This window comes from Ureibacillus sp. GCM10028918 (genome assembly GCF_042666115.1).
Classification (GTDB): Bacteria; Bacillota; Bacilli; order Bacillales_A; family Planococcaceae; genus Ureibacillus.
This window is the reverse complement of record NZ_JBHTFK010000014.1, coordinates 1-54,711: the sequence shown is the minus strand read 5'-3', so window position 1 is coordinate 54,711 and position 54,711 is coordinate 1. Positions and strand designations below refer to the sequence as shown.

Here is a 54,711-nt window from a genome sequence, read left to right as displayed (position 1 = left end):
CCGCGTCACCACGGACACCCTTGCTCTTGGCTAACCTCTACTTCTGTCTTCGGGGTTCGGGACTCGCACCCTATAGTTCATGTGCATGCCGGGCGCACGAAAAAAAGGATATCTCATTTTAGTGAGATATCCTCTATGATTATTGACAAACGCTTTCATCCTGCGATACTCATCTTGGTTGACAAGCGTTTTTATGAACTTGCTTAAAGATTTGATGGAATCTCAAAAGGTGAACCTACTTCTGCATCTCCATCCAAGACTAGAATGCCTTTCGCAGAAGGTGCATTAGGAATTGCTAATTCTCTTGCTGAACAAAGCATTCCGCTAGAAGCCACTCCACGTAATTCAGAATCCTTGATAACTAATCCTGAAGGCATTACTGCACCAATTTTTGCTACGACTACTTTTTGTCCAGCATCAACATTGGGAGCCCCACAAACGATTTGCAATACTTCGTCTCCAACATTCACTTTACAAATGCTAAGCTTATCAGCATTTGGATGTTTTTCTTTTTCTTCCACATACCCGATTACAAATTTAGGCGAGAAGTCTACATCCAGGGAGATGGTTACATCGTTTGCATTTAAAGCAGCTTCAATTTTTTCTACAATCTCTGGTGTTACTTCTGCTGTACCTTGTACTTCTAAATCGATATATTTACTCGCATTAAAAATATTGAACGCTTTAATTTCTCCAGTTGCTTGCTCTTTTAAAATGGCAATATCGCCCTTTTTTTCTACTTCAGTGTTTACAATTTTCTCAGATGCTAGTTGGACTAAAAGTACGTCCCCTACAAAAGGTTTGTTATAAGCTACGATCATTTTTCTTCTTTCTCCTTCTCAACTCTATTTTTAGCCAATATAAAGATTGGTTCTAATTCGCCTTTTTCGTAGACAAATGATAGCGATGTAATTGGAACTGCACCTACCGAAAAGAAATGCATTGTCATTTGTGCCAATACATCATATCCTACTTCATTGCGAATATCACCAATAATTAACACATCTTGGTGAGGAACAGATAACGTCATGTCCCCCTCAATCTTACTTTCCATTTCTTTTAGGAAGGACTCATTTAAAATCCGGCTCGCATCATATCCATCATTTTGATTCAAGAAATAAAAGATATTACCTGCGACTTCATCTTTTTTCGTACTTATTGGTAGCTTTCTGACAGAAAAACGAGCTGCCTCTCGTACTTGATTAGCATTTACCTTTAACTTTTCAAGCATCGACTCATCTATTAATCGATAAGTTGTCCCCAAATCTAGTGCATAATAAATTCGCGTTTCAGCAGTGTGATCTGTTGTCAGAAATGGAAAACCTTCATTTGATTTTAATGGAAAAGAGGTTGAACGAATAACAGGATAAACTAAAGATAAATCATGAAACCCTTCACTTTGTTCCTTCTCCATAGCGGAAAATGTCTGTTCGATTGTGTAAACAACTTCATCAATCGCTTTTTCTTTGATTGTTTGAAATTTGGCTATAATTTCTGGAAGCGAGATATCAATTCCTCGGTTCAATGATTTATGATTAAGACGTAAAGTATCTTTTTCTTTATCAAAATTAAAATCAAATTTATCCAAGCCTAAACGATTCTTTAATATTTCGACTAGTTCTTTTGATTTCATCTGATCACATCCTTTCTAATTACAAAAAATTTTGCAACTATGTTCTTCTCTGTTCTTATCATTAACAAAAATAAACGGCTCACACAAAGTGAACCGTAAAATCTACATATCTTATTGTAACAAAATATTCTATTTCTAGTCGATTAGTTTGTTCGTCACTTATTCTTTATCTTCAACAATTTTGACAGATCGAACAACCGTCATCATATCCACTAGTTTCTGGTCGATATTTTTATCTTCAGAAATTGTGGACATTTTTACCCCACCGCTACTAACAATTAGTTCAAATTGTTCCTTATCATATTCAACTACTGCGCTGAATCCAAAAGCTCCATCAAATTCTACAGTCTCTTCTTTGATAATCGTTTTAGATGGATCATTTTTTAACAATTCATAATGTAAGTTGCTGTCTTCCTTTTCATAATAATTTACGAAAAGAATATAGCTTTCATTTCCCTGCGTAATAATTAAATTATTCAGGTCTTCGCTTTCTTTTACATCATAACCAGAAGGAACATACAATTCTATCTTACCAATTGTCTTATTTGGTTGTTGAGGGTTTTCTTCAAAAACAGTTTGAGCACTTGCTACACCGTTATCAATTTGCTCTTCAACGGTTTTCCCACAGCCTGTTAATGTCAATAACATTAAGCAGCTGGCTGAGGCAAGTAACCATTTACGTTTCATATGTACTCCCCACTTTCTCTTCAACTATTTATTTTAAATGATAGATAGGTAACAATGCAACTGCCTTGTTTTTAGTAATATTTTCATAGAAACAAGCTTAATAATATTTGAAGCCTACTGAGTTGAACTGAAAATTACTACCAATACTATATTAAGGAATAATTAGCACTTACTTTTTTGTCATGAACATGTATTGTCCTATTAGTAATTTTACGATATGCTCAAACATTTCTGTACGGTCAACAAGACCAGCTGTAAATATACCTACAGCGCCAGATCCAGAACGTGTATCCTGTTGCTTTGTATAAACATCCATAACTGGACCCAATTCTTTTCCAGCACGTAATTCTTTTGCAATCTCCTCTGGCAATAAAAACTGTGCGCCTGCTGCTGAAATAACAGTACCATCGTTTAATGCAACTGCACCCCAGTTAGTACAATACATCTCATCACCAATTTCTTGTACGCCACCCTCAAGTCCGAAATTCAGATCTGCTTTTTTTGCTTCTAATGTATTGCGCGCACGATTGATTGCCCCTTGTCTCGTTTCAGCATTTGAAAAAGGCTGTTCAGAAACATTTGACGAAACATCCGCTTGAATATATTTAATCTCATCAAAATAACAGTTTAGAATATTTTGAATGGCAGCAGTTTTTGCTTTGTTTTTTGTTCCGATTGCAACTAACAATTTCTTTCATCTCCTATTTTTAAGACGCTTGACCAATAAAAAAGATGCCAAAATCGGCACCCTTTCCCTCGTGGTAATTTTAACCATTGTTAATGATTGTATCAACAGTGCTTCTATCCAGCGTTCTGACAAGCTTAACAAGCAATTCCTTCGCTGCTGCGTAATCATCAACATGAATGATGGAAGCTGAAGTATGAATATAACGAGAGCAGATTCCAATTACAGTACTTGGAATTCCTTCATTTGCAATATGCACTTTTCCAGCATCAGTTCCACCCTGAGAAACAAAGTATTGATACGGAATGCTATTTGTCTCTGCCGTATCTAAAACAAATTCTCGCAGGCCTCTGTGTGTCACCATTGTTGGATCGTAAATACGCAGTAGAGTTCCTTGTCCTAATTGACCGAATTGTGTTTTGTCACCAGTTGTATCATTTGCAGCCGAAGCATCCAATGCAAAGAAAATATCTGGTTTAATCATATTAGCCGACACTTGTGCACCGCGTAAGCCTACCTCTTCCATTACGTTTGCACCCGAGTATAGATGGTTATTTACACTTTCATCCTTTAGCTCTTTTAATAATTCAATCGCCAATCCGCATCCATAGCGATTGTCCCAAGCTTTTGCCATAATCTTTTTTGGATCTGCCATAGGAGTAAATGGACAAATAGGAATGATGGATTGACCAGGTCGTATTCCCATATCTAAAGCCTGCTGTTTACTATCCGCGCCGACATCAATTAGCATGTCTTTAATTTCCATTGCACCTTTATTATCCGATCCTCTTAATAAATGTGGAGGAATCGAAGCAATGACACCAGGGATTTCTTTTTCTTTAGCGTAAACAGTTACTCGTTGTGCTTGCAAGACTTGGTTAGACCAACCACCAAGTGTTTGGAATTGAATCATCCCATTCTCAGTTATGTTTTTGACCATGAACGATACTTCATCCATATGGCCGGCAACTAATATTCTAGGTGCATTCTCATCTGCAGCTTTTCTTACACCAAAAATCCCGCCAAGATTATCTTGAATGATTTCATCAGAGTATTTTTCCAGCTCTGTGCGCATAAATTTTCGAACCGCATGCTCATTACCAGGTGCTCCAGGTAATTCAGTTAATGTTTTAAATAATTGTAATGTTTCAGTATTCAAACAGAACACTCCCTACTTATTTAGATACCTTTCTATTTTAACATACATATTTCGATTTTCGAATTGAAATAGAGGGAAATTTTACATATTAAAGACTTGATAATTTCTTTTTAAAGCATGTTCTAATAAACCGCTTCTATCCATTTAATATTTAGGAAGATGTACTTTTCATGGTAGTAGTACAAGACTTCTATACTAAATAATGTTAAAATGAGGAATAGCTCAAAGGAGGATGACAAATGAAATTAAGAGATTTTTTAATAGGCGTAGCTACTGGTCTAGCTGCCGCAATTATCATTAAAGAAACTTCTGAAAGAATTTCACCTTTTGTACCTGCCAATCAAGTTTTAGACAATGTAAAAGATGAATTTAAAAAGATTAGCCCAATTGATGGTTCTTGGATTTATATGAAAACTGAGGATTTTAATAATGGCGTTATGACCATTCCTGTATATCGCGGTGGTATTACACGCATGAATGACGGTCAAATGGAAACATTTGAATTTGCAGCAGATGCACGATCTGGTGTAGTAGTTGATTTAGCAAAAGCATAAACGCATTATAAAAAGCTGTCCGATTAGTGCATCTAATCGAACAGCTTTTTTCTATGCATTTGTTTGAAATTGTATTCTCGCTTCTTTTCCACGCTTTAATGAATCCTTAATCTCTTTTCCATCTTGACTCCATTGAATCATTCGGAAGTACGCATCATGGTAGAAAATAAATTTATAATTATTTGAAAGTGCCTCTTGTAAAATCTTCTCTTTAGCAAATACGCTAGTCATTGGATAGTCATCATAGGCTAATACCCATAATGGATTTTGGTGTGCATGAGTTGGCATAATGTCTGCCATGTGCAGTAATGTTTCATCCTGTTGTCTCAGTTTAATGATGGCATGTCCATCACTATGCCCCCCTGTATGAATCATCTCAATTCCTGGTGCTATCGTAATATGCTCCTCAAACGTCTCTACAAGATGTTGTACCGGCTCCCAATTTTCCTTCCAATACGTATTTTTAGAACGAATGTTAGGATTTCGCATTTCATCCCATTCAATTTGAGTCGTGTAGATTTTGGCATTCGGGAATGTTGGAACTAATTCTTCCCCTTCCCATCGAGTCAGACCTCCTGCATGATCAAAATGCAAATGTGTCATTAGCACAACATCGATATCTGAAGCGCTTAGCCCCAATTCTTGTAAACTCTCAAGTATTGTTGACTCTTCTGTCACTCCAAAATTGCGTAGCTGTTTTTCTGTTAGCTTATTGAAACCTACTCCGCTATCAATTAAATAGTTTTTCCCTTCAAAATGTATCAAAATCGGCTCACAGGCTAATTCGATTTGATTTTTTTCATTTACAGGATACTTACGTGACCATAGCGGTTTCGGCACTACCCCAAACATTGCTCCGCCATCTAAAGAAGTGACGCCCCCATCGAGCCATGTTAATGTCATTTCGTGAAATTGTAGTTGATCCATCCATTTTTCCCCCTTTAATGGTAGTTCAAATATTCAGACTATATATATTGTAGAATGTGATGAATACTGTAATATTCATCACGAATCTATTAAAACACACTAAAGATTATTTTTTGAATAAAAAATTGCATTTTTAATCTGTATATGTGCGACCGCCGCAAGCTTTCGTCGCAGATTTCCCATTAGATATATGACCGATTTTATTCAAGTTTACTTTTTTGATATAAACTGGCTTTCTAATCTATAAATCGGCTGGCCCTTTGCTGAGAATTTTTCTTCGTACTCCGTCATTATGTTGTCCTCTGGCATATTGGCATGTAAATCGAGTGATACATATTTTAACAACATGCTATATTCAGACATACTCACTAAAGAGTATTCAAATAATCCACGGTTATCGGTTTTAAAGTGAATCTCCCCGTTATCAATAAGGATCGACTCATATAATTTCAAAAATCCTTCATGTGTTAGACGGCGTTTCGCATGGCGTGTCTTTGGCCAAGGATCGGAGAAATTTAAATAAACTCGACTTACGTCTCCTTTTTTAAAGTACTTATCTAAATCTGCTCCATTGACTTTTAATAGTCGTAAATTTGGTGGAGTATTGGCTTCTATCACTTTCTCCAACGCAACTACAATGACACTTGTATATAATTCAATTCCAATATAGTTTATATCCGGATTCGCCAATGCCATTCCCGTAACAAATTGCCCTTTCCCTGTTCCCACTTCTATATGGATCGGGTGATCATTTCCAAAAACACGCTGCCAATCCCCTATATATTCTTCTGGATTCGCAATAATTACTTCCGGATGACTCGCAATAAATTCTTCTGCCCATGGTTTATTTCTTAATCTCAATGCCTAATCCTCTTTTCTAGTTGTTCATCAAAATTACCTTTTTATTTTCAAATCTTTTTGTCATTATAGCTTATTTTTCTTATATTAACATCGAATCGCTATTTTTTGTTAGCATATTCCAGCACCTTTTGTATACTGTATAGTATATTTTTGAATAATTTTTCGTTAAACCTAAAATTTCCCCGTCGGCATGACAGGGCAATTCCTCATTTATGTATAAAGTAAATTGCTCCCCTTGCAATTGAACAAATTCTTTTAATTTTGTATGTGCACCGAAAAAAACTGTGGCAAACAATAGTAAAAGCTTTAATCTTGAAAGATTGTAAACAATCGATAATTCTAAAAGTCCATCATTTGGAATCGATTTTGGAGAGATTTTCATTCCTCCACCAAAAAAAGGTTGATTTGAGACTGTGACAAACCATACATTGTCATACTTTCTTAGTATTCCGTCTTGTTCGACGATTAGCTCGAACAGTTTAAAAGTAAATAAGCCTTTTAAAACGTAGTATGCATAACTAAACTTGCCAAGTCCTAGTGTATTCAGTTGATCTTTGAAGCTTGAAAGGTTAGCTGCATTCGCAACAAAAGCATCAAACCCAATCCCCGAATTATTGACAAATCCAAACTCTTTTTCATTCCACTCAATATGTCCGCAATCATACGATTTACATTTACGATTATTTTCCGGAAGAAGTTCATCGATTTCTTGTGCAGATTTAAAAGTTGGGAAGCTCCTTGAAAAATCATTCCCAGATCCTGCTTGAATTGCACCTACATAAACATTCGGACAATCAATGACACCATTCACTACTTCATGGATCGTTCCATCCCCGCCAATAGCAATAATTAGGTTTAATTCACCTGCATTTGCAGTTGCAATTTGCTGTGCGATTTTACTTCCATGCCCTTTGTAATTCGTTATGTGCTGGGAAAATGGGCTCTTTAACTCACCTTTGAGTTTTTTCCACACGCGTGCTCCTTTACCATTTCCCGCACGCTCATTAATGACAAAATGCAATTTCACTTTTTTATTACTCCTGTTCTTTTTCGACATTCCAAATATCCCGATTGAAAGAGGTCGTTTGCACTGTCTGTAAAATAGCTTTAGCTGCACGCATTTGCATATGTTTCATAGGCGAAGAGTAATGTCTTAAATGCTGCAACCAACTTGTGAAATCCCGTTTATCGATAAATTGAACATTAAATACGGTCCCTGGATAATCAAAATAACCATTCCGTGAAAGAAGTACCTTACGAATCGGCATCTCTACATCATTCTCGATGAATAACTTGGAAATGATGGACTCCATTCGATTCAATTGAATTAAAGGGTTTAAGAGTTTATTGCTCGTTTTACCGAACTTTTTCGTCCAGAAACGATCTCCTTCCCCTACAAATACAGCTTGATTTTCTTGTTCCACTACTGTTATACATAAGCATTCTGTAGGTGTTAGTAGAACAATGTCCAACTCAACAGGAGCCTTTTTTACTTTTATGATTGGATAGTAGAATACTAAAAAACTATCCGGAAAGCTTTGTAGTATGTTGCGAAGTAATGTATCACGTAAAAATTTGGGATCAACATAGGATTTCTCACGTACAGTTGAGCTTGCCCATTTTATTTGAAAATGGAAAAACTGATCTAAAAACATTTTCTTTAGCTCTTCGATTGTATTGGGTTTATAGACGATGTTCGGTTCAAAAAACAGAGTTGTCTCTTCTTCCGGAATCTCATCCTCTTGATTTATCAGTTCATTCGTTATCTCAACATCTTCTAGATTTTCGACTTGTTTTGCACTTTTTTTAATTTTAAATTTTTCAAAAAAGGAAAATGTTCTTTTGCTTTCCTTCGATTCTGCTTGTTCTTCAATCTGCTCCCATTGAGAAATCTCCTCACCAGATACCCATTGCTGTTTTACTCGATCCCACTGGATTTTTTTTAAACGGACAAACTGGGTAGGGTACCTCGATAAATCGATTTGATATCTCGAAATATAATCTTGCAGTTTCACTAATTGAGCCAACCAAAACACTCCTTTTTGTCAATCCTGTACGCACTTAGCATTGCCTGCGTCTCGATTGAAGACTCATTTTAAACATTCTATACCCTTATACTTGTTTTTTATATCTTTTATTGATTATTACAATTCTACATGACGAATTACTAAAAAAATAGTGGATAGAAGTTATCCTACCCACTAATCATTAGACTATTTATGTTGTTATAAATTATGGAACTCGCTAACTGGAAGCTTTGTTTCAAACTGTTTTTGTAATTTGCTAGTCCACTCGCCAATTACCCCTCCATTTATCAAATTTCCATCCAACTCTATAACAGGTGTAATTTCTGATGTTGTTGACGAGACGAACAATTCATCCATTTGTAGGGCTTCGCCTTTTGTAAATGCCTCTTGTTTTACAGGGAGTCCAATTTCATTTGCACAATTTAAAATAACACCACGAGTGATTCCACTTAAAATAAAATTATCGGCAGGATGTGTGTATAAGACACCATCTTTGATCCCGAATACATTTGTTGAAGAACCTTCAGTAATTGTCTCTCCACGGTGTAGAATCGCTTCATAACAGCCCTTTTCATGTGCCTCTTGTTTTGCCAATACGGCTCCTAATAGATTTAGTGATTTAATATCGCAGCGTAGCCAGCGAATATCTTCTGCAAATGTTGCTTTTACCCCATTTTTGCCATTTTCGATCGAGCGTGGTGCTTCTTTTACATTTCCTGTTAATACAGGAAGCACATCATCTCCTGGAAATATATGATTGCGAGGAGATGTTCCGCGTGTCAGCTGGAAGTATAGGTTTCCTGTTTTCAATTCATTTGCTTCAACTAATTCATGTAATAATTGATGCAGTTTATCTTTTGTATATGGTACCGTCATTTTAATTTTTTCTGCACTTGCATAGAATCGGTCGACATGTTCTGTAGCAGTAAACATTTCCCCATCATATACTTTAATAACTTCATAAACCCCATCACCAAACTGATAGCCTCGATCTTCTTTATTAATTGAAACTTGTTGATCATCCACAATTTGGTCATTCCATAAAGTGTAGCTCATTAAAATCAACCCTTTTATCTTTATTTTTTCCCTGCTAATTCTACAATAGCTTCTGCATAAATGGCAGCTGCTCTCACCAGATTATCGACAACTACAAATTCATCAGCTTGATGGGCAACATCTGGTTCTCCTGGGAACAGCATACCGAATGCCACACCTTTTTTCATCGTCCTTGCATATGTTCCTCCGCCCGTAGATAGCGGTTTAGAGTGATCTCCAGTATATTTTCTGTATACATCTAATAACGTTTGAACAAATTCATCCTCTTCGGGAACATAGTGTGGAGATGAATTAGACGCAACATCAAGTGCAAAACCTAAAGCAGCTACATGCCCAGCAGCTTCTGTAATTTTCTCTTCAAATGGGTAACTAACTGAATAACGCATACTAACTTGAACATGGCCACCACGCTTTTGATGGAACAATACAACACCTGGATTAAATGTTGTATGACCAGACATTTCATCGTAATAATCAAGCTTGATAGTACTTCCATAATGATCCTCGTCAAATGTATTGACTATAAATGAAACAAATTCAAGACTTGCTTTGGTCGTCACTTCAGTTTGAAGAAATTTTGATAACAATACAGCTGCATTTCTTCCCTTTTCAGGTTCCATTGCATGGGCAGCTTTACCTTTCATTGTTATTATATATCGACCTTCTTCTTTCGTTAATGTACCATCTGTTCTATTTTTTTCCAAGAAAATAGTAAAGTTCTCTTCAATTAATGGAGATGCATTTTGTATGATTGCATTTGCTGTATCAGGTACCATATTAGAACGTTGTCCCGCTTTGAAAGCAATTATCTGTTCATCCTCTTCAACTTTTCCTTTTTGAGAAAAATCTAAAATAGAAATACCTTTCTCTGCATTGATAAGAGGAAAATCGGCATCCGGAGCAAAACCGATTGTTGGCATTTCTTCTTTTGTGAAATAATGATCAACACAACGGAAGCCGCTTTCTTCGTCCGTTCCAATAATCATTCGTACGCGTTGCTTTAATTCTATTCCTGCGTCTTTTACCATTTTCATTGCTAAATAGGCAGCCATTGTCGGCCCTTTATCATCAATCGCCCCACGGCCATATAGCTTACCATCAACGACTTCCCCCTTAAAAGGAGGGTATGTCCAAGAATCACCAACTGGCACAACGTCTACATGACATAAAATACCTAGTAATTCTTCTCCTGATCCCATTTCTAAGTGACCAGCAACATTATCAACATTCTTTGAAGTAAATCCTTGCTGTTCTCCTAAATCGAGCATATACTGCAATGCTTTTAACGGACCTACACCAAAAGGAGCTTCATCACTTGAAGTTTCTTGATCAAGAACACTTGCAATTTGAATTAACTGTTGCAATTCTGAAACTAGCTCTTCTTTTCTAGATTCAGCTAATTTTATCCAATCCATTTTTACCACCCCTTAACTTAATACCGACAATTTTACTCTTTCTTAACGAAAAGCGAAAGGTGCTCGTTCAGCTCCGTCAACAATTGGAAGAATCGACAAAAGGACGCTTTTGGTCCTTGCAGGCGATTCTGAAATTGTAGAGGAGCTAGCACCTGCAGCTAGACAACGAAAAGCGAAAGGTGCTCGTTCAGCTCCGCGTCGACGAAAGCGCAACATCCTGTTGCATCGTCGACATGACTCACATCGTGTGAGCCCCAACAACTGGCCGACAAGAACGCCACATCGTGTGGCATTGTCGGCACTTGCACATCCATGTGCGGCGGAAGAATCGACAAAAGCTTTTTGGCAGACTAAGAAAGTATAAACCTTTCCTAGTCTGCATAAGTGCAACTAAGACTGATTGCCAAGAGTCTTTGCAATCAGCCAAGTTTTCTAATCCTTGCAGGCGATTCTAGTTGCGCGAGGAGCTAGCACCTGCAGCTAGACAATGAAAAGCGAAAGGTGCTCGTTTAGCTCCGTCCACAATTGGAAGAATCGACAAAAGGACGCTTTTGGTCCTTGCAGGCGATTCTGAAATTGTAGAGGAGCTAGCACCTGCAGCTAGACAACGAAAAGCGAAAGGTGCGCACATCTGCATTGGCACATTATTCAATAAATTTTATACTTACATTTAAAGAAAGTACAAGCACAATTGTCATAAAAGCGCCTTATTTTTCGTATTATCACAATATATACCTGTTGTAAAAATTGTATTAATTAATTGAGAATTATGGAAAAATTAATAGATTGCTGATATAATATCCTTGTCATAGTAAACTACTTGACAAATAAAAAAATAAAAAAGGGGATGTCTAAGGCAGAAATTTAATTAGCCTGGTGCCTCTGCACTGATGTCGTCCGCTAGTCTTTGCCATGAGAATTAAGATCGAAGGAGTGGTTCATGTTTATGAAACCAACTACTGACAGAATGCTTAATCGTATTAAAGACGTGTACATGTTTATCCTTGATAGAGGAACAGTATCTACACAGGATTTAGTCGAAGAGTTCAATATCACTCCTCGCACCATTCAAAGAGATTTGAATGTGTTAGCCTTTAATGATTTGGTAACGAGTCCAAGTCGAGGCAAATGGACAACGACGAAGAAAAGAGTTAAATTATCATCTTAGATCGAATGCAACAAATTCCTCTAGTTTATTAAATGAGGAAGGTTTGCTAGCAATACACTTCTTTAGTACTTTTCACTTCAAGCTTATGCGAACTGTTGCTGACATTAAAATTAGTAACATAATATATTAGGAAAGCACATCTCGACCAAAATGGGACGAGTTGATGTATTGTCTTATGCCGATGTCCTTGAAATCTTTAATTTTACATCCGCAAAATAAAAAGAATGACCTTTCGTCGGGGTCATTCTTTTTTACTCTAAAAAGAGATATTATTTATTTTTTAAAGTGTTCAGTTCTTCCTCAGTCAACTCTCTATAATCCCCCAGGTTAAGCTGCTCATCCAGTTTCAGGCTTCCCATCGATAAGCGTTTCAAATAAGTTACCGTCTTTTCAACCGATTCGAACATTCTTTTTACTTGATGAAACTTTCCTTCTTGGATCGTCAGCTCGATTTCGGAACTTGGACCTGATCTTAATATAACTAGTTCACCGGGTTTCGTTACATATCCATCATCTAATTCCACACCTTGTTTAAATGCTTCAATATCTGATTCAGTAACTTCCCCATTTATTTTTGCATAATAGGTTTTTGGAACATGCTTTTTCGGCGATAAAAGATTATGCGCTAATTGACCATCGTTAGTTATCAATAATAAGCCTTCAGTATCTTTATCTAACCGACCTACTGGAAAAGGTTTAAAATGCTGTGCTAACGGATCTAATAGGTCAATAACGGTTTTGTCAATATGATCTTCAGTTGCTGATATGACTCCCGGTGGTTTATTCATCATCAGGTAGATAAATTCCGTATACTCTACTCTTTCACCAAAAACACTGACTTCTTGTATATCTGGGTTCACGTGCATGGAAGCATCTTTTACAACTCCCCCATCCACAGTTACCCCCTTTTGCTTTAATAATTGCTTAACTTCTTTTCGGGTCCCATAGCCCATATTTGCTAATAATTTATCTAACCGCACTTGACTAGACCCTCCTATTTAAATCCAAGTTTGTTTGCTATTTTTGTAATACGTCCACCCAATAATTTTTGTGCAATTCTTAATCGGAATGACAGATAACCATAAACAAAAGCTCCGACACCAACAGAAATAATCAAATAAAGAGCTTCAAGTAATTTGTTAGTAGGTAATGTTATTGAATAAAGTAATTTATTTACAATTATCACTGAAATAGACATCATTAGAGTTAATATACAAATTAAAATAATCCGTCTAAATACCAACTTCGAACTATAGTGCAATACTTTATGAATTACCGCGATATTAATGGCAATCGTCACTCCATAACCGATAGCAGTTGCCAGAAGTGCTCCATCGACTTCCATCAATTTAATAAGAGGGGTATTTAACATTAGTTTGACTAATATCCCAGTTAATAAACTGAATATAATCCATTTTTGATAATCGATTCCCTGAAGAATCGCTGCTGTAACCGAGAATAATGCAAAGAGAATGGCTAATGGTGCATAATGTGCTAAAACTTCTGCCCCCATTTCACTTTGTTCATATAAAACGTGATAGATACCTGGTGCTAATATAGCAATTCCGATACTTGCCGGGATAGTTATAAATAACAGAATTTGATAGGTTTTATCTAATTCGCCCCGAAGTGTATCGAAGGCCCCTAAAGTGTAGTGCTTCGTAATTGTTGGTATTAGAGCCATAGAAAACCCTGTTGCAAGCATTACCGGGATAATGACAATTTTTTGTGTCGTAAAGTTCAACATTGTTAAATAATCATCCGTTACATTAGCTAATCCAATTGAAACCATGGCACTATTAAAAGTTAACATATCGACTAGCTGGAATAATGAACTTGCCATTCCAACAAAAACAAATGGAATAGAGTACTTGATTATTTCTTTATATATAGCTTTATAAGAAAGTTCACCAGAAGATACACTATTTTCACGTAGCACATTAAATTCCGGGCTTAATTTTTTCCAATAGTAGTATAAAACCACCAATCCACCCAGAGCACCTACGAATGCTGCAAATACAGCAAATTTAACCGCGGTTTCGGGTTGACCATTTAAAAGTACTACAACCACAAAAGAACCACCCAGCAATACAACGATGCGAACAATTTGCTCAACTAACTGTGAGACTGAAGTCGGCATATAATGACTATATCCTTGGAAGAAACCTCTAATCAAACTCATAATCGGAACTGCTAATAATGCATAACTAACCCATCGAATAGCCGAAGCAATTTGATCTACTGTGTAGATTTGTTCTTCATCTTTGATAACTACATTTGCTATAGGTGTAGCCAGTAAATTTAATATAAAAAAAGAAATAATACCTGTAATGATCATTACAAGGATTCCTGATTTAAAAAGCTTCCTTCCTGCCTCATAGTCATTAATAGAATTATATTTAGAAACAAATTTTGAAACACCAAGAGGTAACCCCGAAATTGCAACGGATAGCATAATGTTGTACGGAATATATGCATATTGGTATAATCCAACATTATCTTTCCCCACAATTGAATAAAAAGGGAAAACATAAACTAACCCTAGAACTTTCGATAAAAACAAACCAACTGTTAATATCGCCGTTCCTTTCATTAATGATGACATAAAAACATCCCAATCTTTATGAAATTGTAAATATATATGTATTAAAAAATAGTCTTTTTAGAATTACTATCCTATAAACTATATCTTTAATAAGCTATTATTAGAAAAATAAAAGCCGACTGAAATAGTCGACGATTTCAAACAATTATTGTTTCGAAAACGAATCTACATGTTAGTTTACATGTGAAAGTCGATTAACTCAAATAGTTTCTTCATAATTATGTATAATGTTAGAGGAGTTAAGCTTTTAGACATTGAATTTTAGAAAGGCAGATTAAAAAATGATCGATGTTATTGTAATTGGTGGAGGTCCATCTGGATTAATGGCAGCAATAGCAGCTGCAGAACAAAAGAAAAAAGTAGTTTTAATCGAAAAAGGAAATAAACTCGGAAAAAAGTTGGCGATTTCAGGCGGCGGCAGATGCAATGTCACAAATCGGTTATCCGTTGATGAAATCATTAAGCATATCCCAGGAAATGGACGTTTCCTATATAGCCCATTTACTGTTTATAACAATGAAAATATTATCGAATTTTTTGAAGGACTAGGAGTAGCTCTTAAAGAAGAGGACCATGGCCGTATGTTCCCTGTTTCGAACCGTGCTACCGACGTTGTAGAAGCTTTAGTGAAAGAATTAAATCGACTCCACGTTGACATTCGCCTACAAACGACGGTTGCGAAATTATTAATGGATGGCGAAAAAATATTAGGCGTACGCTTATCGGATGGAACAGAACTCCTAGCCAAAGCAGTAGTTGTTGCTGTTGGTGGTAAAGCTGTACCACAAACTGGTTCTACTGGAGATGGCTATCCATGGGCAGAGCGTGCTGGGCATACCGTAACGGACCTTTATCCGACTGAAGTGCCCGTTACCTCTAAAGAGCCTTTCATTCAATCTCGTGAACTACAGGGACTTGCTTTAAGAGATGTGGGGGTTTCGGTCTTAAACAAAAAAGGAAAAGCCATTGTCACACACCAAATGGACATGCTCTTTACTCATTTCGGCGTCAGTGGACCAGCAATTTTAAGATGCAGCCAATTTATTGTAAAAGAACGGAAAAAAAATGGTGGTGCTCCGGTCCAGCTTCGTATTCAAACATTAACAGAATTCAACGAAGAAACATGTTTACAATTTTTAAACAAGCTGTTAAAAGAAGATCCGAAAAAAGCAGTTAAAAACGTATGGAAATCGGTTGCTTCCGAAAGGTGGCTACTATTTTTAATGGAGCGTGCCGGCATCGATCCTTCAGTAACGGCAGCTGAACTCTCTCCAGAAAAAATTCGCCAATTAGCCCGTGAACTTGTTAGCTTCACTATGGATGTCCATGGTACCTTATCTCTCGAAAAAGCCTTTGTCACGGGTGGTGGCGTGTCAGTTAAAGAGATTGAGCCTAAAACAATGGCCTCAAAAATGAAAACAGGCTTGTTCTTCTGTGGCGAAATTTTAGATATTCATGGCTACACTGGCGGATACAATATTACTAGTGCCCTTGTAACAGGACGAATTGCTGGCATGAGTGCCGGTGCAATGAAATAGTTTTTATGAAAGATTGAGCGTGAGAGTGACTATCTATAGCTATTAATATTGCTTTACGGTAGTTGCTCTCTTTATTAAAAAATGTGTCTAAACAGCTTCTAAAGTGTGCCAATATATACTCAAGAGGCAAAACCCCATAAGGATTGGCTTTGCCTTTTCTAAAAAATATTCAAAAGAAACTGCTTGCGTTCCTCTTCATTATTACGAAACTTCTCTTCCAATAATTCCTGTAACAATTTATATTTTCGTTCTTCATCACTTACTAATAGCTTAATTTTTTCCCTTGCAACTAATAAAAAGTTCAAATAATCCTCATAACTTTCGTCAAAAAACTCATTTAAATCACTCTTAATTTGTTTTGCCAACAGGGGACTTGCTCCTTCTGTCGAGATCGCAATCTTCAGCTTCCCTCGTTCTAAATAAGCCACATTATAAAAATTACTATCATCGGGGGAGTCAACAACATTTACAAGTTGATTATCGAAACAATTTTCTCTGATCGTTGCATTAACTTCACGATCATTTGTTGCTGCAATAACAAGAAAAGCATCCCTTGTATCTGTTATTTCAAATTCTCTCTTCAACCATTGAATTTCTCCATTTACAGAATAAGTATGTAGCGTATTCGTAAGAGCAGGACTAATAATAACGATTTGTGCATTTTGCCCTAAGAGCATGTTCGTTTTTTTGGTTGCAATTTCTCCACCACCAACAATAAGCACCCGTTTATTTTCCAAGTTCAACATTACCGGATACATCTATTTCCCTCCTAACAATGAAATAAAGGCTGTATCGAAATACAACCTTTATCATAGTCTACTAAGCTTGATTATGGAATTTGCGACCATCTGTCACTGCTTCAACGTAGCCAGCACGGATAACAAAGTCACCAAAATATTCGTTATCTAAACGTTCTTTGGCAAAGTGTTCAATTATTGGACGAAGAGTTGATAAAATCTCTTCTTCCCCAATGTTTTCTTTATAAATCTTATTTAATCGAGTACCCTTATGACTAGCCCCTAAATAGAAATTATATTTCCCAGGTCCTTTACCGATAAAGCCAATCTCGCCCATTGCAGCACGAGAGCATCCATTTGGGCAGCCTGACATACGGATAGTTATATCTTGATCTCGTAATCCGTTTTCATCTAAAATAACTTCAATTTTTTCAATCAATGAAGGTAAATAACGTTCCGCTTCAGCCATTGCTAAACCACAAGTTGGCAAGGCTACACAAGCAATTGAATTACGACGTAATGCTGAATAATTATCACTATCCGTTAATTGATATTTTTCAATAATGTCATTGATTGCTTTTTTAGCTCGAGCCCCAACGTTTGCAATAACTACATTTTGGTTACCAGTGAAACGGAATTCGCCTTGATGGATTTCGGCAATTTCACGTAATGCCGTTTTCAATGGATAGTTGTCGAAATCTCGAACGCGACCATTTTGTATAAAAAGTGTGAAATGGTATTTACCATCATCCCCTTTTATCCAACCGTAACGATCCCCAGTATGCTCAAAATTAAATGGTTTGGCTTCTTCAAATGTATATCCTAAACGGGACTCTGTTTCTTCTTTTACACTATCTAGGCCCAAGCGATCCACAGTATATTTGAATCGTGCATATTTACGTACAGAACGATCGCCATAGTCACGTTGCACCGTCATAATTTTCTCGCACACGTCAACAATTTTATCCTTTGGAACATATCCAATTAAACGGCTAAGTTGTGGATAAGTTGCTGTATCGCCATGAGTCATCCCCATACCACCGCCAATTGCTACGTTAAAACCTACTAATTTATTATTTTCCAACACAGCAATCAAACCGATATCTTGAGAGAATACGTCAACATCGTTTGCAGGCGGTACTGCGATACCAATCTTAAATTTACGTGGTAAATAGAGAGAACCATAAATCGGCTCTTGCTCTTCCTGTGTATCCACGACTTTTTCTTTATCTAACCAAATTTCATAGTACGCATTTGTGCGAGGCAATAAATGCTCACTGATTTTGGAGGACAATTCAAAAACTTCCTGATGAATATCCGACTGATATGGATTTGCATTACACATAACATTTCGGTTTACATCACCACATGCTGCAATTGTATCGAATAAAACACTATTCAATTCTTGCATATGTTTTTTCATATTCCATTTTAAAATACCATGGAATTGAATTGTTTGACGTGTTGTAATTTTAAATGACTGATTTCCATACTTCTCAGCCAGTTCATCCATTTTAAGCCATTGCTCTGCAGTTGCAACTCCACCTGGCATACGTACACGTACCATGAATTGATAAGCAGGTTCTAATTTCTTCCGTTCACGTTCTAATCGTACGTCGCGGTCATCTTGTAAGTAGCTTCCGTGGAACTTCATTAAACGATTATCCCAATCCGAGATACCCGAGCTAAGTTCCTCCTCCATCGATTCTACAAGACTGCCGCGCAAGTAGTTACTTTCTGCTTTTATTTCCTCAACATCACTAGGTTTACCTTCTTGAGGCGGTAATACAACTTTTTGCACCATTCGTACTTCCCCCTTAATATACATCTCGTTGATAGCGTTTTTGTTTACGTAGTTCTTCAAGATATGCTTTTGCGTCTTCTTCTGTTTTGTTTCCTTGTTCTGCAATGATATGTAGCAATGTATTATGAACGTCAGCTGCCATATGATCCTTATCTCCACATACGTAAAAAGTCGCCCCTTGCTCCAGCCAAGAGAAAATTTCAGCCGCATGTTTTTGCATTTTATGTTGAACATAAACTTTTTCTGCTTTGTCACGAGAAAAGGCTACGTCCAGTTTTGTTAAGACGCCAGATTTAAGCCAGCTTTGCCACTCCGTTTGATATAAAAAGTCTGTTACAAAATGCTGATCTCCGAAGAATAACCAGTTCTTCCCTTCCGCACCCCTTTCTTCACGTTCTTGAATAAATGAGCGGAATGGAGCAACACCTGTACCAGGGCCAACCATAATGATTGGTGTATCATCAGCAGGCAATTTGAAGTTGGGATTTTTTTGTACATATACTCTTACGCTATCACCAATTTCTAATTTGTCTGCCACCTGCGTTGAGCAAACACCTAGGCGTTCACGCCCATCCACTTCATATCGGACTGTCCCAATCGTTAAGTGAACTTCATCAGGATAAGCTGCTAGACTGCTGGAAATTGAGTATTGTCTTGCTGGTAGTTTTCTTAAACTATTTACAAAATTTTGTTCATCCCAACTGAAAGGACCGAATTTTCCGATAACATCTAATAAATCACGGCCATTTGTATAGCTTTTAAATGCTTCTCGATCAGCAAGTATTTCGTGGAACTCTTCACTTAACGTAAATTCACCAATTTTCTGCATAACCGGTTTTGTAAGTGTCGTAATTTCAAGTAAGTCCATTAACGCCTCTTTTAGTGTAACTGCTTGATCGTCAACATTAACTGACTTGTCTGAATCAAACCCCAACGCTGCAATTAATGAGTTTACAAGACTTTCATTATTAGTTGGGTAGATTGCAAGACTATCTCCGGGTTCAAATGTAATTCCCGAATTTTCTAAAGATAATTCTAAATGAATTGTTTCTTTATTGGACCCATGAGCATTTAAGTTAATCTTCTCTAAAATTTCAGCGTTGAATGGATTTTTACGCGAGTACTCTACCGAAGATTCTAAAACAGTTGGAGCTGCTTCTTGTATCGTTTGGTCACTCACTTCGCCTTCCTGTAACTTTAATTTTACAGATTCAAACCATTTTGCTGCTGGTTCGTCATAGTCAAGGTCGCAATCAACACGGTCTGCTATTCTTTGTGCTCCAAGCTTTTCTAGCTGTTCGTCAAAATCAATTCCCGTTTTGCAGAAGAACTCATAGGAACTGTCTCCTAAAGAAAGTACTGCAAATTTTACATGATCTAATTTTGGTGCTCGCTTTCCATACAGATAGCTATGGAAAGAAATTGCGTTATCCGGCGGCTCACCCTCACCATGAGTACTTGCAACTACAAGTAAGTGATCTAATTTTTTTAAAGCATTTGTTTTAAAATCGCTCATTGAAGAAACATTCACTTCAAAACCAGCCTTTTGCAGCTGTTCTCCATACTTTTTAGCTAGCCCACCGGCATTACCTGTTTGCGAAGCATATAAAATTGTAATATGCTTGGATGGAGCTTTTTCAACCGGGGTTGGTAATACTACAACATTACCCGATGGTTGCTCACTTGCAATTGGTTCATTTGTTACTTGTGCACCTACTACAGCAGTTGCACTCAAGTAACCCGTTAACCAAATTTTTTGGTTTTGTGTTAATGTTGCAAAAACTTCATTTAGTTGTTGGACTTGTTGTTCGTTAAAAGGGCTATTGATAACTTCTAACTTCACTTCCCACACACCTCTTCGCCTGAATTATTTTAATCGAATCTTTTCATTTTTTTCGATTTGTACAATAATGTTATCCTGGACAATTAAAGTAATTGACCCATATTTCATCGTACTCATCATTTTTTTTAGATTTTCAACTGCCTGTTGAAAGTTTTCTTGCTTTTTATCCATTTTGAACACTCTCCCTATACGAATATAACGTTTCTTTTACTTGTTCTATTAATACCTGACGAACGTTCTCGTCACACCCTAAGCTTTCACAAAGTACTACCTCATCGCTTGAAAATCCAAAGCTCGCCATTTTCTTCTGAATGCCAATTTTTAAAAGGCCAGTAAACAAGATATATGGAACAACATATACTGGATTTTTTCGATTTTTTTGTAATTGCTCTAATGCATTTTCAAATGAAGGGCCTTTCCCGTATAAGAAACAAATATCAACCTTTGCATAGTTATATGATCGTTTTAGGTTATCTGCAATTTGTTGAAAGTCATGTTGAACGTTTTCATCGCTGCTTCCACGTCCAATAAGTAAAACATCTATCTCTTCATTTTGCTTCGTGCTCTTTTGTCTTACTCGCTCTTGTAAACTATTAATCAATCTTTCTTGAATGCCAAAAGGTTTACCGAACGAAAATGAAACGTTTGGATAAAGTTGTTTTGCTTTATTAATTTCAAGGGGGATATCATGTTTGGCATGATTGGCTGTTAATAATAGAATTGGAATGATGGCAATTTCCGTAGCACCTTTTTCGACACATGTAGAAACTCCTTTTACAATTGAGGGGTCCGCTAATTCAAGGTAGCAAATTTCCTGAATCTCTACATCAATTTGAGGTTTTACTGTTTCAATAAATTGTCTCGCTCCTTCTACACCAGCTTTTACACGACTACCATGTGCAACATATAACACTGCTTGCATTCTATCCCCTTCTTTCCTATACTGAAATTTCTTGTAAGCTGTCTTTTGTTCTTTCAAACCACTCAATTTTCTCGCGCATTTTGACCACTTCACCAACCACAATCATGCTTGGATTTTGTATTGATTCTTTTATTGCTATGTCTACAATTGTTTCTAATGTACCCGTAACCGTTCTCTGGTGTTCCGTTGTTCCCCAATGGATAAGTGCAACGGGAGTTTTTGGATTACGTTTATATTTTATTAGTTGTTCCGTAATATATGGCAGATTCCCTACCCCCATGTATATGGCAAGTGTATCGACTGATTGGGCTAAACCTTGCCAGTTAATCGCGTCATCTTTTCCCTCTCGCATATGACCAGTGACAAGAGCAAAGCTAGAACCTAAGTCACGATGAGTTACTGGAATTCCTGCATAAGCTGGAGCAGCTACCCCGGCAGTAACACCTGGAACAATTTCAAAAGGGATACCTGCTTCAACCAATACTTCCGCTTCTTCCGCACCACGACCAAACACAAATGGATCGCCACCCTTTAGGCGGGTAATTACCTTACCTTGATTTGCGTGCTGGACTAGCAATCTATGGATTCGATCCTGTATTACGCCATGCAGATTTGGTAATTTACCAACAAATATAAGCTCTGCATTAGGTTTTGCAAATTCTAATAATTCCTTATTTACTAGACGGTCGTAAAGAATTACATCCGCTTGTTGAATACACTTTAATCCTTTAACTGTTATTAAATCAACATTTCCCGGTCCAGCTCCAACTATATATACTTTTCCCATTGTATCCCCCCTTACCTAGCATAAAATAATACCTTAATATAAACACAACAATACCTATTGGTCAACTTAGTTTTAAAAAATTATGATTGTTCTGTCATTTAAATTTATTTTTAAAAGACCCCTATAATCCTTTTGATATAACACCGCATAGGTATTTTACATCATAGGTTCATCGGGGCCTCTAGTTTTCTAGTCAGCTCATTAATTCACAGTAAACTTATATACATAATAGTTTTAATGGTTTTATATGTCAATCTCCAATTTCTAAAAATTCCGAAGAAGCTAGCTCAATGCAAGATTTCTTTACTTCCAAAAAAAATTGCTTGGAGGCTAAACCTCCAAGCAATACAATTATCGATCTAATTCTTGGTAACGCTCTTGATAGCGTCCACCGTCAGCTACCGCTGAGTGATATAACGCTTTTAGAGCCAGGTTTTTCTCCAGCCCCATTTCACTTTTGATTCGCTTCAATTCGTCATGAAGCTCACGTTCTTCATTTACTAATTTAAGCATTGTAGATTTTGTATATTTCATGATAACTCATTCCTTATTTAAGTAATTGAATAATGCATACTTTTAAATAATTAAACTCTGGATACTCCTCTAACGTAACAAAATCCTCAGGAAGCTGATGTTGTTCAACAATTTTGTATCGCTGATTCTTCTCTTTAAAAGCCTTATCGATAAAGGATTTAAACTTCTTCATATTAAAGCTTGCATTATTGGTCGATGCGATGATTACCCCCTTGGAAGCTGTAATGTCAATCGCTTCCCCTATAAGCTTTGGATAATCTTTTGATGTACTAAATGTCATTTTTTTCGTACGGGCAAAGCTTGGTGGGTCAAGGACGACAACATCAAATTTCAATTGATGTCTTGCTGCATACGAAAAGTAATCAAATACATTCATGACTTTAATCTGCTGTTGTTCATAATCAATTCCATTTACACTGAATTGCTCAATCGTCATAGGCAAACTTCTTTTTGCAAGGTCTACACTTGTCGTTTCATAAGCTCCACCTAGTACTGCCGCAACGGAGAAAGCTCCAGTATATGAAAATGTATTTAATACTGTTTTCCCTTCTGAAAAGCGTTCACGAAGGGCAAGGCGTACATTTCTTTGATCAAGAAAAATACCAGTCATGGCACCATCGTTCAAATTGACTGCAAAGTTCATGCCATTCTCTTTTATAATAAGAGGAAATTGGCCAACTTCTCCTTCTACATAATCATCTTGCTCAACGTATTGACCATTTGTATCAAAACGTTTTTTCTCGTATATGCCTCGAAAGTTAGCTGTTTCTTTTAGGGCAGTGAAAATAGCCTCACGGAATGAATAGATTCCCTTGCTGTAGAAACTAACTAAATAGAAACCATCAAAATAGTCAATTGTTAGTCCCCCGATACCGTCACCTTCACCATTAAATACGCGAAAGGCCGTCGTATCATCCTTTTTATAAAATGGTTCTCGCTTTTTAAAGGCTTGTTTAAACTTTTCTTCGAAAAAAGCTTCGTTTATTTCCTCTGATGGGTTATTTGTCAAAATCCAGCCTATGCCTTTATTTTGGTTTCCGTAATAACCCGTTGCGATATATTTTCGATTTGGACGGACAATTTTTAACAGTGTTCCTTCTTCCAATGTTTCATCGATTGGTTCAGCTGCCTCTTTTAAAATAAGAGGAAATCCATTCGCAATTTCTGTTACAAAATTCGGTTTAAGTATTAATTCAACTACGTGATTCATCAAGTCATCCTAACTATATAAATTTTCTCTAAGTCTGTTCATTATGACACTGTTTATGCAAAAAAGCGATCTATCCAATTTTTACACTGTCCTAACATTAACCAATAAGTCATCCCACAATATGTAATTATGCTATTTACTTTTCTATTTATGGGCGATGAGATCTCTGCTCGCTTCCCGGTAATCGCTAGTTTTGTCCTTTATGGGCAATGAGCCTTCTCTTCGCTACTCCGTAATTGCAATCTTTATGATTTAAGGGTAATGAGTCCGCTGCTCGCTTCCCGGTCACGGCTAATTTTTTCCTTTAGGGCAATGAGCCTTCTCTTCGCTACTCCGTAATTGCAATCTTTATGATTTAAGGGTAATGAGTCCGCTGCTCGCTTCCCAGTAATGGCTAGCTTTATCCCTTTGGGGCAACAATCTCCTACTTTTCGCCTAATTCCCATTATTCCCATAAAGAAAAACAGAATGCAATCTATCTAGTAGTTCGCATTCTGCTCGAGTGTTATTTTACTACGATATTAACTAGTTTACCTGGAACAGCAATAACTTTGACAATCTGCTTACCTTCAGTAAATTCCAATACTTTTTCATCAGCTTTTGCAATTTCTTCAAGTTGTTCTCTTGTTACGTCTTTTGCTACTTTTACTTTCGCACGTAATTTACCATTTACTTGAACAACTACGTCTACTTCATCGTCTACAAGTTTTGACTCATCGAATGTCGGCCACTCTTCATAAGTAAGTGTACCTGTGTGACCAAGGATTGCCCAAAGCTCTTCGGCAACATGAGGTGCGATTGGGGCTAATAGTTTAACAAAGCCTTCTGCAAACTGAGTCGGGAACGTATCTGCTTTATAGCAATCATTGATAAATACCATCATTTGCGAAATGGCTGTATTGAAACGAAGATGCTCGTAATCATCTGTTACCTTCTTCACGGTTTGGTGATACGATTTTTCAAGTGTAGTATCTGAGCTCGTTTGTACTTTTTCAGATAGAGTACCCTCTTCAGTTGTATATAGGCGCCAAATACGGTCTAAGAAGCGACGTGCACCGTCTAGCCCATTAGTTGACCATGCAACAGAAGCATCTAATGGTCCCATGAACATTTCATATAAACGAAGTGTATCTGCACCATGTGTACCTACGATATCATCAGGATTTACAACATTTCCTTTAGATTTAGACATTTTTTCATTACCTTCACCCAGAATCATTCCTTGGTTGAATAACTTTTGGAATGGTTCTTTAGTCGGAACTACACCTAAATCATAAAGTACTTTATGCCAGAAACGAGCGTACAGTAAGTGCAGTACAGCATGCTCTGCTCCACCGATATATATGTCCACTGGCAACCAACGTTTTAACAATTCTTCGTCGGCAATCGCTTCATTATTCTGTGGATCGATATATCTTAAGAAGTACCAGCTTGAACCTGCCCATTGTGGCATTGTGTTTGTTTCACGGCGACCTTTTTTGCCCGTTACAGGATCAACCACATTTACCCATTCATCAATATTGGCTAATGGTGATTCACCAGTACCAGAAGGACGGATGTTTGTTGTTTTTGGTAATTCTAATGGCAATTCATTTACTGGAATTGTCGTCATTGTACCATCTTCCCAATGAATGACAGGAATTGGTTCACCCCAATAACGCTGACGAGAGAATAACCAGTCACGTAGACGATACGTAACTTTCTTTTCACCAACACCATTTGTTTCAAGCCATTTAATCGCATTGGAAATTCCGTCTGCTTTATTCAAACCATTTAAGAAATCAGAGTTAATATGAGCACCATCACCAGTGAAGGCTTCTTTTTCAATATCTCCACCTTCAAGAACAGGGATAATTTCTAAACCGAATTCTTTTGCGAACTCATAGTCACGCTCATCATGTGCAGGAACTGCCATAATAGCACCTGTACCATATGTTGCTAATACATAGTCTGCAATCCAGATTGGAATTTCTTTTCCGTTAATTGGATTTATCGCAAAAGCTCCTGTAAATACGCCCGTTTTTTCTTTTGCTAAATCTGTACGTTCAAGGTCCGATTTCATTTTTACTTTTTCTAGATATGCTTCCACCGCTTCACGCTGTTCTGCAGTTGTAATTTCATCAACTAATTTATGCTCTGGTGCTAATACGGCATAAGTTGCACCAAATAATGTATCTGGACGTGTTGTGAAGACTTCAAATTGGTCTTTTGTGCCTGCAACCGTAAATTTCACTTGTGCCCCTTCAGAACGACCGATCCAGTTGCGTTGCATGTCTTTAATGGACTCAGGCCAGTCTACTTCTTCCAGATCATCTAATAGGCGGTCAGCATATTTCGTAATACGTAAAACCCACTGACGCATTGGTCGACGCTCAACAGGATGTCCCCCACGCTCTGATTTCCCATCGATTACTTCTTCATTGGCAAGTACTGTACCTAATGCTGGACACCAGTTAACAGGGATTTCGTCTACATAAGCTAAGTCCATTTCAACAAGCTTTGTAAAAATCCATTGTGTCCACTTATAATAGCCCGGATCTGTTGTATTGATTTCACGATCCCAATCGTAGGAGAATCCCAATTCTTGTATTTGACGCTTGAATGTTGCGATATTCTTGGCTGTAAATTCAGCAGGATCATTTCCCGTATCCAGTGCATATTGCTCAGCTGGAAGACCAAATGCATCCCAACCGATTGGATGTAGTACATCATACCCTTGCATCCGTTTAAAACGCGATAAAATATCCGTCGCTGTGTAACCTTCTGGGTGACCAACGTGTAACCCTGCCCCTGATGGATACGGAAACATATCCAATGCGTAGAACTTTGGCTTTGATGAATCATCTAAAGTTTTAAATGATTTATTTTCTAGCCAATATTGTTGCCATTTTTTTTCGATTTGTTGATGATTAAAACTCATGTGCTATCTCCTCCTTAATTTTGAATAGGCACGCTGTGTCGACACGAAGGAAGCTTTTCGTCAAAAGCTGTAATAAAAGTAGATTATCCTAATAATGGTAAAACTAATCATAGTGCAACAGCACCTTTGTATTAGAAGAAGATAGTTACTTCGGATGAAGTTGACAAAATATTTAAAAAATAAAAAAACCCGTCCCTTTCCTTAGAAAGGGACGAGAGATATTTGCAACTCCCGCGGTACCACCCAAATTAGTGACACTACACTCAGCTTAAATTCCATAACGTGGAAAAACGGTTTTAGTTACTATCTTCACTAAAACAGACTCCAAGGCGAGTTCAATTTCTCCACTTGCCAGCTCGCACCACCCGCTAGCTCTCTTTAAAGCTTCAAAATTTACTATTCCTTCTCATTGTCGTACTTTTCATATTTTATTCAGTTTAATGTATCCAGGAAAAATAAACAAGTCTTTCCTAAATTGACAAGATAAAATTTCACTAATTATTTTTCATTTACTGGATTGTGATTATTATATTTGCCAATTTTCCTTTTTATTGGGCTATCGTAAAGAATACATGGGATAATTGCGACGATGAATAACCCGCATAAAACGACTATCAAGGCATTCATATTGTACTGATCTACTATGATTCCACCGATAAATGGTCCAATCATTCTTCCAATTGAACCAATACTATTTACTACCCCTTGGTAAGTCCCGCCTTTTCCTTTTGGTGCCAACATATTGGCAATTGTCGGTACTGCAGGCCATACAAAGATTTCGCCTAAAGTTAAGATCATCATTGCTACAGCAAACATTTTAAAGCTTTCTGCAAATAAAATAATCGTAAAGGAAAACATCATTATTAACATTCCCACTACTAACTGAGCTTTAATTTGCTTTTCGTACTTTTGAACAAGTGGACTAATCAGTGGTTGAAGCGTGATGATTAATAAACCGTTTATTGTCCAAAGTAAACTGTATTCTTTTAGACCGATTCCTAGTTGTTGAATATGTGTAGATAACGTTGAAGCCCATTGTGAGTAGCCAACCCATGCCAATAAGAAAGCACTGCACAGAATGAGCAACGAATAAAAGTTAGCTTTTGATGGATTATTTTCGATAACTTCCTCGTCATTTCCTTTTTCAATTTTCGGATCCATATGACGATAAGTAATAACCGCTATAAGTAAAAAGAGTATATATAATCCTAAATTCGAGATGAATAAATAATCAAAACTCACTTCTGCAATAGGACCTGCTAAAGCTGGTCCAACGGCAACCCCGAGATTTTGCGCTAAATAAATCGCATTGAATCCTTTTCTGCCTCCTTCAGGCCACACAGAACCTACCAAAGCAAACATTGCCGGAATAACAATCCCACTCCCGAATCCCATAACGATTAAAAAGTAAACATAATGTGGCCAACCATGCCAAATGGTAATTCCTATCAACGAAATAACTGTTATCGAAATACCGAGCATAATGGATTTATAGCCACCGAATTTATCAAACAAGTAGCCCCCCACTAAATTCCCTAGAACAGTTGCACCAGCATTCATCATTAAAACAAATCCTGCCACTGATAAAGATTGTCCTAAATGGTCATGCATGTAAATAGTATTTAAAGGCCAAATAAGCGAGCTTCCTGTAATATTTATAAATGCTCCGATAACAAGTAACCAGACTTTTTTGGGCATTCCCATTCTCCTCCATTAAAACTAGTAGAAACACCCTTACTGCATAAGTTGATGTTCTTCTTGTTGTATTATTATTAGTTTTGCAATTAGAAAACATGCTTTTCAAAATAATCTAAAGCTAGCGTAAAACCTTATTTGCACTTATGCAGATAAGAGTTTGAGCACTTTCTTATGTGCCAAAAAATAATAGTAGTCCCCTTTTTAAAAAAGTACAAGAAAAAGATTTTAAGAATGATAAAACCATTAAAAGAAAGAAAATTTAAACAAATCCCCCATTATAACTAGAGCTTTATCCCATCTGCATAAGAATTACAGCTAAGGAGAGATTTGTTCAAGTGCCACGAGACTTTTTTCATGGTAGAATGATTTGTTAGAGGAGTGAAAGCAGATGTCAGAACAACAATTTCCTTTCCCGTCTGATGGGAAACGTTACTATACATGGAATCGCTATTTAAGAGATGAATTTGGTAAAAAGGTATATAAAGTGGCACTGGATGCAGGCTTTGATTGCCCAAATCGTGATGGTACGGTCGCTTTTGGCGGTTGTACATTTTGTAGTGCAGCAGGAAGCGGCGACTTCGCCGGAGACCGCGTCGACCCAATCCCGGTTCAATTCGAAAAAATCAAAGAAAAAATGCAGCATAAATGGAAAGACGGTATGACAATGGCCTATTTCCAAGCATACACAAACACACATGCACCACTTCATGTGCTAAAAGAAAAGTTTGAAGCAGCCCTCGCTTGCGAAGGAGTTATGGGGTTAAGTATCGCAACTCGTCCGGATTGCTTACCGGATGATGTCGTGGAATATTTGGCAGAACTAAATGAAAGAACTTATTTATGGGTTGAGCTGGGCCTACAAACAGTCCATGAAAAAACAGCGAACCTAATTAACCGTGCCCACGATTACGCAACTTACGTGGAGGGTGTGGAAAAACTGCGCAAGCATAATATTCGCATCTGTACACACATCATCAACGGATTGCCATTGGAAGATTACGATATGATGATGGAGACTGCACGAGAAGTTGCGAAGCTTGATGTTCAAGGAATTAAAATTCACCTGCTTCATTTATTAAAAGGAACTCCTTTAGTAAAGCAATACGAAAAAGGAATGTTAGAATTCCTCGAAAAAGATCAATACATTCAATTAGTAGCTGACCAATTGGAAATCATTCCACCAGAAATGATTGTGCATCGCATCACTGGAGATGGTCCGATTGATTTAATGATTGGCCCAATGTGGAGTGTAAACAAATGGGAAGTGCTAAATGGAATTGATGCAGAACTCGAACGCCGAGGCAGCTGGCAAGGAAAGTTATCAGTTCCCTCTACAAACGGAACTTTATAGAGAACACTTATTGTGTGTTTTTAAGAGGATGTGAGGAATCATGAAGCTTCAAAGAGTTATACAATATGCTCAATCCCTCCTTATGCAATCAATTGAAAAAGGAGAGATTGCAGTCGATGGTACTGCCGGTAATGGACATGATACATTATTTCTGGCACAACTCGTGGGAGTTGCTGGACATGTTTATGCATTTGATATTCAACAACAAGCGGTAGAAGCAACATTGGAGCGGCTGGCTGAACACAGTGTGACAAATGCCACTGTCCTTTTGGAAGGTCACGAAAACGTTGCAAAGCATGTGCAACAGGAAATTGCGGGTGCCATTTTCAATTTAGGGTATTTGCCTGGTGCCGACCATACAATCGTCACAAAAGGAAATACAACGATTGTTGCCATCGAACAATTATTGCAGCTTTTAAAAGTTGGAGGCATCATTGTTCTAGTAATCTATCATGGGCATGAAGGGGGAAAAAAGGAACGTGATGAAGTATTACATTTCGTAAGTTCTCTCCCTCAAAAACATGTTCATGTATTGCGCTACGAATTTATTAATCAAAAAAACGACCCACCTTTTATCGTTGCACTTGAAAAAGTTAAACATTTTCCAAGATAATAAAAGCGTGAAGCAAAACGATTACTCGTTTACTTCACGCTTTTTATTATTTTTTATCTTTATTATATTCTTCCCAGAACGTTGCGTTCTTAATACCCAACTTAATAGGATCGAAAACGGGATCTTTTCCTTCTTTTTTCTGCTGCTCATAATCTTTTAAAGCTAAAATGGCTGGCTTCATCAAAATGAGAATGGCGATTACATTTATCCAAACCATCAAGCCCAGACCTAAGTCACCGAACTTCCAGGCTAAATCTGATGTTCGAACCGCACCGTAAAAAGTAGAAACAATTATTACTATTTTTAAGATCCATGTAGCGTTTCTTTCAGTCTTTCCTGAAACAAGATACGCAACATTGGTTTCTGCAATATAGTAATATGCCATAATTGTTGTAAATGCAAAGAAGAATAAGGCAACAGCAACAAAAGCAGAACCAAAATTATTGAAAGTTGGAAATGCTGCATTTACTGCTAATTGAGTAAATTCTGTATAAGTTGCTCCCGCCACATGCTCGGCTACTAATTCTCCATCCGCGCTGCCAACGTTGACATTATAAGTACCCATAAATAGAATCATCAATGCAGTTGCAGAACAAACTAATAATGTATCAATATAAATGGATGCTGCCTGTACTAAACCTTGTTTAGCCGGGTGTGATACTTCTGCTGCAGCTGCTGAGTGAGGTCCAGTCCCTTGACCCGCTTCATTTGAATAAACTGCACGCTTAACTCCCCACGCAATTGCTGCACCAATCATCCCCCCGAATGTTGCATCTGCGTTAAATGCACTTCTGAAGATTAAAGCAAAAACTTCTGGAACTTGCCCAATATTCATTATGATTACAACTAAAGCTAATAAAATATAAAGAACAGCCATAAATGGCACAATAATTTGTGCAGCGTTTGCGATTCGTTTAACCCCACCCATTATAATAAATGCTAAAATGACAACAACGATAACTCCCGTAACCGTAGGATCAATATTAAATGCATTATCTACAGCACTTGTAATCGCATTTGATTGTACACCGGGCATTAATACTGCAACCGCTAGTATTGCAGCTAGAGCGAAGATTACACCAAACCAGCGTTGACCAGTTCCCTTTTCAATATAAAATGCAGGCCCTCCACGATAAACACCGTTTTTCTTGTCTTTATAAATTTGTGCCAATGTTGACTCTATGTAAGCTGTAGAAGCACCAATGAAAGCTGTTACCCACATCCAAAAAACTGCACCAGGTCCACCAAAAGCAATTGCAGTAGCTGTACCGACTATGTTACCAGTACCAACACGTCCCGATAATGCCATAGTTAGAGCTTGGAACGATGTTACCCCTGCTTCCGATTTTTCTCCCGTAAACATTAGCGTGAACATATCCTTAATTTTTCTTACTTGGACAAACTTTGTTAAGATGGAAAACAAGAGTCCGACTACTAAAATACCATAAATCATAACTGGACCCCATAAAATATCATTTAACCATGTGACAATTTGATCAATCATGAATACACCTCTCAATTTTTTATTTGTTAGAATATTATTTATATTACATAAATTAAAAATTCTATTCAACCTATTTTTATATAATGCTATTAAAATGTTTCAAAATTTTGAATCTTGTAAATTATATAAATGTTGATTTTCAATTATTCCATCTTTTGAACGCTACAAAAAAAAAAAAAAATGTCCCAAAAATTTGTACACCAAACTTTTGAGACATTTAACGCATATTATTAAATTATATAGCCAAGTGACCTCATCACGTTATTCATAAAATCTCTACTGTAAATAAAAATTTCTTCTCTTTCATTATCGTGGAAAAGATTATGATAACTGTATGGCCACTCTTTATATTGGATTTCTTTAGATTTTTGATTGAATAACCATTTGCGCCCGGATGCAGGATCCGTTATTTTATCTTGTTTTGCCGATAGCAGCAATACTGGCAACGTTAAATTATTTTCTTGTTCTGCCAGTATATTTTTCATGAGTGTCTGAACTTCCTTGTACCATCCAACTGTTACATTGGAATGATAAGGAACATTGTCTGATAACTCCTGATATCCATCATTGTTTCTAGTTAACCACTTCTTATCAAGATTTAACGACATTTTTTTATTTGAAGCGAGTGACCCTAAACTCGTCATTGCATTCGTAATCAAATTCGTTGTTTTTCTTAAGCTCAGCCATGGAGATGTCAGGATTAATCCTGCACATTCCACTGTATTCTTTTTCAAATAATTTATCGCTAATGTTGCTCCAAACCCATGCCCCATTATAAAAACAGGCAACTGATAAAGTAGTGCATTTTGCATTAGTTTTTTAATAAAATCCGAATACTCTTTTATATCTTCATCATGGATTTTGGCATATTTAGCGTTCTTGCCATGCCCAGGTAAATCACCCATGACAATAGTAAAGCCTTCTGTACGAAGCTTTTCGATTAACCATGCATACCATTGATGATTCTCGAATGCGCTGTGCAATATAACGACAACCGCCTTTGCTTGTCCTTCTGCTTCCCATTTCCACATACTTGCCCCTCCTACCCATTAGAAAACGGGTATAACTACCACTATAATTTTCCATTTACGCCCTAATTTGATACGCTATACTATATCATACTAAAGAATTGAGGAGATTTTCGATGATTTACCCTTTTAAAGATAAAAATCCTAAAATAGACCCATCTGTATATATTGCAGATAATGCTGTAGTTACAGGAGATGTCATAATCGACGAAGAATCTACTATCTGGTTCAGCACTGTTATTCGCGGTGATGTAGCTCCAACGACTATTGGGAAACGATGCAGTATTCAAGATTTAAGCTGTATACACCAAAGTCCTGATAATCCTGTCATTATTGAAGACGAAGTAACTGTTGGACACCAAGTCACTTTACATGGCTGTGTCATTCGAAAACGAGCTTTGATTGGCATGGGTTCAATCATTTTAGACGGAGCAGAAATTGGAGAAGGAGCATTTATAGGTGCCGGTAGTTTAGTGCCTCCTGGCAAAAAAATTCCTCCCAATAGCTTGGCGATGGGAAGACCCGCAAAAGTTGTACGGGAAGTCACAGCAGAAGACCGCGAAGATATGGATCGTATAATTCGGGAATATGTAGAAAAAGGACAAATATACAAATCCCTCCAATCATAAAATCATATTATAGTAGCAACTCAAATTTGGCGTTGGGTATAACGCTTCCCGCTTATACCCGTCTTTTTCTTAATTACTTTTTTAATGTCTTATACTCGTTTACATATACTACATATATAAAGGAGAATGAGATGGACCAGTTTGAAAAGAGAAGCATCTACTGGGTATTTGCAATTCTTGTCATTGTAATTGCACCGATTATCGTATTATTAACTCCTGTCGTTCTATCGGTAGTTGTTTTTGAAGACCCCAATAAAATTGCCTTTATATCATTTGGCAAAAATTTAATCATGTATTTATTAGCGTTTTTCATTACTTTCATTTCATTAGTATTCTTATATTTCGTTAAAAAGTTTATTACAAAGCTTTATGTTATCATTTTATCTCTTTTTGGATTTTTTACTATTTATCTAACGGGATTAAATTATTATGTGTATTTAGATGAAAACTATATTGAGTACAACCCTTTGTTAGGAAGCAAAGTAGTCTATCAATGGGCTGAGTTAACAAACGTAAGGCATCTCTACCCTGATAGCGAGACAGGGGAAGACGAGAAATATATTTTTCATTTTAGTGATGGCTATTCTTTTCAATTTGAACCTACCGGTGCAATGGATTCTTCAGTTAAAAGCAAACTATATAACAAGCTTCAATTATTCAAAGTGCCAATTGAAGAGTATTAATTAATTGGAATGCGTAAAGCGAATAAATAAAAACACCTTCGAACTAGACTACAAAATGAACTGCATCTAGTAACGAAAGTGTTTTTATTTTTAGTTTTTGTTTCGTGGTTTCATTCTGACCGTTCCTAATAGTATCCAAGAATATTTGAAGTAGCGTGTAATCAGTTCAACTGTTATGATCGAGAAAATTAACCCCGATAAGAATAAACCTAAGTTAAATAAGTGATACCATGAATCTTGTGGAGTAATCGGAATCATTCGAAAATATAACAGGAAGAATGGATGAATTAAATATACTCCAAAAGATATGTCACCGAGGTAAAGAAGTGCTTTCTTTAATCCACCATTTAGTTTTTCATAAATTGTAAACGCAAAACCAAAGTAAAATATTGCAGCAAAATAAGTAAAGGCATTCCATAATAATTCATAAACCATTGAATCATATGAGGCCAAACCTTTTCTTGTAAGGTACATCGCGTAGACATAAAAAAAACCAGATATTAGCCAGAGTACGCTCAATATATACCTTTTGTTTGTACGCAAGAATGTTCTGAACTGTTCAAAATACACGCCTAGATAAATCCCCAAAAAATAATAGGACATATAAGAAAGAGAAATACTCCCTTTAAATGTAATATGGAAGAAATAATGATTTAGTAAGACAAACGTCCATTGAATCACTAGACCAATTAACAACGAATATTTTGAAATCCATTTATACTTTTGTACCATATAAAGAACCAAAGGAAATATAAGATATAACTGAATACTTATGAAGACAAAGTATAAATGTGTATAAGCTTTCCCTGTTAATACTTTTTGTGTAAAAATGGTCAATGCTTCCGTTAAAGAATAATCGTAATAAAGGTGTACTGTTAATGCAAAATAGAATACAGAAAAAATAAGATATGGCACTACTACATATAGAAATCTCTTTTTATAGAAATTTAATAACATCTTCTTCGTTATTTCGCGATTTGCATAATTATAAAACAACACAAAGCTACTTAAAAATATGAATGTGGGCGTTCCATATTTAAAGAATGTATTTAAAAAATTATAAAAAACATAACTTCTACTCTCTGGCGGTAATTCTACGGTTATAAATGAAGTTGAGTGAACAAATAGTACGCCTATGATTGCTATTCCTCGTACAATCCCTATTTCATTTAACCTTTCTCTTTTACTCATAATTAAAACCTCTCAATATTTATCTACTAATCTTCACAACCAATTAAACAACTAGCTGTCTATGTACTGCTTAACTGCTTAAATTTCATCCAAAAGGTTTTGCCTATGAACTTTATTATTAGTGACGAACCTTAAACAAACCTTAAAATCCAGTTTGCGCATTATAGGGAATTTTTAGAGCTATCTTTCAATTCCCTAAAAATAAAATAAAAAACATGTGCAGAAAAACATTCGTTTTTCTGCACATGTTTGAGACTGTTGACGAACGTTCAATCCTTGAAGTTGCTTGTCTCGCTCGTCTCCTCGTGGATGTATTGTTTAATTCGGGTCAACGCTTTAGCCGGGTTCCTTACTCACTATTGTTTTCAAACAGTCTAGGTACCTACTTTTTTTAGAATTAACAAAAAAACCGAGTAGAAAAAGTCGAATATCGACTTTATCTACTCGGTTTCAGTTTTAATAAGTGGAAAAGTTAAATTCCAGCTTTTTCTTTTAGTTGCCCAGCGATATCTGTATTTTCCCATGGCACGTCTAAGTCAGTACGACCAAAGTGTCCATAAGCAGCTGTTTGTTTGTAGATTGGTCTACGAAGGTCAAGCATTTTAATAATGCCAGCAGGACGTAAATCGAATAATTCACTTACCCATTCTACTAATTGTTCTTCTTTCACGATTCCAGTTCCAAATGTATCAATGGCAATTGATACAGGTCGGGCAACACCGATTGCATAAGCTAATTGTACTTCAGCACGTTCGGCCAGACCCGCAGCTACAATATTTTTTGCAACGTATCTTGCAGCATATGCTGCTGAGCGGTCAACTTTTGTCGCATCCTTACCAGAGAATGCACCACCACCATGGCGAGCATACCCACCATAAGTATCTACAATAATTTTACGACCTGTCAGACCTGCATCGCCTTTTGGACCACCGATTACAAAACGGCCAGTTGGGTTAATAAAGTATTTTGTGTTCGCATCAATTAAGTCAGCAGGCACCACTACATTAATGACTTTTTCTTTGATATCTTCATGGATTTGTTCTAACGTAACTTCTTCATCGTGTTGAGTAGAAATAACAATCGTATCTACACGTACCGGCTTGTTATTTTCATCATACTCGATAGTTACTTGAGTTTTACCATCAGGACGCAAGTAAGAAAGTTCTTGAGATTTTCGCACTTCTGTTAGGCGTCGAGCTAGTCTGTGTGCAAGACTGATTGGAAGTGGCATAAGTTCTGGTGTCTCATTACATGCAAACCCGAACATTAATCCTTGGTCCCCTGCTCCAATCGCTTCAATATCCTCGTCAGTCATGAATCCTTCACGAGCTTCTAAAGCTTGGTCAACTCCTTGTGCAATATCTGGTGATTGCTCGCCAATTGCTACTAACACAGCTAGGTTTTCTGCGTCAAAACCATATTTTCCGCGAGTATAGCCAATCTCTGCTACAGTATCCCGAACAATTCCTTTAATATCTACATATGTTGAAGTTGTGATTTCACCTGCAACCAGCACTAAACCAGTTGTCACGGTTGTTTCACAAGCTACACGAGCATTTGGGTCTTCTTTTAAAATCGCATCCAAAATTGCATCTGAGATTTGGTCACAAATTTTATCTGGGTGTCCTTCTGTTACACTTTCTGATGTAAACAGTCTACGGTTTGTCATTTCGTTTCCTCCTAAGTTTATAGCGAGATAAATTCTCGTTGTTGATACGGTACTCATTATCCATGTTTAACCCGCTCTACTCGATCGGTATTTCAGCCGTTACCATTTAACTTGTTCATTCTTTCCTACTTTAGAATATAAGTTAGGTAAATGTGAATTAATGTTTTATTATTACTCTCGTATAAAACAGTAAGCGAACAAAATTTCAGCTTAACATTTGTCACAGTAATCAATAATCTTATTTCTTTAAAATCTGCATACTGGACATAATAAAACTACAATCTAAAATGTGTATATACGGTCTATACAAATACATGGATTTAGAAAGGCACAGATAAAAATAGAAAAAAATGCTATCCTCATCATTGTGTTCCAATTAGAAAAAAAAAATTCCTTTTACTCTAGTTAAGACATGAGTAAAAGGAATTGTGGATTCATAACATTACCTTTCACTCTTATCGTTCAAGGGTATTCCCTTGCATCAGGTTGGCACCATCGCGTTAAATAAATAACGCAGGTTGCCGGGTTTCATAGGGCCTTGACCCTCCACCAACTCGGGATAAGAGTATCCGTTCAATAGTACATCTTACGTAATGTAGGGTCACTTGTCAATCGTTTTTGACTAATTCTATTAAAAGTTTAAAGATTTAAAAATAATTTTCCGGACTAGTATAGACTAATTAATTCAATGTGTTATACTATTTTTGAAAATAATCAAACCTCCCGGCACTTAGGGAATTCTATAAAAAGGATGGTATTTAATCGATGAATTCAGTAGAAATTGCAAATGAGCTGAAGGAATTATTAAACGGCGAAAATATTAAAGTTCAATTATCCGTACCACAATTAGTGGAAAAAGCTACAGAACGTGGAGAAGCTACATTAACTGCTGAAGGTGCATTACGTGCTGAAACAGGCAAATATACTGGTCGTTCTCCTAAAGATAAATATATCGTAGAAGAAGAAAGCACAAAAGACAAAATCGACTGGGGTAATGTTAACCGTCCGATTTCTGCTGAAGTGTTTGATAATCTATATATAAAAGTGGTCAACTATTTAAAAGAAAAAGAAGAGCTATATGTATTCAAAGGATATGCTGGTGCAGACAAAGAATCTCAGCTGCAAATTCAAGTTATTAACGAATACGCATGGCACAATCTATTCTGTCATCAATTATTCATCCGTCCAACTAACGAAGAACTAGCTGCTCATAATGCAGAATTTACTATTGTATCAGCTCCGAACTTTAAAGCTGATCCAGCAGTTGATGGCACAGCTTCTGAAACATTTATCATCGTTTCACTAGAAAAGAAAATTATTCTAATCGGTGGTACTGAATATGCTGGAGAAATGAAAAAATCGATCTTCGGTATAATGAACTACCTTTTACCAGAAAACGACATTTTCTCTATGCATTGCTCGGCTAACGTAGGTGAAGAAGGAGATGTTGCTTTATTCTTCGGTCTATCTGGCACTGGTAAAACTACTTTATCGGCAGATAGCAACCGTAAATTAATTGGTGATGACGAGCATGGTTGGTCAGATAACGGTGTATTCAACATTGAAGGTGGATGCTACGCAAAAACAATTAACCTTTCTGCCGAAAAAGAACCAGAAATATATAATGCAATTCGTTTTGGGACTGTATTAGAAAACGTTGTTGTTGACCCGGAATCTCGCATTCCTAACTACGATGATGGTTCTCTAACTGAAAATACGCGTGCTGCATATCCAATTCACTTTATCGATAATATCGTCATGCCATCTGTTGCAGGACATCCAAAAACAATTGTATTTTTAACTGCTGATGCTTTTGGTGTGCTGCCTCCAATCAGTAAGTTAACAAAAGAACAAGCGATGTACCACTTCCTGAGTGGTTTTACTTCAAAATTAGCAGGTACAGAACGTGGCGTTACATCTCCTGAGCCAGTATTCTCTACATGCTTCGGTTCACCTTTCTTACCTCTTCCAGCTACTCGTTACGCTGAAATGTTAGGTGAAAAAATTGATGAACACGGCTCACAAGTATTCTTGGTAAACACTGGTTGGACTGGTGGAGAATACGGAGTCGGTACACGTATGAAGCTTTCTTATACACGTACAATGGTTCGTGCTGCAATTGATGGTAAGCTAAACGATGTAGAAACTAAACAAGATGCAATCTTTGGCTTACACATCCCAACTGCAGTTGAAGGAGTGCCAAGTGAGGTATTAGACCCTCGTGCTGCTTGGGCTGACAAAGAAGCTTATGATCAAAAGGCAAACTTCTTAGCTAACTTATTCAAAGAAAACTTCACAAAGTTCTCTAATGTTTCTGAAGAAATACTGAAAAAAGGTGGCCCATTAGCTTAATCTCGGGCTAAAAACATATTAATAAAAAAAGCGGACTGTCTCTAAAGGACGTCCGCTTTTTTCATTTCATCTTCATCCATTCACACAAAGCCCTCACAGTTTGTCGGTTGATGTGCGGCGGATAGTAATGAGTTAAGCCTGAAGAAAACCATGTTTCTACCTGCTTTTTCTCTTTTATTAATGCCTGCTCTAAATCATAGCTTTGTTCAATACTCACATTCTCGTCTTCGGTCCCATGAATAATAAGCACTGGCGCATTGATCATCTGCGCTTTCAAGATCGGGTTTCGTTCATCATACTTCTCCTGCTCTTTATTTGGAGAACCTCCGATAATACGTTTCAGCGTTCTCCGCATATCCACTCGTTCCATGTACATGGACGTTACGTCTGTTACACCTGCCCACGTGACAACAGATTTGATGTCATCTCTTAAGATTGCAGTCCATAACGCCATTAATCCGCCACGAGAAAAACCAAATAAATGAACTTCTTTGACATTAGCAAAACTCTTTAGCATGTTTATGCTATTGACTGCGTCAAATCGATCCGCTCCAGCCATCTCGTCGCGACCTTCGCCGCCTCGATTGCCTCGATAATACGGGGCAAAGACCACTAAGCCCTGGGCAGCAAATTGAGCTATTCTTGATGGGCGAACCATTCCAATTGACTGTAGACCACCCCTCAGGTAAAGCAAGGCTTCATACTGCCCTTCTTTTTTTGGTTTAGCTAATAACCCCTTTACTCGTAGTCCCTCCGACCAATAAATAATCTCTTGAAGGGACACATTTGGATTGGGTGAAGGATACGCTCGGATCAATTCAATACTACCATTGTCTTTCATGATTCTTCACCACCTGTAACATCTTTTTCATACCTTCGTCCTTCATGTAGAAACTTAAAGAAGGATGATTCACCAATTCTTCAGTAGTTAACCAAGTTATGCCTAATGTCTCATGTTCCTGGGTGAACTCATCAATTTTCTCGACTCTCCCTGTAAAAACTGCTTTACTAAAAACCGGTGTATCATGGACAACATAATAGGCAAACCAATTCAAATCAGTAATGTGAACAGCTGTTTCCTCATAAACTTCACGGATTGCCGCTTCTTCCAAAGTTTCTCCAGGTTCTACCTTGCCTCCTGGAAATTCTACGCCGCGCTTTTTATTTATTGTACATAGCCATTTTCCTTCATACAAAACAAACACTAGTACATGTTTTATTTCTTTTTCTGCAGGCGCCTTATTAAAACTTAACTCACACTTTAGACCATTTTCATCAATAAAGGTAAACATCCCTAAGCCACTTCCTTCTTACTAATAAGTCTAGCTAAGGGATGTTTTGGAATCAATGGAAATAAGGTAATTGTTCTACAAATTTCTTTGTATGCTCATCGCCAAATTCATGAATTAGGGCATAAATCTTCTTCATGCGATTATCAATTTCATCATTTGACTCATCCAAATGGTAAGGAATATAAGGTAAATGTGCTCGAACTATATTATCAAATTCTAAAGAATTTAACTGTAAAAATAATTTTTCAAATAAACGTGCTTTCTGATCTTCCAATTGAAGCTTAAATTCACATGGCAATCCTAGCGGCAAATAACTATAAGACTGATTCGCTACAGAAACATAAATCGTTGTTGTATCGATCTTGATCAACTCCTTTTCAAACAGTATGTAGCGAAAAAATCTGAACTATGCATCATGTAAATTATGTTGGTTTTTCTTCATTACTAAATAAATTAATAAAAAGACCCAAAAGAATTCACATGGAACTTTTGGGTCAAGTTAAATATTATGAGTTATTTATCGTTCCGGATTACCTAAGAACGCCGAAAGCATCCAAACATGTTTCTCTAAGCTTTGAGCCATTGCATTGAGCATATCTTCTGTACGGTCGTCGCCTTCTTCGGCAGCCTGCTGCATCGCTTCTTTCAAAAAGCCCATAATGGTTTTAAAATCACTAATTGTTGTCTCTACCATTTCTTCGGTTGTTTCTGCTCCAGTCGCTTCCCTGATATGGGACATCTCTAAATGTTCTGTTAAAGTAGCAACCGGTTTGCCGCCTTTAGATAAAATACGTTCTGCAATTTCATCTAAGTTTAGGGTTACTTCATTATAAAGTTCCTCGAATTTAACATGGAGCGTAAAGAATGATGGTCCATTAACATACCAGTGATAATTATGAAGTTTTGTATAAAGAACTGATGATGTTGCAACTAAGTCGTTTAAGTGATCTACTAATGGTTTGCTTGCCATATTATCCACCTCGTTTTAATTTTGAACTTAAAAAAGTTCTGAACTACCTTGTTACTATTAATAAGGACATAGTTACTATAACCGTTCTAAGATCGTTTAAAACCTGCCATTATATAAACTGCCTCACAATTGTTCGAAATTGATAACGTAGTTTCGATTTCTTGTTTTATAATTAATACTAGAACTTAATCTTATGAGTATAACTTTTGCTATAATCAACTTGGTTGCCATACAAACGATTGTTTAATTCCAAAGGCAAATCTTTCAAAAAGTTAGGAGAACATAAATTAATGAAATATCCCTTTATTTGGCTAATAACATTTTATCGTAAAGTAATTTCCCCGGTAACGCCACCATCGTGTCGATTTTATCCTACATGCTCCCAATATGGTTTAGAGGCATTTCAAAAACATGGAGCAATCAAAGGTATTATTTTAACTGCAAAAAGAATATTAAAATGCCAACCATTTCATCCAGGTGGATTTGACCCTGTACCTGAAAAATGGCCTTCGAAGAGAAAATAATTCGAAGGTCTTTTATTTTGAGTAAAGAATGATGAAAAACAATTGAAAAAAATATTTCAATTTATTATTGTCTTTTTTCGTTTCTTCATGTATTATTGAGAATGTTGAAAACGCAAATAGTAATTATTACTATTTAGAAAGGTCTGATAAGATTTGAAAAAATTATCTTTTTTACTATTGATTGCTGCTCTTTTCCTTGGCCTAACAGCATGTAATAGTGCTACAACTACTACTAACGAGGCAACGACTACCGATAAAGAAACGACTACTAAAACGGATACTAATAAGATCGACATTTATACAACAGTTTATCCTCTAAGCTACTTTGCAGAACGTATTGGCGGAGAATATGTCAATGTGTCTTCTATTTATCCACCAGGAACGAATGAGCATACATTTGAACCAACTCAAGCAGATATGATGGCTTTAGCTGATTCGGACCTTTTCTTCTATATCGGACTAGATTTAGAGGGATTTGTTGAGAACGCTAAAAATACACTAGAAAATGAAAATGTAAATTTTGTAGCTACATCTGATGCAGTTTCTGATGAAATGCTAAATGCAGCTGCAGGAGATGAGCATGCTCACGAGAAAGAAGGTCATGAGGACCACGATCATGATCATGAGGGAGAAAATCATGAAGAAGAACATGCGGAAGATGGTCATGAAGGACATAACCACGGCGATATCGATCCACATGTTTGGTTATCTCCAATTATTGCGCAAGAATTAGCTGGAGCTATTAAAGAAGAACTTGTAGCTGCTCTTCCTGAGCAAGAACAATTACTAAATGAAAATTATGACCAATTAATAACTGAACTTGAATCCTTAGACCAACAGTTTGAACAATTGGCGTCAGAAGCTGAATCAAAAACATTCTTTGTATCACATGCATCATTTGGTTATATCGCAAAGCAATATGGTTTAGAACAAATCGCCATTGCAGGGATTAACTCACAAAGTGAGCCGTCACAAAAAGAACTAACTGAGATTGTCGATCAAGCTGAAATGTTGCAAGTTTCATATATCTTATTTGAACAAAATGTATCTTCTAAACTATCTTCGGTTATTCAGAATGAAGTCGGCGCAGACGCGCTTGAATTACATAATTTAAGCGTATTAACAGAAGATGATCTAAAAAATGGCGAGACTTACTTCACATTAATGGAAAAGAATATCGAGACATTACAGCAAGCGTTAAATCCTTAAAAATAAAAAAGGTTCACCTCTATTTTTGGAGGCGAACCTTTTTCTTTTACTCTACCAAATCTTTTAACTTTCTTCTCATTAATTTGTCAGAACCATTTCGCGGTAGACTTGTTACAAAATAAAAATACTTTGGTACTTTATATTTTGCTAACCTTCCTGAACAAAACTGGATCAGCTCAAACTTTGTAACATCTGATTTCAACACAATAAATGCTGCTGGAACTTGACCCCATGTTTCATCTTCTACACCACAGACACCAGCTTCTTGAACTGCTTCATGGCTTAGTAGTACATTTTCTATTTCAGCAGGATAAATATTTTCCCCACCAGAAATAACTAAATCTGAGCGGCGATCTACAACAAACAAATAGCCATCCTCGTCTAAGTAACCAATATCGCCAGTATGTAACCAACCATCAATTGTAGAGCTTTTCTCTGAAAAACGACCAATATAGCCGGGTGTAACATGTGGTCCACGAATTAATATCTCGCCCATCTCTCCCGGAGAAGAAGCATCTGCAATTTGAATTTGGTTAAAAAATAATGGTTTTCCGGCAGAGCCTAATTTTCTCAAAGCATCTTCATTTGGTAGTGTGGCAGTCTGGGAAGAAGTTTCTGTCATCCCATACGTTTGAGAAACCATTAATTTTAAGCGGTGGGCTCGTTCAATATAATTTTCCGGAACAGGTCCTCCACCGGCCAGAATCATTTTAAATTTTGCTGAAGCTTCCAACTCTTTCTCTTCCAATCCTTGTAAAACACGTTGCAGCATTACAGCTACCGCAGACATATGTGTTACATGCCCATTTGCAATATCCATAACAGCTCCGTCTTGATCAAATTTTTTATACAGCTTTACAGCATTGCCATATAATAAAGAGCGAACCAGTATTGAGAAACCACTAATATGAAATAGTGGTACCGCACAAAGCCATACATCTTGTTCGGATAAGCCAATATTTAGAACAGATGCCAATGCACTTGCTTGATGATTTCCAACCGTTTGTCGTACCCCTTTAGGATGTCCTGTAGTTCCAGATGTGTACATGACTGAAATGGTTTGATCCAATGGCCATTCTTTACCTATTTCGTAAGAATGCCTCATCGAGTCTTCCACTACAGAGAACAAAATAGGTTTTTTATCATCTGGCAGAAGTGAAAGATCCTCATCATCTACAAGAACTTTCTCTACTTGTGCATCCTCTATTTGATATGTGAGTTCAGTTTTCGATAATTTACGATTTAACATAACCATTTCACATTGAAGGTGCATACATGCAAACATTATAAAAATAAGCCGTGGTTGACTTGGGCCAAGTATCGCCACACGCTCTTTCGGTTTGATGCCCAATGCTATTAGCTGTTCTGCTCTCTCTACTGTTATATTTTTAAGATCTTCAAAAGTCCATATCTGGCCTTCATAGTTTAATGCAGTTCGTGTTGGTGTTAATTTAGCACGCTGTAAAATCCAATTTGGATACATAGTCATACCTCCAATTCTTGCATACTTATTTTAACTCTTCTATCGAAAAGTTCAAACTAAAAAAGGCCTTGCCTAATTAGGAAACCTCACGTGACATCTTTTATGAATAGTTTATATGGTATTGATTTTTTCCTTTTTGTTTTACCTCGTAAAGGGCAACATCTGCACTTTTAAAATAATAAGTTTCACTCATATGCTTTTTCCTGCAAATGGTTGCGCCTATACTATTCGTAATTTCTATCGTTTTTTTCTCCGTAACGATTTCCTTTAGTAATTCATTTTGCAACTTGTGAATAACCTCTTTTACTTCTTCTTCAGCATGGCAATTGTATAAAAGCACGATAAATTCATCGCCGCCCAGTCTGGCAGCAATACCCTGCTCTACTACAACGTGTTGTGTTCGATTGGCAACCTCCTGTATCACCTGGTCTCCAATCTCATGACCCCAGCTATCATTGATTTTCTTGAAATCGTCAATATCAAACAAAATCAATGAAAAAGTTTGCCCTTTTAAGTTCAGTTTTTCGATGCATTCTGTTAAACATTTTTCAAAATAACGACGATTTGGCAGTCCTGTTAATGGATCATGATAAGCATAATACTCTAACTGATCTTGTTTTTCCTTTTGCGCCGATATATCACTAACGACTAACACCATTTGCCTGAAGTTGTTTTCATCATCAAAGACAGGAGTTCCTTTCACCTCGGTCCAGACCCACCCTTTTTCTTTATGGAGTATTTTAATAATGATTCTAAATGGATTTCCCGTTTTCCTCGCTTCAATATAGCTTTGTTCAAGAAGCTCCGTATATTCAGGATGATTATAGTAAAATGGATCTTTTTGCAGTAATTTTTCAACAGTTTGACTATCTAATCCAAACATTTGTTGAATTGAAGGAGAGACATATAAATATTGTCTTTGTTGATTCATTAGAATAATCACATCTTGTACATTTTCAGCGATAATTTGAAAATTCAGCTCACTTTGGCGATATTTGCTGATGAGAGAATCGTACATGGACAAATCCTTTAATATTAAATATAAACCATTCTTGAAGTCGGATTCATTAATAGGAATACATTTCACTAAACAATTAATCTGTTTCCCACTTTTGTGAAGTAATTGTATTCTTGTTTCTGACATAATGCCCTTCATCATATTTGCAAAACACGCTTTGGCTTGTTCCTTGTTCTCAATAAAGGTAAGAAATGATTGATTTTTTAATTCGTTCAAGGAATAACCACTAATCTTCTCGCTGGCGGCATTTCCATTTTGAATTATACCTACATGATCAATGATGAGAATTGCATCTGTATTCAACTTGAAAAGTGTTTGATCATTTATGGACGCCACATTTTTGGCGTTTTGGGAGTTAGGAGAATGTTTCATTTTTCATCTCTCCTTAAGACATATACCTTTAGTATTTAACTTGTTATGGAGTCATATACATATGAAAAAAAGCAAGAGAAGAAATACCTTCTCTTGCTTGCTTTAATAATTGATTTTTCGTTATCAAGGGAATCTTGGGAATTGACCGAAGTCAGGTTTGCGTTTTTCTTTAAATGCATCGCGACCTTCTTTTGCTTCGTCTGATGTATAGTAAAGAAGTGTAGCATCTCCTGCTAGTTGTTGAATACCTGCTAAGCCATCAGAATCAGCATTGAACGCTGCTTTTAAGAAACGTAGAGCCATTGGTGATAATTCAAGAATTTCCTCACACCATTTAACTGTTTCGTCTTCTAACTGCTCTAAAGGTACAACTGTATTTACTAGTCCCATATCAAGCGCTTCTTGTGCATTGTATTGACGGCATAGGAACCAAATTTCACGTGCTTTCTTATGGCCAACGATGCGAGCTAAGTAACCTGCACCATAACCACCATCGAATGATCCTACACGAGGGCCTGTTTGTCCAAAGCGAGCATTTTCTGCAGCAATTGTTAAGTCACATACGATATGTAAAACGTGACCTCCGCCTATAGCATAACCTGCAACCATTGCAACAACAGGTTTTGGGATTTTACGAATCAAAGTTTGAAGATCCAGTACATTTAAACGTGGAATATTATCTTCTCCAACATATCCACCATGTCCACGTACACTTTGATCTCCACCTGAGCAGAATGCAAGCTCGCCTTCACCAGTTAAGATGATTACGCCCACTCGCTCATCATCACGTGCACGAGAAAATGCATCGATTAATTCTGCAGTAGTTTTTGGACGGAATGCATTTCGCACTTCCGGACGGTTAATCGTAATTTTGGCAATTCCGTTATACAATTCATACTTAATATCTTCGTAAGTATGTAAACTTGTCCATTCACGAGTCATTATGATACCCCCTATATTTGTTTCTCTAATGCTTTCAAGATTAGCCTTTAGTTATACCCCTTAATAACAAGGAATGTTTATTTCGTACGCATTATAAGTTACGTACTGACGTTAGGTTTTTAATCTTTAATAGCATCCTTTACTATTGTAGCAAATTGTTCAGGATTTTCCACATGAATTGCATGACCGACATCATTTACTATAACATGTCGTGCTTTTTGTAAAAGCGCTTGCATTTCTTCAGCAATTATACAAAACTTTTTATCAAGCTCTCCTGTTATTAAGGTAACTGGTATATTTATTTCCCCTAAGTTAGACCAAAGTGAGTTTTGAGCACCTGTTCCCATACCCCTTAAGCTATTTGCCAACCCAACCTCTGATTGTGAAAGTCTCTCTTCTCTGACCGCTAGTTGAACGTCTGAAGGTAACTTTTTTTGAGTATCAAACAGAGGGATGTTCTCCCACTTGTTCACAAAGGATTCGATTCCGTTAATTTGAATCTGATTAGCAAGACTTTCATCCGAGGATCGTCTTATAGTACGTTCCTCTTCAAATTTCAAACCTGGTGATGCACTCTCCAAAATGAGTTGTGAAACTCGATTAGGGAAAGTTTTTGCATAGGATAAAGCTACTCTTCCGCCCATAGAATAACCAAGTAATATCACTCGATGAAGATTTAACTGCTGAAAAACTTCATCCAATTGCAGTACTTGCTCTTCCATTGTATACGCTGCGACATCGTGCGGTGAATCAGTTTGACCATGTCCGATTAAGTCTATTGCAATAATTCGATAATCAGTTATAGATACTGCTACTTTATCCCATGTTGCAACACTACCTGTAAACCCATGAAGCATAATGATAGTTTGCTCTAAATGGGCGTTCCAAATTCGAACATTTACTTTAGCCCTTTGAGTTTGAACAATCATCGCTCCAACCCCTCATGTATACGTTGCCAAAGCTTTCGATGACTCAAAACGTTTTGCTGACGATCCGTAAAAATTTCTACCAAGCGTAATGGATTATTTTGTGGTTCCGATAATTTCTCAATTTCATTAAAATCTTTAATCTGTACGTACTCCATCTCATACATTTTGGCAACATCCGCGAAACTCAATGCTGTCGGAGTTCCGAATAAATCCTCGTAGTATTCTTTTACCGTCGATTGTGCGAGATATGAAAAGATTCCCCCACCGTCATTATTGAACACGATAATATTGATCTTGCATGACTGATAACGAGTAGCTATCAGAGCATTTACATCATGTAGAAAGGCTAAATCACCAATTAGCAAGTACATTTCTCGTTTTTTTCTTGCTTGACTAAATCCAAGTGCAGTAGACATTACACCATCAATCCCATTTGCACCTCGGTTAGCAAAAACTTGGATGTCTTTATCTGTTGGCAATAAGAAGGTATCGATGTCTCGAATCGGCATACTGCTGCTTACAAAGAGATCACTTTCATTCGGTAAATTTTCGATTAAGTAGCGGACTGCTGCCCCTTCATCTTGTTCAAGTTTCGAATGATTTCGAATGTGTTTAAGAGCAATATCCTCACTTTTACGCCATTGTTCCAGGTATGCTTCACTATACAGTGTATGATCAATATTTATTTCGCTAATCCACTCGCCAATAGCTGCATGAATAAAATGAGTTGAAACTGCAGCAGAATCACGGAACATCGGATCTTCATCAACCACAAGATAATTTGTTGGCAGGGTTTCTGTTAAAAAATTTGTTAAAAATTTTGAAACAGGCTGTGCTCCAAAACGAATAACTGTATCAGCAGCAACTTGCTGTTTAAATACGCTATTTTTTAGGAGTGCATCATATGTTGAGATGATATACTGCCCACAATCATCTGGTACATTCGTCCTTAAATTCGATAGGCTTTCAACCAAGACAGGCCATTTTAATTTGCGAATAAACGCCCACATGTAATTTAAGTTAGTCCCAAGAGCAAGTTCCCCTACAATGACAAATCCTTTTTTGGTTTGACTAATAATCGTTGCCAGTTCTTCTTTAGCCTGATTCGGTGGAGCTATTTGTCCCACAAAGCTTTTTTGAAAAGATTGTTCCGGCAATTCTTCTTTAAAATCAATAAGTAAAGGCTCACGAAAAGGGACATTAAAATGAACAGGTCCAAATGGGGCTGTAGTTGCTATACTAACGCCTCGTGCTATATGTCGTTCAACGTAAGGCAATGTCATAGGCGCATCATCAGGAATAGGAAACTCAGCACTCCATTTTACACGTTCACCGTACAGTGATATTTGATTGATCGCCTGAGGAGCACCGACCTCACGCAGTTCATGCGGCCGGTCCGCAGTAATAACGATTAAAGGTACACGGGCATACTTCGCCTCGACAATAGCAGGATAATAATTTGCAGCGGCAGTTCCTGATGTACATAATAAAACAACTGGCTTTGCTTTAGCTTTGGCAATTCCAAGAGCAAAATAAGCTGCCGATCGTTCATCTACTTGTCTGTAGATTGATAAATTTTTTGTTGACGCAAATGCATAGGCAAGGGGTGTTGATCTAGAACCCGGGCTAATCACCACATCCTCTAGGCCATTTTGCATGAGTGAGGCAACCATTTTATATACGTAGTTTGTTAATATTTCACGTTCATTCATGTAACTGTCCTCCTAAAGCACGTAACATCGGACGGAATTTTACTAATGTTTCTTCATACTCTGAATTTGGCTCCGAATCAGAAACGATGCCACCTCCAGCATATAGATATGCTTTATTATCTTTTAAAGCAGCAGAACGAATAGCTACAGCGAATTCACCATTTCCCTCCGCATCAATCCAGCCAAGTGGTGCAGCATATAATCCACGATTCATCGTTTCATTTTGACGAATTACCGCTAGTGCTTCCTGACGTGGTACGCCACCCAAAGCCGGAGTAGGATGAAGTAGTTTTACAAGCTGCAGGATAGTTGCATCTTGTGACAATTTCCCTTCTACAGGCGTATATAAATGTTGTATATCACGAATTTTCAAGAGTTTTGGTTGTTTTGGTACTTTATAGTGAACACAATTTTTTTCAAAGGTATTTGCAATCATTTCAACAACATATTGATGCTCTCCTAAGTTTTTCGCATCATTTAATAAACTTTCTCCGAGAAGCTTATCTTCTTCTGCTGTTTTCCCACGTTTAATGGAACCTGCAACACAGGACGAGAAGGCTAGTCCATTTTCTACTTTTACTAATCGTTCAGGAGACGCTCCAAAGAAAAGTAGATCTTTGTGCTCTAACCCAAATAAATAGCTTTCTGGTTGTTCATTGACGACATGTGACAATACTTGTGGGGAGGTTACCTCATCTTGGAACTCCATTTCCAACAACCTTGCTATGACAACTTTTTCGGCCCTCTTAGCCTTAATCAAACTTGTCACTGTAGAGATTGTGTGGAGATATTCCTCCTTATATGGCTCACGATAGCTCGTCATGATTGGCTTGTTATATATTTTTAATTCTTTTACTTGTGCAGCATGAATTAATTGATCACGTTCTTTTCGTAACTGTTCAAATTCCTCAAGACTATTTTCTTTATCTGTAATTAAGTGAATACTGATATAAGTTTTATCATTACGTATTACTAATTGATATGTAGCTACCGAAAAGAAGCTTTGTGGGAAGCCATCCCATTCTCCTTTTTTGCTTTTTTTCGGATCAAAAGTGAACCCACCAAATAGAATTGGCTGTGGCTCTCTTTCTTCTTTTACGATATTTTTCGTTAATTCTTTCCATTGCTTTTCTATTAGATCAAAGCGGTCATTGCCATCATTATTTTCAATTTTATATGCATGGCCCAGGCCAACCAATGTGAATGTTTTCTCACGATTTTGCCAAAAAAAGCGCTGGCCTTTATATTGCGATTCACCTGCAGCAAAAAATGCTAAAGCCGATAATCTGCTTACTTCTACTGTTTCAATATAGAAGGATAATGTTGAATTTACTGTCTCCACTTCTACTTCAGTGGTATATAACCACTTCTGATGCATTGTATTTCCCTCCATGAAAGGCAATTTTGCCTACAAACTTGAGCCTTTTATATATTGTTTTTTACTAAAATAAATATTTTGAAATAGCTTATGTGTATTGTAATCGAATTTACGTTATCTATTCTATCATATCACTTTTTTTACATTTACAATATTGATATTGTTCCCTTATTGTTTTTTATCTGTAAGGGTTGAATATTATTTCCATTAAAAAAGCGCAGAGAATTTTACTCTCGCGCTAAATCAATTTTCTTTACAAATTTATGAAAACCTTTATAAGCCATAATCAAAACCTCTTCATAGGAAAATGATTTCAATAAGGCTTTGATGAAATTTTCGTATTCTGCAGAGTTTGTTAAATTTTCAACAGAAAAATCCATCCCGTCAAAATCAGAACCAAATCCTATATGTTGGATTCCAACTAATGAAGCAATATGCTCGACGTGCTTCACTAAATACTCGATGGAGGTACTTTCTTTTCCATTTTCTATAAAGGGAGGATAAAATACAACATGTATTCTTCCACCATGTCTTACTAATTCTTTTATTTGCCTATCTGTTAAGTTTCTTGCATGGTCGCAAATACCTCTTGCATTACTATGACTAGCTATTATGTTATTAGCTAATGGAAGTAAATCAAAAAACCCTTGCTCATTTAAATGGGAAACATCAATAAGGATATTTCGTTTATTAAGCAACTGGACCACTTCTTGGGCAAAAGGCTTTAAACCCTTCGTTTGGTCCTCAGAAGTACCAAAAGCAACTCCATTCTCATGATTCCATGTTAAACCGACTAACTTCACACCAGCATTCAAAATATGCTCTAACTTTAGTATGTCTTCACCAATACAATCGCAGCCCTCCAGACTTAAAATCGCTCCTATTTGGCCATCTTCAAGCTGACTTAATTGCTCCCACTCCGTTATATGAACCATTTCTGGCTCGCATAATACTTTTGTATGAAAAGCTTCGATTTGTCGTGCTGCTGCTAAAAATTTCTCATTGTCAGGAATATCGGAGTGAACAAAGATTGCAAAGACTTGCACCTTAACATTTCCTGCTTTTAATTTCTCTAAGCTTGCGCTTAATCTTGGATCATTTCGGAAATTCGCATTCTCGAGTCGCGTTAATTTCTCTAATACATCACAATGCAAATCAATAATATTCATGTATCCCCCACCAATTCAATATAACTATATTGTATAGGAAATGGGGAGACAAATTCCATATTTCTCAATGAAAAGTTTATACTTATTGAAATTGATCGCGAATTGTTGTTTCTTGGTTATTTTGATGAATAACCTCCTGTGGAACATCTTGGGGGCTATCAGATGAAGGAAATTCCCCAGAACCATCTTCGAAATCCACTGCATTTAATGATTTATGTGTAAGCTCATTCATGATTTCTTCTTCTACTGGTCGAGTTTCCAAATCAAGCTTCTCTTGACTATGATCTATACAAGTTAATGTGGTTGGTACCGCTTCAAGACGTTCAAATGGAATTTCTTGATGACAAACTTTACATTCACCATAAGTACCATTTTCCATTGCTTCTAATGCTGCTTCTATCTTATCTATACTCTCTTGTTTAAAGTCATCCATGGCATATTCCGTTAGTTGAATCGTTAAGTCTGAAGCAACATCACCTGGATGATTATCATAATTTGATAACTCCGTACGATCGATATCATCGCGAGTTTCTAGACCTTCTTTTAAATCCTTCAGTTCTTCTAACAATGTATCTTTTAATTGTTGCATCCCGGATTGTTTCATGTTGTTGTCCTCCTTTTTCCTATATGTAAAGTTTCCTTTATTTAACTTTTTAAACATAATAAAATAAAAACACTGTTGGTTACAACAAGATAATTATCATCATTATTCTATTGTAAAATTGATTTTCTAGCCTTATACCTTACTGCTGTCTATAGATATAATAGAAGTTTCAAACAAGTTTAGTCTTCTATTACTTAAGCATAAAGTTGATTTATATCAAATACTTAAAGGGAGAATAAAATAATAAAATCATTTAATAATTATAAAAAAAGTCCTAAAGGTTCGATAACAAACCTTTAGGACTTTTTCTTTTAAATATGACCCGTACGGGATTCGAACCCGTGTTACCGCCGTGAAAGGGCGGTGTCTTAACCACTTGACCAACGGGCCAAACACATATGGCGGAGAAGGAGGGATTTGAACCCTCGCGCCGGTTGCCCGACCTACACCCTTAGCAGGGGCGCCTCTTCAGCCACTTGAGTACTTCCCCATANACTCTCACAGGGGGAAGCCCCCAACTACCATCGGCGCTAAAGAGCTTAACTTCCGTGTTCGGTATGGGAACGGGTGTGACCTCTTTGCCATCATCACTAGACTATTAATAATTTATTAATAAATTACTTTAAATTAAAAGTTCATTTTTATTAAAGACAAGATTTATAATAACATAATTCAATATTTTTTCAAGTCTTTATTTTAAAAAATATAAACTTTTATGACCCGTACGGGATTCGAACCCGTGTTACCGCCGTGAAAGGGCGGTGTCTTAACCACTTGACCAACGGGCCAAACATATATGGCGGAGAAGGAGGGATTTGAACCCTCGCGCCGGTTGCCCGACCTACACCCTTAGCAGGGGCGCCTCTTCAGCCACTTGAGTACTTCCCCATTTGGCTCCGAAGGTAGGACTCGAACCTACGACCGATCGGTTAACAGCCGATTGCTCTACCACTGAGCTACTTCGGAATAATTATGGTGGGCCTAAATGGACTCGAACCATCGACCTCACGCTTATCAGGCGTGCGCTCTAACCAGCTGAGCTATAGGCCCCAATTGGAGCGGGTGATGAGAATCGAACTCACGACATCAGCTTGGAAGGCTGAGGTTTTACCATTAAACTACACCCGCATTGACATGGTGGGTCGGGACGGAATCGAACCGCCGACACTTAGAGCTTCAATCTAATGCTCTACCAACTGAGCTACCGACCCATGTTCATTAAAAATGGCGGTCCCGACCGGGATCGAACCGGCGATCTCCTGCGTGACAGGCAGGCATGTTAACCGCTACACCACGGGACCATTTGGTTGCGGGGACAG

Annotated in this window: 50 protein-coding genes, 8 tRNA genes, 1 rRNA gene, 1 riboswitch and 1 other annotated feature; of the genes, 11 read left to right on the top strand and 48 right to left on the bottom strand. The window is 37.0% G+C overall.

The genetic code is table 11. The annotated features are described in order from the left end of the window. Positions 1 to 203: 203 nt before the first annotated feature. The 5 genes from ytpR to ACFQU5_RS12760 all read right to left on the bottom strand — a co-directional run bounded on the left by ytpR (position 204) and on the right by ACFQU5_RS12760 (position 4,164). Entirely contained in the window at positions 204 to 821 is a 618-nt protein-coding gene (ytpR, locus tag ACFQU5_RS12780; RefSeq protein WP_390288316.1) for a YtpR family tRNA-binding protein, read from the bottom strand. Beyond that, positions 818 to 1,633 (bottom strand): DUF1444 domain-containing protein, encoded by an 816-nt coding sequence (locus ACFQU5_RS12775; protein WP_390288314.1) that lies wholly within the window; start codon positions 1,631 to 1,633, stop codon positions 818 to 820. Before ACFQU5_RS12775 ends, ytpR begins: the two co-directional genes overlap by 4 nt. 159 nt (positions 1,634 to 1,792) lie before the next feature. Next, positions 1,793 to 2,320 (bottom strand): hypothetical protein, encoded by a 528-nt coding sequence (locus tag ACFQU5_RS12770; protein ID WP_390288312.1) that lies wholly within the window; start codon positions 2,318 to 2,320, stop codon positions 1,793 to 1,795. A gap of 169 nt (positions 2,321 to 2,489) precedes the next feature. Then, the gene (locus ACFQU5_RS12765) at positions 2,490 to 3,008 is read right to left on the bottom strand and encodes a DUF84 family protein (RefSeq protein WP_390288310.1); all 519 of its coding nucleotides are present in this window, start codon (positions 3,006 to 3,008) and stop codon (positions 2,490 to 2,492) included. Positions 3,009 to 3,087: 79 nt separating this feature from the next. Then, positions 3,088 to 4,164 (bottom strand): M42 family metallopeptidase, encoded by a 1,077-nt coding sequence (locus ACFQU5_RS12760; protein ID WP_390288308.1) that lies wholly within the window; start codon positions 4,162 to 4,164, stop codon positions 3,088 to 3,090. A 239-nt stretch (positions 4,165 to 4,403) separates the two neighbouring features. Here ACFQU5_RS12760 and ACFQU5_RS12755 point away from each other — a divergent pair, with 239 nt between their 5' ends. Then, on the top strand, positions 4,404 to 4,718 hold the full coding sequence (locus tag ACFQU5_RS12755) for a hypothetical protein (protein ID WP_390288306.1): 315 nt from the start codon (positions 4,404 to 4,406) through the stop codon (positions 4,716 to 4,718). A gap of 51 nt (positions 4,719 to 4,769) precedes the next feature. Here ACFQU5_RS12755 and ACFQU5_RS12750 read toward each other — a convergent pair whose 3' ends face one another. The 6 genes from ACFQU5_RS12750 to pepV form a co-directional block, all read right to left on the bottom strand. After that, positions 4,770 to 5,645 (bottom strand): YtnP family quorum-quenching lactonase, encoded by an 876-nt coding sequence (locus ACFQU5_RS12750; protein ID WP_390288304.1) that lies wholly within the window; start codon positions 5,643 to 5,645, stop codon positions 4,770 to 4,772. Between the two features lie 210 nt (positions 5,646 to 5,855). After that, positions 5,856 to 6,506 carry a tRNA (guanosine(46)-N7)-methyltransferase TrmB gene (gene trmB / locus ACFQU5_RS12745; RefSeq protein WP_390288302.1) on the bottom strand — a complete coding sequence of 217 codons (651 nt, stop codon included), beginning with the start codon at positions 6,504 to 6,506 and terminating at the stop codon, positions 5,856 to 5,858. Between the two features lie 79 nt (positions 6,507 to 6,585). Then, a complete protein-coding gene (locus ACFQU5_RS12740) occupies positions 6,586 to 7,533 on the bottom strand; it encodes a diacylglycerol/lipid kinase family protein (RefSeq protein WP_390288300.1) in 948 nt (315 codons plus the stop codon). Positions 7,534 to 7,540: 7 nt separating this feature from the next. Continuing rightward, positions 7,541 to 8,533, bottom strand: a complete 993-nt coding sequence (locus tag ACFQU5_RS12735; RefSeq protein WP_408063437.1) for a nuclease-related domain-containing protein — start codon at positions 8,531 to 8,533, stop codon at positions 7,541 to 7,543. Between the two features lie 198 nt (positions 8,534 to 8,731). Beyond that, positions 8,732 to 9,589, bottom strand: a complete 858-nt coding sequence (gene dat, locus ACFQU5_RS12730; protein ID WP_390288296.1) for a D-amino-acid transaminase — start codon at positions 9,587 to 9,589, stop codon at positions 8,732 to 8,734. A gap of 20 nt (positions 9,590 to 9,609) precedes the next feature. Next, positions 9,610 to 11,004: a dipeptidase PepV gene (gene pepV, locus ACFQU5_RS12725; protein ID WP_390288294.1), complete on the bottom strand. Its 1,395-nt coding sequence runs from the start codon at positions 11,002 to 11,004 to the stop codon at positions 9,610 to 9,612. A gap of 109 nt (positions 11,005 to 11,113) precedes the next feature. Between pepV and ACFQU5_RS12720 the strand changes: the two genes are divergently transcribed. Further along, the gene (locus tag ACFQU5_RS12720; RefSeq protein WP_390288292.1) at positions 11,114 to 11,368 is read left to right on the top strand and encodes a hypothetical protein; all 255 of its coding nucleotides are present in this window, start codon (positions 11,114 to 11,116) and stop codon (positions 11,366 to 11,368) included. A gap of 582 nt (positions 11,369 to 11,950) precedes the next feature. Continuing rightward, positions 11,951 to 12,172 (top strand): DeoR family transcriptional regulator, encoded by a 222-nt coding sequence (locus ACFQU5_RS12715; protein WP_390288320.1) that lies wholly within the window; start codon positions 11,951 to 11,953, stop codon positions 12,170 to 12,172. 269 nt (positions 12,173 to 12,441) lie between these two features. Here the strand turns inward: ACFQU5_RS12715 and ACFQU5_RS12710 are convergent, their stop codons facing one another. Together ACFQU5_RS12710 and ACFQU5_RS12705 are read right to left on the bottom strand one after the other, a co-directional pair. After that, complete coding sequence (locus tag ACFQU5_RS12710) at positions 12,442 to 13,152, bottom strand: pseudouridine synthase (RefSeq protein ID WP_390288290.1); 711 nt, start codon at positions 13,150 to 13,152, stop codon at positions 12,442 to 12,444. A 14-nt stretch (positions 13,153 to 13,166) separates the two neighbouring features. Beyond that, positions 13,167 to 14,777, bottom strand: a complete 1,611-nt coding sequence (locus ACFQU5_RS12705) for a putative polysaccharide biosynthesis protein (protein WP_390288288.1) — start codon at positions 14,775 to 14,777, stop codon at positions 13,167 to 13,169. Between the two features lie 281 nt (positions 14,778 to 15,058). Between ACFQU5_RS12705 and ACFQU5_RS12700 the strand changes: the two genes are divergently transcribed. Next, positions 15,059 to 16,315 carry a BaiN/RdsA family NAD(P)/FAD-dependent oxidoreductase gene (locus ACFQU5_RS12700; protein WP_390288286.1) on the top strand — a complete coding sequence of 419 codons (1,257 nt, stop codon included), beginning with the start codon at positions 15,059 to 15,061 and terminating at the stop codon, positions 16,313 to 16,315. A gap of 158 nt (positions 16,316 to 16,473) precedes the next feature. Here the strand turns inward: ACFQU5_RS12700 and ACFQU5_RS12695 are convergent, their stop codons facing one another. The 10 genes from ACFQU5_RS12695 to ACFQU5_RS12650 form a co-directional block, all read right to left on the bottom strand. After that, entirely contained in the window at positions 16,474 to 17,073 is a 600-nt protein-coding gene (locus tag ACFQU5_RS12695) for an NAD(P)-binding protein (protein WP_390288284.1), read from the bottom strand. A 61-nt stretch (positions 17,074 to 17,134) separates the two neighbouring features. Beyond that, positions 17,135 to 18,856 (bottom strand): assimilatory sulfite reductase (NADPH) hemoprotein subunit, encoded by a 1,722-nt coding sequence (gene cysI, locus ACFQU5_RS12690; protein ID WP_390288282.1) that lies wholly within the window; start codon positions 18,854 to 18,856, stop codon positions 17,135 to 17,137. Positions 18,857 to 18,869: 13 nt separating this feature from the next. Next, positions 18,870 to 20,699 (bottom strand): assimilatory sulfite reductase (NADPH) flavoprotein subunit, encoded by a 1,830-nt coding sequence (locus tag ACFQU5_RS12685; RefSeq protein WP_390288280.1) that lies wholly within the window; start codon positions 20,697 to 20,699, stop codon positions 18,870 to 18,872. Between the two features lie 24 nt (positions 20,700 to 20,723). Continuing rightward, complete coding sequence (locus ACFQU5_RS12680) at positions 20,724 to 20,870, bottom strand: YezD family protein (RefSeq protein WP_390288278.1); 147 nt, start codon at positions 20,868 to 20,870, stop codon at positions 20,724 to 20,726. Continuing rightward, positions 20,863 to 21,621, bottom strand: a complete 759-nt coding sequence (locus ACFQU5_RS12675) for a sirohydrochlorin chelatase (RefSeq protein ID WP_390288276.1) — start codon at positions 21,619 to 21,621, stop codon at positions 20,863 to 20,865. Before ACFQU5_RS12675 ends, ACFQU5_RS12680 begins: the two co-directional genes overlap by 8 nt. Before the next feature lie 16 nt (positions 21,622 to 21,637). After that, a complete protein-coding gene (gene cobA / locus ACFQU5_RS12670) occupies positions 21,638 to 22,408 on the bottom strand; it encodes a uroporphyrinogen-III C-methyltransferase (RefSeq protein ID WP_390288274.1) in 771 nt (256 codons plus the stop codon). A 351-nt stretch (positions 22,409 to 22,759) separates the two neighbouring features. Further along, on the bottom strand, positions 22,760 to 22,942 hold the full coding sequence (locus ACFQU5_RS12665; protein ID WP_390288272.1) for a hypothetical protein: 183 nt from the start codon (positions 22,940 to 22,942) through the stop codon (positions 22,760 to 22,762). Positions 22,943 to 22,955: 13 nt separating this feature from the next. After that, the gene (locus ACFQU5_RS12660) at positions 22,956 to 24,152 is read right to left on the bottom strand and encodes a class I SAM-dependent rRNA methyltransferase (protein WP_390288270.1); all 1,197 of its coding nucleotides are present in this window, start codon (positions 24,150 to 24,152) and stop codon (positions 22,956 to 22,958) included. A 505-nt stretch (positions 24,153 to 24,657) separates the two neighbouring features. Beyond that, a complete protein-coding gene (leuS, locus tag ACFQU5_RS12655) occupies positions 24,658 to 27,072 on the bottom strand; it encodes a leucine--tRNA ligase (RefSeq protein ID WP_390288268.1) in 2,415 nt (804 codons plus the stop codon). Positions 27,073 to 27,276: 204 nt separating this feature from the next. Then, positions 27,277 to 27,491: a binding site (T-box leader), on the bottom strand. A 79-nt stretch (positions 27,492 to 27,570) separates the two neighbouring features. Further along, entirely contained in the window at positions 27,571 to 28,770 is a 1,200-nt protein-coding gene (locus tag ACFQU5_RS12650) for an MDR family MFS transporter (RefSeq protein ID WP_390288266.1), read from the bottom strand. 388 nt (positions 28,771 to 29,158) lie between these two features. On the opposite strand from ACFQU5_RS12650, the gene mnmL reads away from it, so the two are divergent. Next, a complete protein-coding gene (gene mnmL, locus ACFQU5_RS12645) occupies positions 29,159 to 30,121 on the top strand; it encodes a tRNA modification radical SAM protein MnmL/YtqA (RefSeq protein WP_390288264.1) in 963 nt (320 codons plus the stop codon). Positions 30,122 to 30,161: 40 nt separating this feature from the next. After that, complete coding sequence (mnmM, locus tag ACFQU5_RS12640) at positions 30,162 to 30,734, top strand: tRNA 5-(aminomethyl)-2-thiouridylate-methyltransferase MnmM (RefSeq protein ID WP_390288262.1); 573 nt, start codon at positions 30,162 to 30,164, stop codon at positions 30,732 to 30,734. Positions 30,735 to 30,780: 46 nt separating this feature from the next. On the opposite strand, the gene ACFQU5_RS12635 is transcribed toward mnmM, so the two are convergent. Both ACFQU5_RS12635 and ACFQU5_RS12630 read right to left on the bottom strand, forming a co-directional pair. Further along, the gene (locus ACFQU5_RS12635; RefSeq protein ID WP_390288318.1) at positions 30,781 to 32,235 is read right to left on the bottom strand and encodes an alanine/glycine:cation symporter family protein; all 1,455 of its coding nucleotides are present in this window, start codon (positions 32,233 to 32,235) and stop codon (positions 30,781 to 30,783) included. Between the two features lie 233 nt (positions 32,236 to 32,468). Beyond that, positions 32,469 to 33,269, bottom strand: coding sequence for an alpha/beta hydrolase (locus tag ACFQU5_RS12630; protein WP_390288260.1), 801 nt, complete (start codon positions 33,267 to 33,269; stop codon positions 32,469 to 32,471). 113 nt (positions 33,270 to 33,382) lie between these two features. Between ACFQU5_RS12630 and ACFQU5_RS12625 the strand changes: the two genes are divergently transcribed. Further along, on the top strand, positions 33,383 to 33,895 hold the full coding sequence (locus ACFQU5_RS12625; protein WP_390288258.1) for a gamma carbonic anhydrase: 513 nt from the start codon (positions 33,383 to 33,385) through the stop codon (positions 33,893 to 33,895). 131 nt (positions 33,896 to 34,026) lie between these two features. Then, positions 34,027 to 34,578 (top strand): hypothetical protein, encoded by a 552-nt coding sequence (locus ACFQU5_RS12620; protein ID WP_390288256.1) that lies wholly within the window; start codon positions 34,027 to 34,029, stop codon positions 34,576 to 34,578. A gap of 90 nt (positions 34,579 to 34,668) precedes the next feature. Here the strand turns inward: ACFQU5_RS12620 and ACFQU5_RS12615 are convergent, their stop codons facing one another. Together ACFQU5_RS12615 and metK are read right to left on the bottom strand one after the other, a co-directional pair. After that, positions 34,669 to 35,769: an acyltransferase gene (locus tag ACFQU5_RS12615; RefSeq protein ID WP_390288254.1), complete on the bottom strand. Its 1,101-nt coding sequence runs from the start codon at positions 35,767 to 35,769 to the stop codon at positions 34,669 to 34,671. Between the two features lie 472 nt (positions 35,770 to 36,241). Continuing rightward, on the bottom strand, positions 36,242 to 37,438 hold the full coding sequence (gene metK / locus ACFQU5_RS12610) for a methionine adenosyltransferase (protein ID WP_390288252.1): 1,197 nt from the start codon (positions 37,436 to 37,438) through the stop codon (positions 36,242 to 36,244). 452 nt (positions 37,439 to 37,890) lie between these two features. After that, positions 37,891 to 38,004, bottom strand: a riboswitch (SAM riboswitch). A gap of 199 nt (positions 38,005 to 38,203) precedes the next feature. Between metK and pckA the strand changes: the two genes are divergently transcribed. Next, positions 38,204 to 39,790, top strand: coding sequence for a phosphoenolpyruvate carboxykinase (ATP) (gene pckA, locus ACFQU5_RS12605; protein WP_390288250.1), 1,587 nt, complete (start codon positions 38,204 to 38,206; stop codon positions 39,788 to 39,790). A 61-nt stretch (positions 39,791 to 39,851) separates the two neighbouring features. Here the strand turns inward: pckA and ACFQU5_RS12600 are convergent, their stop codons facing one another. The 4 genes from ACFQU5_RS12600 to ACFQU5_RS12585 all read right to left on the bottom strand — a co-directional run bounded on the left by ACFQU5_RS12600 (position 39,852) and on the right by ACFQU5_RS12585 (position 42,052). Further along, entirely contained in the window at positions 39,852 to 40,631 is a 780-nt protein-coding gene (locus tag ACFQU5_RS12600; protein WP_390288248.1) for an alpha/beta hydrolase family protein, read from the bottom strand. Then, complete coding sequence (locus ACFQU5_RS12595; protein ID WP_390288246.1) at positions 40,615 to 41,082, bottom strand: NUDIX domain-containing protein; 468 nt, start codon at positions 41,080 to 41,082, stop codon at positions 40,615 to 40,617. The genes ACFQU5_RS12600 and ACFQU5_RS12595 overlap by 17 nt, the downstream gene beginning before the upstream one ends. A gap of 52 nt (positions 41,083 to 41,134) precedes the next feature. Continuing rightward, the gene (locus ACFQU5_RS12590; protein WP_390288244.1) at positions 41,135 to 41,452 is read right to left on the bottom strand and encodes a transposase; all 318 of its coding nucleotides are present in this window, start codon (positions 41,450 to 41,452) and stop codon (positions 41,135 to 41,137) included. 147 nt (positions 41,453 to 41,599) lie between these two features. After that, positions 41,600 to 42,052: a Dps family protein gene (locus ACFQU5_RS12585; RefSeq protein ID WP_390288242.1), complete on the bottom strand. Its 453-nt coding sequence runs from the start codon at positions 42,050 to 42,052 to the stop codon at positions 41,600 to 41,602. A gap of 290 nt (positions 42,053 to 42,342) precedes the next feature. Here ACFQU5_RS12585 and yidD point away from each other — a divergent pair, with 290 nt between their 5' ends. Both yidD and ACFQU5_RS12575 read left to right on the top strand, forming a co-directional pair. Next, positions 42,343 to 42,576, top strand: coding sequence for a membrane protein insertion efficiency factor YidD (yidD, locus tag ACFQU5_RS12580; protein ID WP_390288240.1), 234 nt, complete (start codon positions 42,343 to 42,345; stop codon positions 42,574 to 42,576). A gap of 153 nt (positions 42,577 to 42,729) precedes the next feature. Further along, positions 42,730 to 43,785, top strand: a complete 1,056-nt coding sequence (locus ACFQU5_RS12575) for a metal ABC transporter solute-binding protein, Zn/Mn family (RefSeq protein WP_390288238.1) — start codon at positions 42,730 to 42,732, stop codon at positions 43,783 to 43,785. Between the two features lie 46 nt (positions 43,786 to 43,831). On the opposite strand, the gene ACFQU5_RS12570 is transcribed toward ACFQU5_RS12575, so the two are convergent. The 17 genes from ACFQU5_RS12570 to ACFQU5_RS12490 form a co-directional block, all read right to left on the bottom strand. After that, positions 43,832 to 45,268: an o-succinylbenzoate--CoA ligase gene (locus tag ACFQU5_RS12570; RefSeq protein ID WP_390288236.1), complete on the bottom strand. Its 1,437-nt coding sequence runs from the start codon at positions 45,266 to 45,268 to the stop codon at positions 43,832 to 43,834. 100 nt (positions 45,269 to 45,368) lie between these two features. Then, positions 45,369 to 46,658 carry a diguanylate cyclase domain-containing protein gene (locus ACFQU5_RS12565; RefSeq protein ID WP_390288233.1) on the bottom strand — a complete coding sequence of 430 codons (1,290 nt, stop codon included), beginning with the start codon at positions 46,656 to 46,658 and terminating at the stop codon, positions 45,369 to 45,371. 123 nt (positions 46,659 to 46,781) lie between these two features. Beyond that, entirely contained in the window at positions 46,782 to 47,600 is an 819-nt protein-coding gene (gene menB / locus ACFQU5_RS12560) for a 1,4-dihydroxy-2-naphthoyl-CoA synthase (protein WP_390288231.1), read from the bottom strand. Between the two features lie 119 nt (positions 47,601 to 47,719). Then, positions 47,720 to 48,529, bottom strand: coding sequence for a 2-succinyl-6-hydroxy-2,4-cyclohexadiene-1-carboxylate synthase (menH, locus tag ACFQU5_RS12555; protein ID WP_390288229.1), 810 nt, complete (start codon positions 48,527 to 48,529; stop codon positions 47,720 to 47,722). After that, positions 48,526 to 50,241 (bottom strand): 2-succinyl-5-enolpyruvyl-6-hydroxy-3-cyclohexene-1-carboxylic-acid synthase, encoded by a 1,716-nt coding sequence (gene menD / locus ACFQU5_RS12550; protein ID WP_390288227.1) that lies wholly within the window; start codon positions 50,239 to 50,241, stop codon positions 48,526 to 48,528. The genes menH and menD overlap by 4 nt, the downstream gene beginning before the upstream one ends. Continuing rightward, positions 50,234 to 51,619 (bottom strand): isochorismate synthase, encoded by a 1,386-nt coding sequence (locus ACFQU5_RS12545; protein WP_390288225.1) that lies wholly within the window; start codon positions 51,617 to 51,619, stop codon positions 50,234 to 50,236. Before ACFQU5_RS12545 ends, menD begins: the two co-directional genes overlap by 8 nt. Positions 51,620 to 51,846: 227 nt before the next feature. Next, positions 51,847 to 52,788, bottom strand: a complete 942-nt coding sequence (locus tag ACFQU5_RS12540) for a dipeptidase (RefSeq protein ID WP_390288223.1) — start codon at positions 52,786 to 52,788, stop codon at positions 51,847 to 51,849. A gap of 82 nt (positions 52,789 to 52,870) precedes the next feature. Beyond that, the gene (locus ACFQU5_RS12535) at positions 52,871 to 53,392 is read right to left on the bottom strand and encodes a TraR/DksA C4-type zinc finger protein (RefSeq protein ID WP_390288221.1); all 522 of its coding nucleotides are present in this window, start codon (positions 53,390 to 53,392) and stop codon (positions 52,871 to 52,873) included. A gap of 318 nt (positions 53,393 to 53,710) precedes the next feature. Next, a tRNA-Glu gene (locus tag ACFQU5_RS12530) sits at positions 53,711 to 53,782 on the bottom strand. 88 nt (positions 53,783 to 53,870) lie between these two features. Beyond that, positions 53,871 to 53,984: ribosomal RNA gene (gene rrf / locus ACFQU5_RS12525) — 5S ribosomal RNA — on the bottom strand. Between the two features lie 124 nt (positions 53,985 to 54,108). Beyond that, positions 54,109 to 54,180: transfer RNA gene (locus tag ACFQU5_RS12520), tRNA-Glu, on the bottom strand. 9 nt (positions 54,181 to 54,189) lie between these two features. Then, a tRNA-Ser gene (locus tag ACFQU5_RS12515) sits at positions 54,190 to 54,280 on the bottom strand. A gap of 3 nt (positions 54,281 to 54,283) precedes the next feature. Then, positions 54,284 to 54,358 (bottom strand) — tRNA-Asn (locus tag ACFQU5_RS12510). 7 nt (positions 54,359 to 54,365) lie between these two features. After that, a tRNA-Ile gene (locus tag ACFQU5_RS12505) sits at positions 54,366 to 54,442 on the bottom strand. 4 nt (positions 54,443 to 54,446) lie between these two features. After that, positions 54,447 to 54,520, bottom strand: a tRNA-Gly gene (locus ACFQU5_RS12500). A gap of 7 nt (positions 54,521 to 54,527) precedes the next feature. After that, a tRNA-Phe gene (locus ACFQU5_RS12495) sits at positions 54,528 to 54,603 on the bottom strand. Between the two features lie 14 nt (positions 54,604 to 54,617). Next, positions 54,618 to 54,693 (bottom strand) — tRNA-Asp (locus ACFQU5_RS12490). Positions 54,694 to 54,711 lie beyond the last annotated feature (18 nt).

Bases quoted from the DNA above. Each gene is read 5' to 3' on its own strand.
- ytpR (WP_390288316.1), bottom strand. From the start codon at position 821: ATGATCGTAGCTTATAACAAACCTTTTGTAGGGGACGTACTTTTAGTC.
- ACFQU5_RS12775 (WP_390288314.1), bottom strand. From the start codon at position 1,633: ATGAAATCAAAAGAACTAGTCGAAATATTAAAGAATCGTTTAGGCTTG.
- ACFQU5_RS12770 (WP_390288312.1), bottom strand. From the start codon at position 2,320: ATGAAACGTAAATGGTTACTTGCCTCAGCCAGCTGCTTAATGTTATTG.
- ACFQU5_RS12755 (WP_390288306.1), top strand. From the start codon at position 4,404: ATGAAATTAAGAGATTTTTTAATAGGCGTAGCTACTGGTCTAGCTGCC.
- ACFQU5_RS12750 (WP_390288304.1), bottom strand. From the start codon at position 5,645: ATGGATCAACTACAATTTCACGAAATGACATTAACATGGCTCGATGGG.
- dat (WP_390288296.1), bottom strand. From the start codon at position 9,589: ATGAGCTACACTTTATGGAATGACCAAATTGTGGATGATCAACAAGTT.
- pepV (WP_390288294.1), bottom strand. From the start codon at position 11,004: ATGGATTGGATAAAATTAGCTGAATCTAGAAAAGAAGAGCTAGTTTCA.
- ACFQU5_RS12715 (WP_390288320.1), top strand. From the start codon at position 11,951: ATGAAACCAACTACTGACAGAATGCTTAATCGTATTAAAGACGTGTAC.
- ACFQU5_RS12705 (WP_390288288.1), bottom strand. From the start codon at position 14,777: ATGTCATCATTAATGAAAGGAACGGCGATATTAACAGTTGGTTTGTTT.
- ACFQU5_RS12700 (WP_390288286.1), top strand. From the start codon at position 15,059: ATGATCGATGTTATTGTAATTGGTGGAGGTCCATCTGGATTAATGGCA.
- ACFQU5_RS12695 (WP_390288284.1), bottom strand. From the start codon at position 17,073: ATGTATCCGGTAATGTTGAACTTGGAAAATAAACGGGTGCTTATTGTT.
- cysI (WP_390288282.1), bottom strand. From the start codon at position 18,856: ATGGTGCAAAAAGTTGTATTACCGCCTCAAGAAGGTAAACCTAGTGAT.
- ACFQU5_RS12680 (WP_390288278.1), bottom strand. From the start codon at position 20,870: ATGGATAAAAAGCAAGAAAACTTTCAACAGGCAGTTGAAAATCTAAAA.
- ACFQU5_RS12675 (WP_390288276.1), bottom strand. From the start codon at position 21,621: ATGCAAGCAGTGTTATATGTTGCACATGGTAGTCGTGTAAAAGCTGGT.
- cobA (WP_390288274.1), bottom strand. From the start codon at position 22,408: ATGGGAAAAGTATATATAGTTGGAGCTGGACCGGGAAATGTTGATTTA.
- ACFQU5_RS12665 (WP_390288272.1), bottom strand. From the start codon at position 22,942: ATGAAATATACAAAATCTACAATGCTTAAATTAGTAAATGAAGAACGT.
- ACFQU5_RS12660 (WP_390288270.1), bottom strand. From the start codon at position 24,152: ATGAATCACGTAGTTGAATTAATACTTAAACCGAATTTTGTAACAGAA.
- leuS (WP_390288268.1), bottom strand. From the start codon at position 27,072: ATGAGTTTTAATCATCAACAAATCGAAAAAAAATGGCAACAATATTGG.
- ACFQU5_RS12650 (WP_390288266.1), bottom strand. From the start codon at position 28,770: ATGCCCAAAAAAGTCTGGTTACTTGTTATCGGAGCATTTATAAATATT.
- mnmL (WP_390288264.1), top strand. From the start codon at position 29,159: ATGTCAGAACAACAATTTCCTTTCCCGTCTGATGGGAAACGTTACTAT.
- mnmM (WP_390288262.1), top strand. From the start codon at position 30,162: ATGAAGCTTCAAAGAGTTATACAATATGCTCAATCCCTCCTTATGCAA.
- ACFQU5_RS12630 (WP_390288260.1), bottom strand. From the start codon at position 33,269: ATGTGGAAATGGGAAGCAGAAGGACAAGCAAAGGCGGTTGTCGTTATA.
- ACFQU5_RS12625 (WP_390288258.1), top strand. From the start codon at position 33,383: ATGATTTACCCTTTTAAAGATAAAAATCCTAAAATAGACCCATCTGTA.
- ACFQU5_RS12620 (WP_390288256.1), top strand. From the start codon at position 34,027: ATGGACCAGTTTGAAAAGAGAAGCATCTACTGGGTATTTGCAATTCTT.
- ACFQU5_RS12615 (WP_390288254.1), bottom strand. From the start codon at position 35,769: ATGAGTAAAAGAGAAAGGTTAAATGAAATAGGGATTGTACGAGGAATA.
- metK (WP_390288252.1), bottom strand. From the start codon at position 37,438: ATGACAAACCGTAGACTGTTTACATCAGAAAGTGTAACAGAAGGACAC.
- pckA (WP_390288250.1), top strand. From the start codon at position 38,204: ATGAATTCAGTAGAAATTGCAAATGAGCTGAAGGAATTATTAAACGGC.
- ACFQU5_RS12600 (WP_390288248.1), bottom strand. From the start codon at position 40,631: ATGAAAGACAATGGTAGTATTGAATTGATCCGAGCGTATCCTTCACCC.
- ACFQU5_RS12595 (WP_390288246.1), bottom strand. From the start codon at position 41,082: ATGTTTACCTTTATTGATGAAAATGGTCTAAAGTGTGAGTTAAGTTTT.
- ACFQU5_RS12585 (WP_390288242.1), bottom strand. From the start codon at position 42,052: ATGGCAAGCAAACCATTAGTAGATCACTTAAACGACTTAGTTGCAACA.
- yidD (WP_390288240.1), top strand. From the start codon at position 42,343: ATGAAATATCCCTTTATTTGGCTAATAACATTTTATCGTAAAGTAATT.
- ACFQU5_RS12570 (WP_390288236.1), bottom strand. From the start codon at position 45,268: ATGTATCCAAATTGGATTTTACAGCGTGCTAAATTAACACCAACACGA.
- ACFQU5_RS12565 (WP_390288233.1), bottom strand. From the start codon at position 46,658: ATGAAACATTCTCCTAACTCCCAAAACGCCAAAAATGTGGCGTCCATA.
- menB (WP_390288231.1), bottom strand. From the start codon at position 47,600: ATGACTCGTGAATGGACAAGTTTACATACTTACGAAGATATTAAGTAT.
- menH (WP_390288229.1), bottom strand. From the start codon at position 48,529: ATGATTGTTCAAACTCAAAGGGCTAAAGTAAATGTTCGAATTTGGAAC.
- menD (WP_390288227.1), bottom strand. From the start codon at position 50,241: ATGAATGAACGTGAAATATTAACAAACTACGTATATAAAATGGTTGCC.
- ACFQU5_RS12545 (WP_390288225.1), bottom strand. From the start codon at position 51,619: ATGCATCAGAAGTGGTTATATACCACTGAAGTAGAAGTGGAGACAGTA.
- ACFQU5_RS12540 (WP_390288223.1), bottom strand. From the start codon at position 52,788: ATGAATATTATTGATTTGCATTGTGATGTATTAGAGAAATTAACGCGA.
- ACFQU5_RS12535 (WP_390288221.1), bottom strand. From the start codon at position 53,392: ATGAAACAATCCGGGATGCAACAATTAAAAGATACATTGTTAGAAGAA.